Source organism: Pseudomaricurvus alkylphenolicus (assembly GCF_011683955.1).
GTDB lineage: Bacteria > Pseudomonadota > Gammaproteobacteria > Pseudomonadales > Cellvibrionaceae > Pseudomaricurvus > Pseudomaricurvus alkylphenolicus.
Genome location: NZ_JAAQPI010000003.1, coordinates 692,059 through 735,876 on the forward strand (window position 1 = coordinate 692,059; position 43,818 = coordinate 735,876).

Genomic DNA, 43,818 nt, shown 5'->3' on the forward strand with positions numbered 1-43,818 from the left:
ACATAGTCCTGATAAGACGGCACGGCCACCGCCGCCAGAATGGCAACGATGGCAACGACGATCATCAGTTCAATCAGTGTAAAACCCTGGCTTCGATTCATGGGCCGGTGTGTCCTTATGTTAAATCAGTTTAGTTTGTCGACGCCCATTTCACGCCAGTAAATATCCCAGCGGGGCACGCCCGAGGCTTCCACAAAATCACCTCCGGGTGTAAGCACGTGCATGGGTCCAACCGCCACCGGGTCAGATCCGATGCCTTCCACATCCACTTTATATCTGTCTTCGGCGGCATCAGGCACGCCTTCAAAGTTTCCAACAGAAAGATTGAACACAGCGGAGCCATTGGCAAGAGACACCGCATACAGCAGACTTTCGCCAATATTCACCCCGCAGGAATCGCTACTGGAAACTCCCCCTGGCACATAGGTGGTAAACAGAATCTTACCTTCAACAACCACCGGTGAACCCAGATTTTTTTCGGCAGAGCCCGCCTCAAGATTCAGCACCCAACCATTGTCTCTCAAGTTGTCAGTATTACAACCTTCCTCATTTCCCAGAACGCAAGTGCTGGTAATATTCTCGAGATTCGACATGGTAAATGGAGTGCGATCCAAGACGTCAGCATCGCCACTGGTCAGAGCACTATCCTTCAACATAAAGAATTTGTTGTTGGTGGTGGTATCGGACTTCGGGTGAGCCCGGTCGCCTGAGCCCATCACAACGATATCCCAAGCCAAACCTGAATCAGTGGCCGCAACAATATCCGGACGGTGGAAAAACCTCAAGTCGCTACCCAAATTAGCGAAACGTGTGGCAAACCAGTTTTCGCGGTGATCCCCTTCTTCATCAGAGCTTCCCCTTTCTGGCAGATCTATTCGCCAAACGATCCCAGCCGTATCGCCCACGTAAAGACGATCAAAGATTCCATTACCATCCGAATCGTAAGGACTCAGCTCAGACGGAATGGAGTCATGCATGTCTGCATGGTTGTATTCGGTTGCTGAAACTGACTGAGTTGCGTCGCCGTGAGTCACTTTCCAAATCAGCTCGCCGGTTCGTGCGTGGACGATATAAATTGCCGCACCCTCGGGATCGGGAGAGTCTGCAGTAGCAACGTAGTCAATATCGTCTTTACCGACTCTGGAGTCAATTTCACCGTCATCGTTGGTATCCTGCCAGCCGCCATAAAAGCCTCCTGCAAACATTACGACCGGTGTGGCATTGCCATCTTCTGTGTACTGCACCCAACCTACCCTGGGAGTTGAAAAAGTCATACCCAACTCTTCAAACCCGGTCGTTGTGTTATCGATCTTCCACAACATGGTTGGAGGATCATCCGGATTCGACACGTCAAGCGCATAATATGATTTGCCGCCTCTACGCAAACCAAAGTAAATGTAGGCTTTGTCACAGTGATCCCCGGTGACTCCGAATCCGCTTTCAAGTACCTGTGTGTCATCACAGGCCCCCTGCTCGTCACTACGGTGATCAATATTGCCGTCTCCATTATTGTCGATCACAAATGCAGTCGCCTGACCGTCAACACCGTATGGGTGGACGTCTGGTTCGGAAAGCCCCCTGCGTAAGGTATACACATTATCCAACAACTCCCGAGGCATAAATGACCAAGCCTCGACACCCATTTGGTCACCCGCCCCAGTTTCCGCGACATAGGGAGTAGACTCCGGCGCGTCGGTCCCTTCCTGGGTATTTTTGAACTGGTGCATAAATCCGTCATTCGTGCCCATAAAGATTCGAATGTCCGGGTTGTCCTCTTTGTCATACTCACGAAGTGTGTCTGCACCTGGTGTCGTATTTCGAGAACCATAGTTGATAGCCAGGGGCCGAGAATGCAAAACATCCGCTAATACCCAGTCGCGGTAATCATTTCCCGCATCTTCCACATCATAACCACGCAGCCACAACAGGTTGTCCAACGCGGCATCATCACCGTTGTCTTCATCCGGCAAATTCATCAACGCCTTGAGCGGCGCGAGGAGTTCCAGATCCGCTGCGGATCCCAGATCATAGTCAGCGCGCAGATTATCTAATGCTGTGCCACCTGACACGAACGGATCAAAGGTAGCGGGTTCCAAATAAATTTGGCGTGCTCCAGAGTCAGAATTACTGTCTCCGGGATCTGCACCGTCACGCACTCCTGTAATTTTATGGCCCGCTCCTCCACGAGTGACGGAGCGACCGTCCTTACTCGCATCAGGCTCTTCGTCTGCGCGATCAGGATTTACATCGCGCAGCAGATTTGGATCTGTCCAATAACTCAGCGCCCCGACCGCAACACGGCCATCTTCTACACTGATCGCACGACTGCCATTAACATCGACAACCGCCAGATCGGTTTCGGTGGTGGTGGAACCATCGTCATTAATGATGGTTTCCGTAATTTCGGCAATACGAAATTTTTTCAGGTTTCCTGGCCAGGATGGTCCGGCATTTTCATCAACCTCAAAGATCGCCATATAGACGTCGCCCTGAATATCAGAGCGGTTGAATACGTTAACCGGTACCGATGAGGCCACCAGGGTACTTGAGCGAACTGCAATATTGCGAAATACGTCCAGAAGCGCCTTGGCGACCTGCGCAGGGCTATCCCAATCAATCAAAGGTGTACCTGCAGCGCTAACCGCTTTGGTAACGTCGTTGGATGTTGGGCCATCAGAGAAGAAGTAAAAGGTCACGTTCTGGTCGTCATCGACATCTGTATTGACGTCTTCGTTGGTCATCCAAGACACAACATCAGCGAGCGCTGTTGCATTGGTTTTGCCCGTGAAATAGCCAGAAACATCGGCCATGTCAGCTTCTATAGCATCGTCTGAATCGGCGTCCTGGTTGGTTACCCCTTCAAACAGAGTGATTGCATAGGTGGGGGAGCAGGCATTATTTTGGTCGGAGTCATAGGGTGATACATAGTTATCACCGCTTTCAATAGAGGTATCCCAAGCGACTTCGGTAGTTTTATTGCCATCACCGTCCCGATTATCATCACTGTCCAGATTTTCGCGACCCGTGGAGGTCCCGTAATCACTATAACCATTGTGGCCATTATAAACACCACCGCCATTGAGATAACGATAGAGCTCAAAATAGGCCTCTTTGGCCTGAAAGGTATGCGCTCCTGATCCTCCAGACGGTGTACGCACTTTTCCGAGCTTATCCAATAACGTACTGCTGGACACATCTGTAAAACCGTTAAGGATATAGGCGCCGTTACTGCAATCCTCTCGGTCGGGTCCCTCGCAACGGTTATCCGCGTCATGATTGATCATTAAACCGACGTCAAATCCCTCGAGCTGCGAAAACAACCATCGCAATATCGCCCGCAGGATATCCAGTTCGCTCAGCGCGGTACCGTCAGGAATAGCTGTGATCCCATCGCTCTGCAACAAAAAATCCGACAATAAAGGATCAGTAGCTTCCAAACCGTCGTTCATGTTGTCACGACAGGTATCATTTAAACTCGAGCAGAAAGAGCTTCCCAGGTTAGCGCGATAATCCAGAATCAACATTACCTTGGGCTGGGCAATATCGGTATCACCTGCTGCCAAGCCAGCATTCATATAGATTTCGGTATCGTCACCAAGCATCAAACTCGGCATGCTTAAACATGCCCCTAACGCGGTGGAAATAAGCGTTTTTCTGAAGACTTTTTTCATATCATCACCTCTGCCTGCCTCATCGCTTTCCGCATTAAGGACCCGTTGTTACGGGAATTTGCATCTGACTATCATCGGTTGTTCCCAAACCACTGGACTGCGAACTATTGGGTATCCTGACTCCAATACCTTGAGATACCTCAGTTCTTCCACCGCGACTATCAGAGTCATCGTAGAGAACATGGAGATCAAAATAGGCTGCACCATAAGCCTGTCCGCTGGCATTGGCCAGACTGGCCCGAGGCACTTGCGTTGTCTCGTAGTAGAACTCACTTCGGTAACTCAGGCTGTCTGCTGAGTCTACCAACGCAGCCACACTACTGTTGCTGACCGCCAGATTGGCGGAGGTATCACAATCCTGATCGCTGTTTCCGCTGTTACAACGCAGATATCCCACTGTTGTAACCCGGAAAGTGTCGGATTCATCACCCAGTAAATCTACCACCGCCTGAGCCCTTTGCATCGCGTCCTTGCTGGCCTGCTCATTGGCCGCCATATGCACTTCCAACCGTGTGGAATCCATACTCGTAACCGAAATAAAAACGATCAGGGTCATAAATACCAGGGCAATGATCAGCGCCACGCCGCTCTGTTTGGAAGGGGGGGCTCCACGCATAGGGCACCTCATAGATTGTATGGATTACGCAGTGATACCGTAGTGCTGTATACCCTGCGTAAAAAATTGTCGTCGGCAGGTCCATCTGTGACACTGCCCAGATTGTAGGTTTTGTCGTTGGTATAGTTACGTACCGGATTGACTGAACGAATCAATACATAAATCCGTGCCGATACCACGTCGTCAACGTCGGTCGGCGTTGCGGTGTATTGATTGGGAACACCGTCGGAGTCCGAATCAATGCCGTATTCGATCTGAAGATTTTCCACACCCTCAACCAGGCATCCGCCTGTATCCAGCCCCATTGTGCCATTGGCCAGTAAGACCACTCGGCAAAGCGTAGGGATCCCATCTCCCACCGTGGTTGAGTAATTGCGAATAAAAAAGATGGTGGGGAAATACTGCCAGGCATCCACACCGGAACCGGCCGTTTGATCGGCAACCGGGAAGTTGGCACTGGTGCCCTTGACAAAGGACAGGTCATTACCCTGGTTGCTGGATTTCAAATACACGAAATTGGTGTTTAATGTGGCTGGCGACTGAACGGTACCATCCTCCAGACTGGGTTCATCGGCAACACGCTTTACCACCAACACATCAGTTCCAGCCACCTGCTCATCAGCGGCCACACAACCGTTATAAAGTGTTACATCACCTGCTATGTCGTTGTTGTGTTCAATATGGTCACTAATATTCAGAGCCCAATCGTCACCACACTGGTCGATATCGGTAATGGCGGTCGTCGCTGACTGATCCACGTTGACATAACGACCAAAGAAGCCTGCCATCGCCATTTCCCGGGATAACAGCTGCATGGCAAAACGGCCATTCTCCTGAATGCGGGACATTTCGTCATCCTGAGAATAGTTATTACCGCTTTCCACAAACAGGGCTATGACTCCGCCAGCCATCAACAAACCCAAAGTCATGGCTACCAATAGCTCGACCAGGGTAAAGCCGTTTTGCGATTTTGAGTGTCTAGCATCCATGATCAAAGCTCCTTGATATAGGAGGAAAATGTCAGCACTTGCCGATACACGTCGTCATCGCCTTCGCCCTCGCCATCGTAGAGCCCCGTCCCTTCGCCGCAAGTGGACAACCCAGGGTTACTCATTTCCTGAAATCCCCGCCAGGCAATCGCGACGGTAACGAATCGACTGTTATTGGTGACGCAAACACTGGGGCGCTGCAGCCCCCCCGTCTCTACGGGGTCCCCTCCTTCAGTTTGGACTCGGGTTTCCGCCGCACCTTCCAGATCCGCCATCCATTGCGCCTGATCGTATAACGCTAATTGAATGTTGGTACATTCGTCTGTCAGGCAGCTGTAATCTACAGTGGGTGCATCTGTCTCATCACGCCAAGTCAATACATAGCTATCCAGTGCCGCCGGATTAGAACGCATACGCTCAATCAGATCCCGAGCCAGATTGGCGGCCATGGTGCGCTGCACCGCTTCGTGCCCCATACGCTTGGAGGACAGCTGCATGGCGATGGAACCCAATACGCCAACGGCCACCACCAAAACCGCAATCATGACCTCAATCAGGCCGACTCCGCGCTGGTTAGAAGAGGAGGAAGATAAGTTTTTCATAGGAATCTGCCTGGTTTCCACTAGCTGCCACAGCTTACGCCGGTTGTTAGCACCCTGGGGCGACCGGTGGCCACCAGTACCAACCCCCGGGCGTAGTCGGATTCACCCGAATTGGGACATAGATCAAAGGTCGCAGGGGTAACAGCACCATTGGCGGAGTAGGTAATCACATCGACGGCGCTCGTCAGTGTAAAGCCGCTAAGCGCATTCACCACCTTGATAATCTCGTCCGTGCCAGCGTCCAGGTCACCTGCCCCATCCTCATCCACAAAGATCAACCAACCGGCATCCCAGTCAGTGTCCTCCTCATCTGAACAGGTGGAGCCATTATCAGTCCTACAGACGGAAACCGTTGTGCCGCGTTTGGAGGCTTCACTGCGAGCAAAAACCATACTGCTCTGGACCCGCGTCATATTGGTGCGGGCCTGATAGTTGTCAATCGCAGTATTAAACGAAGGTACACCCAAACCGACCAAAATGGCGGCCAGCGCCATAGCGATGATGAGCTCGAAGAGGGTAAATCCAGATTCATACTTTTTCATGAGTGTAGGTATAGCAAAGCCTTGCCAGTTGCACTTGTTGGTGGCGACAGAATGCCGTTCAGACGGATAAACGGTGCGCTTATAACACGGCCCCACAAGAGAGCCCGGGCGGCGTGAGAACAGCATCACATTCCCTCTGTCGAGTCTGGCAACCTTACCCCTCAATTGCGGAAACAATGTATCCGCAGCTGGCGTTCGACCATTAACCAAAACCCACCAATTTCAGACAAACTTCCCAGTGCTCCACGAGCACCAAACCGGTAAATTCAAGACCCCAAACACAACCCACATGACTGATCCAGGGAAGGCATCATGTCCTGTAATAAACCTCTATCCGCGCCAGCGGGTCATACGCTTATCGAACTGTTAATCACCTTGAGCATCGCCGCGGTAATGGCCGGCATGGCACTACCGGCCGGAAAAAGCTGGATCGACGCCAGTCGTCGCAGCAGTGTCACCAACCAGATGAACGGTCTCTTGAGTTTTGCCAGGGAAACGGCAGTGCATCAGGGCTTTGACGTTGTGATCTGTCCGACAATGGACGGGCACATCTGCTCTGAACAGTGGCATTCGCAGTTTCTGCTATTTGTGGACAGAGACGGAGATCGGCTGTTTGATACTGACGAACACCTGCGAATAAGCCAACTGCCCGCCGGCTGGAGGGTTAACTGGCGGGCCTTTGGGTTTCGTCGTTATATCCGCTTTCAGCCTTCGGGGTATACCTTTAACCAGAACGGCACTCTGGAGCTGTGTCCGCCGGGGGAAGCCGAAGAAATCAACATATTGATCCTGAACCGTATCGGGCGCCTAAGGCTGGATCAACGGGACTATAGTGATTCCCGATGTGAAAGCGGTTAGCACTGGTCATCCCAACAGAGATCGGTGGCTTCCGTCAAGTTGTCGTCGTTGTCCCTATCCCATACCCTCTGGCCCAGGTGATTCAACTGCAAACGACCATTATCTGCCTGGTCAGTACCCGATATCGGGATCGCCTGCAGTGTATAAGTATTGCCTCCGGCGGCGGTTATGCGCAGGTTGTAAAACTTGGGATCACTGTCGATCGGCGACTGGGTCGGAAAGATATCCGGCGGCTGGGGAAGCGTTCCGGTGGCTGCACCAACGTAAGTATTGTTTTGAGTGAAAAAGCGCTCCATGGCCTGGCTGAGCCCCATCAGTGCCGCCTTGGCATCGTTACGGCGGTTTTTCTGCAGCGTGCCTTGATAGGACGGTAGTGCGATAGCCGCCAATATCGCTACTATCGCCAGGGTAATAAGCACCTCTATTAGCGTAAATCCCCCAATACGCTCTCTGTTCTTTGATTGCTTGACGCCCATGTTCTTGTTTTCCCTATGGCAAAGCGGCTCCCATCGGAGCCGCATAATTTCTCTTTCGTCCTGACCAACAGTTAACTCAACAACTTCGGATTCACGACACTAGTCTTCCTGATACCAGTAGGTCCGCACTGCCCGATCCAGGCCCAGGTCCAGATCACTGTGCTGGGTACCCTGGAAGCCTTGGATGCCTTCTCCGGTCATTACGATGACGATATCATCGACGATTCCCATCACATTCAGGATATCAGATCGATCGTCCCGGCTGAGGCCCTCAATGTCATCGCGGTCAATGGTCGAGGTCGCGTCCAAAATGTTGACCAGATATTCTCTCGATCGACCCGGCACGGGTTCGCAGCCGACATTGCTGGCCAGGGGCTCATAGGTGGTAAACACAACCGTACCCTCCACCACCAACGGACGCGACAGCACTTTTTCACCATCGTTTTCCATTTTGATATACCAGCCTTTGGCCTGATCCAACAGCGCCTGGGCCTCCGTTTGCTCCGAGTCGTTGCCGTCCTGAATCAAGTTATCCGTGGCGTCGTAGAGATCATCTTCATCGAGATTGACATGGGTGGCTTCGCCGTCCAGCAGCTGCTTGATGGCATAGAAACGATCGTCGATATCTTTATCCAGCGGATGGGCGCGATAGCCGGAGCCCAACAAGACGATCAGGTACTTTTCCGTACCCTCCCGCACCAGGGCAATATCGGCGCCGTGGTAGAAGCGACGGGCATCCGCGGCGGAGGAGTCAATCGCCACATCGGCGATTCGCTGCACCGTCGCAAACTGGGCCAGCGATTTGGTGCCACTGCTGTCAAAGTCAACGCGGAATACCTGGCCACCGGTATCGCCGTAAAAGATAACGTCCAATACGCCATCATTGTTGGTATCGGCGCCGGCAATATCGGCGGGAACACTGTAGAGCATCTCGTCCACGTCTTCGGCATTGCCGGTAAAATCCTTGCCGGCTTTCCACAACAGATCACCGGTCTCTGCATCAACGATATATACCGCACGCCCCATAGAATCCATAGAGCGAACATTGGCGTCATCCTGGCTTTCATCGTAGCCGCCGCCAATCACCAATACCGGTTTGGTCACGGCATCGCCGCCACTTTTGTAAGTAATTTGCGTTAGCAGAGGTTTCGACCAGGTCTGACCCATCTCGCTGAAATCACCGCTGCCGCCTGCTACTTTCCAAAGCAGCTTGGGCGCATCGATGTCGGTAAGATCGTAGGCGTAATAACTGCGCCCGCCCCGACGCATGCCAATGTACAGATAGACATGGTCGCCATCACCCGCTTCGATTTTGCCGTCGCCGTCTACGTCCTTGCGCCAGATGGTAGAGGCGCCATCCAGACCATAAGGACGCTCGGTGCCGGGAAGGTTATTGTAAAGTGTGGAGAAGTTGGTCAGCAGATCATCCTGCAGAATGGCCATTTTCTCAGTGCCGGTTGAACCATCCACCACATGCAGATAGCCACCATTGGTACCGTAGAAAAGATAGTATTCAGCATCGGCGCCGTCGCCATCACCGTTGGGGTCGGCGTCATAGGTCACCACAATAGGTCGGGAGTGAAGCGGGTCGTTCATGACGTAGCGAAGATCCGTTCGATCGCCATCCCCATCTTCGTCCTCAACATCAACGCCGCGAATCCAATTAATCAACTCGATACGTTCAGCATCGGATGCGGAAGGAATTCCCAGCATGGATTTGGTGATTTCATCGTTTGTCGACAGCACGAGGTTGTCGTCAGCGGTCAATAAGGTAGACGAGGAAGTGCTGTGATGGAGATAGATCTTTCGCTCATCCGGGTCTGGAACTTTGTTGGCAGCACCACCCAGGGTGACGGTATTGCCGTCAACCTCTTCTGACCAGAGGCTCTTACTGGTGGTTTTGAATCCCCCGGTCGATAGATCCACTGCCAGTGCATTGTTGGCGTCAACGATATCGACGTTTTGCCCGCTCAACTTGTACTTCTTAAGGTTGCCTGGCCAACGGGGAGTTTCCAAAGGCTTAAACATGGCATAGTAGATTTCATCCCGGTGCGTCAACCGGTTGAACTGATTGATCGCCACCGCCGGCGCCACAAAGCTGGTATCCACATCCAATACGCTGCCGATAATCGTTTGAAAGGCTTCTGTCAGATTGGTCGCGACCTGATCCACACTGGAACCACTAATGGGGTAGTATCCACCACCACCCTGTGTGGCGATTTCCTCCAACCAGGCAGAAGCACCATCGATCAGAGCAATGGTGTGAGTTGTGATGGTTTGATCTCCCGCCAGCGAACCTACCCCGTCATCCTGATCTTCCGTTGCCAGATATTCAGACAGTTCAAATGCACACTGATATTCCGCAGAGAGGTCATTGGTCGTGCATATGGGATCGCCACCGTCCGGGTCGGCTTCACAGACTCGCTGGGTGGTCGCACAACTGGTACCTGTTAAGGTTTCCAGCGCATCAACAGAATCATTACCGTCGGTAGGCTCACCATCAGTGAGAAAGACGATATGATTTTCCTGACAACTGTATTCCATCGGAGATATATAAGTAGCACTGCCGCTGATGTATTCCTCCTTACAGGTGTCCGACTGCCAATTGCTGTCGGTACAGCCACTGGGGCGGTGCAAAGTGCCTCCCTCCCAGGAATCGCTGGTAGAGACACGGGTATCAATGCTGTACTCGTAGCCCCGGCGTGTTACCGATGTGGATCGATCTTTGCCGTAGAGCACCGAGTCACCCCTCATATACAGGGCGGCTTCATGGTAGGTTTCCACAATCGGTGTTGAGCCGGAGGCGATAATCTCATTGTCGATAATCGACTGGAGGTCATCCCGGATCGTCAGCAGGCCCTCGGTAAAATCCGTGGTGGAATAGGTAAACACCAATCTCGGTGCGGCACTGCGTTGGTCATCGTAAGACAGTGCATCGCGGGAGCCACCGGAACTGTGTTCCAGAATAAAGGCCACGCTATTGCCGATTGCCCATCCGCTACGCCCTACCACCGCCTCCAACTGCGCCGAGATATCACTGGTACGATAGGTGCTGCCCGCAGACCAGTCCTCTGGGCTCCAGGAGGATGTCGCGGTCAGACTGCGATTGGAAAGATCACTGGAAGAACCGTCAAAGGCGCCCGCATTGTCGTCGTCCTGCGCGCCGATGGTGATGGTGGTGGCGCCGCTGTCGCTGTTGGCGGCCTCGAATTCGATATAGGCCGAGGTAATGTCCGCACCCTGGGGCACCGACAGGCCGCTGAAGCGTACCCCAACGTGCCGACGGTTACTGGCCAGATTGAGTTCGGTATTGGAAGTATCGCTATTGCCGGTAGCACCTGATTGTTCTGCGTCGTCGGTCTCTGCGGCAATCTGGTAACTGCGCTGGTAGTTGGTACAACCACCGGCATCGGGTACGGAGGTCGCATCATACTCAACGATCAATCGCGGTGCCGCACTGGGAGCGCCATCATAGGAATGGGCAATACGACGACCTGTGGCACTGCCCTCCAGGATAAACGCCATAGCGTTACCCCCACACCAGTCGCCCCGGTTCACCAGTTCCTGAACAATCGTTGTCACCTCGGGAGAATTGTAAGTTTCTCCACTGTCCCAGGATTCGACGTTGCTCCAGGTGACCTGATTGCTGGTTTTGGTACGGGTCCTGACCTTTTTGGAGGTTTCATCAAATTCATCGGCATTACCGGTATCTTCGGCAGCGATGGTGTAGGTGGCAGAGTCGCTGTTGGTACTGGCGGCGGTAAATTCGATATAGGCATTGGTGATGGTCGCCTGGCTCGGCACCGCCACATCGGCAAAGCGCAATCCCACCGCCTGCGCCTCCAGTGAACCGGCCAGAGTGTAGGAAACGTGAAGTTGGGGGTAGCCGCTGCTGTCTCCGGAACCGTAGATTTCCCGACGCCCCTGGCTGCCGGCACCGGGTTCCGACAAGATAAAGGTAGCGGTGGATGAGCCGTCTACCCAGTTGGCGTGATCAACCAGCTCTTGCATGATCGGAGAAATATCATTGGAAGTGATCCGGCTGCCGCGACTGGGATTGGTGCCTATATCCCAATCCACCGTGCTGGCAGACAGGTTCGCCAATCGACTGGAAACACTGTAGTAGCTGTTTGCAAAAGAACCGCTGTCTTCGGCTTCCGCCTGGATACGCACGGACAGGTCGCGAGAATCTTCACGGGAATTGTTGCCCTGCTGATCCTCAATCACAAACGACAGTGACGCAGAATCAATAGTCGCCCCCTTGGGAACGTCGACATTACGGAAACGAACCCCCAGATAGCCATCGTAAACCGTGCCGCTGCTGTCGCAATTGTAGGTTCGCTCTATCAACGTTGGGCAGCTGGAAATCCAGGTTTCCCCCTGATAGGTGCCGCTCGCCATCTCGGTACGCATGTCTTCGGAATAGGTAGAGCTTTCCGTAATCGTGGCAACCGCCCCCGCCGTACCGGCTTCCACCAGTTCGAGGGTATCGCCGGTCAGGTTCACCGTACCACCTACGACGGTCTCAGTGGCATCGCTCTGCGAGCTGTCGACCTGGCTGGTCACGGTCTGCGTGGTGGAACCGGAAATTTCGTCGACATAAGTAACGGGGTGCAGAACCGGGCCGCCGGGGTTGGTAAACCGCATGATGCCGATGTTCACATTGCTGACGCTGGACAGCACCGAAGTCATTGCCTGCTTAAGAGCATCCAGACGCTCATTGGTACCGTATGAAGGGTTATCGGGGTCCAGGCCATAAGACATGGAGCCGGAGGTATCCAGAACAAACAAGATATTGGGCCGTGTTTCGACACCGCTGCCGATAAAGTTACCGCCGAAATAGATTTCGGTGTCGTCCGCATACGCCGGTGTCAGTCCCAAACTGGTGTAGATAAAGCCAGCTCCCATCCAACGCAGTGTGTCCCGAAGCGTTTTCCTACCCATCGTTCTAACCTCCCTTCAGGGTGTCCGTGGGTGCCGGGCCTTTCACAAATGCTCCCTGCACATTGGTGTTGTTACTGCTGGTATTATCGACGGTTGCGGTTCCGCTGATGCGGTAGTTATAAAATGCCCAGCCACTGCCGCCGATAGAAATGGAAACAGCTGAGCCGTCCTCCACCACGTTTTTGGACAGATCCATAAACTGGACTTCCGAAGATACCGTTATGCTCTCACCGGAAGTAGTCACATCACGCGTGGGCCAGTCGGCATTCTGGAGATCCGCAGTATAAGCATCGCTAAGGTATTGATCGTCATCCAGCGCTTCCTCGATGGCCGTTTCACTCGCCTGGAATGCTACCTGTTTATTTTGCGCATTGGCCGCCATCCGTTCTTCCAATCCCGTGCTTTGCATGGTGGACACACCCACCAAAGTGATAACCAGCAGCAGAATCATGGATATGGCCAGCACAGCACCACGCTGTTGCCTCGCACTGATTCGGTTTGCACCCCGTGCCATAACATCCTTCATCAGAACCTCCTGTTGCGAAGCTGTATGGTGGTCACGAAAGGTTTGCGCAGATAACGTCCGCCGGAATGACTGACGTCGCCACTGGCCGGGATAGTAGTCCCTGCCACCACATAGCTGCGGTCATCTTCCTGAGGGAGCGCACTTTCAAAACTCTGGATCAACATCCCCACCTGGATGGAGCTGATGTCCGTAAACTGAACGCCAGAGGTATCCGCGTCCACATAACGGATATTGCCCGAGGCAAGCACTTCACCAAACCTGAGCTGCAGGAACTCGACACCTTCAACAAGCTCTTCGGGAGAGTTGCCATTGACCATGCGATACAGGGAGAAAATGTCGTCCCCTTGCGCCGTATTGCGACCGCTGTCTCCCACGAAATAGGTAACATCCTGATACGCCAGCAGCTCCGCGCCCGCTGAATAGCCGGGCAAAATCTTGTTGGGTTCATTGTTATTGGAGGCGTGAGCAAAGGTGACCCAGCCGGAATTGTTTGCCACCGGTGTGCCGTCGTTATGGCAGGTATTGTTGGTGTTACGGAATAAGTGAGCATTGGTGCAATCGGAAATCAGGACCAGATCGTCCTGGTCCAGACAGGTGGGGTTACCGTCGAAAACCACGTTGGCATTATTGGGGGCGGTGTTTCCTGTCAGCCTGGCCCCGGTGCGGGCGGCAAACTTCGCCCGTACCACATCACTGCCCGGACGAGCCACGACATTGCCCGAAGAGGCCGTGCCGATTTGAATATCTTCCAGGTCATCGCCACTGGAAACCGTCGGCGAAAAGGTCCCGTTGTCGGCCACTTCAAACGCCGTCAGCGACGTGGTGTCAAAGTTGGCGGCCCCGGTGCGCGCCATAATGGTGATATCCATATTATTGGGGTCAGCACAGCCGTGATAGCCAATCATGCGAAGATCGCGGGCAATCACATCCGTGGCAAAACGACCCGTCTCCTGGACTCGGGAGAGCGCCGTTTCGGTACTGGCGATAATGCGGCTGCTCTGGAAAATCTGCAGCAATCCGAATGAAAGCAGCACCCCCAATCCCAGCGCGATCAATAATTCCACCAGCGTGAAACCGGCCTGTTGAAGTGTTGCGACGTTACTCCGTTTCATAGTCATCACCTCAAATCCGAACCGTTACTGAATAGTTTTGGCCGCGGATTTGCCTGTTGATGCTTCCGTCTTCCTCATCCCGGATCCACTCCTCCTGCTGCCAGGAGATGGTAACCGTCGCGTTGTTATCGCTGTCCGTAACAACGGTACCGGTGGCACTGTTAATCAGAGCCATAAAATTATCGTCATCGTCGACATCGACAAAGTAGCCCGCCCATTCTCGAAAATCCTGGGTAGCCAGTTGCGCAGGCGTGCATCCATCGGTAGCGCCGCAGTTCTGCGAGCTGGGGATGGTTGCGGAGGTATCCAGGTCGTCATAATCGCCGTCCAGAAAGGCCTCGCGATTGGCGCGCATGCGATCAATGATGTCATTGGCCAGGATTACTGCCTGAGAACGGGAATAGGCACCATGGTTTACCTTGAGACTGGTCAGCTGCATGGCCGACACCCCCAGGAGCCCGACCGACAGGATCACCAGCGTGATCAGCACTTCAATCATGGAGAAACCAGCTTGTCCGCGAGAGTGCATCATGGACATGAGACCTCCCCGCCATCGGCATCATCAATGGTGCCGTTTGGAGTTTCGTCGGTGTCGTAGGCCAGCTGTGGCTGACCGATGATGGATAAGGTCACGCCCTTGGCGTAAGACGCACCGCGATCATCACAGAGAAAAAGAGTACCTGCGTCAGTGATGGTTCCATCCGCCTGGAAAATGACCGCGCCGGCATCGGACAACGCTGATGTTCGCAGGGTGAGATCGCCGGGCGTGGCGGGGAAAATCTTGATCAGCTCCTCACCCTCGTCCAGATCGCCATCAGCATCGCCGTCAACGAATACCAGACGGCCGTTCTCCCAGCCATTGGAATTGCAGCTGGCGGCATCGGAAGAACTGCAGATCGCAACGGTGGTAGAGCGCTTGACCGCTTCTGAACGGGCGAAGGTCAGTTCGCCAACAAAGCCGTTGTAGGCAGCGGTAAGACGGTTGCTGTCTATCAACGCTGAGAAACCAGGAGCTGCCATAGCAGTAACAATGGCGGCGATGGCCAGGGTGACCAGTAATTCTAATAGGGTAAAGCCCGACTGATCTTTGGACTTGGGGCGCCCGAGAAGGCGTTTGCCGACGGCACGATTGAACTTTAAACGTTTCACCAACAAACCTCCTTTTCTGTTGCTGCGCAATTTATATCAGATGAAATGTAGAATTAGGCGCCACAGTAGATAAGTTGCACCATTTTGGGGATAAAAGGTAGAGAAATATACTAAAAAGCCGCGGGGATTAGCGGCTTTGTGAGGGGATTCACGGTTTAGTCGCCAGACTGATCAGTCACACCTGACGCAGTTCTTTGGGCAGTGAGAAGCTGATGTTCTCTTCACGCCCCTTAAGCTCTTGCGCAGGATCAGCCCCGAGCTGTTGCAGCCGGTCGATCACTTCCTGCACCAGAACCTCGGGGGCCGATGCCCCGGCAGTAATGCCAACTGCCCGTTTACTCTGCAGCCATTTCGGCTGGATGTCAGCACCGCCATCAATAAGGTAAGCCTCGCTGCCACAGCGCTCGGCCAGCTCGCGCAGTCGGTTGGAATTGGAGCTGTTGGGAGAACCGACCACCAGCACCAGATCATTTTCCAGAGCCAACTGTTTGACAGCATCCTGGCGATTTTGGGTGGCGTAACAGATGTCGTCCTTGCGAGGCCCCTGAATCGCTGGAAATTTTTGCCTCAGCGCGTCGATAACCCTGGCAGTATCGTCCATGGACAGCGTGGTCTGGGTTACATAACTCAGGTTGGAAGGATCCTTGACTTCGAGATTGTCCACATCGTCTTCGTCTTCCACCAAATATATGGCACCGCCTTTGGAGTCATCATACTGTCCCATGGTGCCTTCCACCTCGGGATGCCCTTCGTGGCCAATCAATACGCACTCAGCACCACTGTGGGAATAGCGCACCACTTCCATATGCACTTTGGTAACCAGGGGGCAGGTGGCGTCAAAGACTTTTAAGCGGCGACGCTCGGCTTCATTGCGCACGGCCTGCGAAACACCGTGGGCACTGAAGATGACGATAACGTCGTCAGGAACCTCGTCGAGTTCCTCAACAAATATCGCGCCGCGCTCGCGCAGACTTTCCACCACAAACTTGTTATGTACCACTTCGTGACGCACATAGATGGGCGCACCAAAAACGTCCAGTGCCCGATTGACAATATCGATGGCACGATCCACTCCAGCGCAGAAACCGCGGGGATTGGCCAGGTTGATTGCAACAGTGTCACTCATGGGGAAAACCTGCCTTTAATGGGTTACTACGGGAGCCACTTGCAGAATTTCAACTTCAAATACGATATTACGCCCGGCCAGAGGGTGATTGAAATCGATAGTGACACTGTCGTCATCGAAGCAAGAAACCACACCCGGCATCTCTGCATTTTGAGCATCGGCGAACGACAACATGAGGCCCTCTACCAGTTCGATTTCGTCATCAAACTGGTCGCGATCCATTGTCTGTAGATTATTGGGATTGGACTGACCAAAGCCGTCTTCCGGCGCGATCACAAAAGAATTTTTATCGCCGGCGGCCATGCCCACCAGAGCCTTTTCAAAGCCTGGCAGCAGATTACCGTCCCCCATTACAAAGGTGGCGGGGTCAGCGTCGAAGTTGGAATCGACAATTTCTCCGGATTCCAGTTTGAGGGCAAAATGCAGTGTCACCTGCGTGCCTTCGTCGATAGTCAGTTCTGTCATAGCTTTATTTCGTAAATGGAATGTCGGTTTCAGTCTTCCTGCCCGGAAGACGAACCGCGAAAGGTATCAATGATCAACATGGCGGCGCCCACACAGATCGCACTGTCGGCAATATTAAACGCCGGCCAATAATATTGTTGGTAGTGGACCACAATAAAGTCCACCACATAGCCCAGTACCACCCTGTCATACAGATTGCCAATCGCTCCCCCAAGAACCAGTGCGAGCGCGCAGGCTTCCCAGCGCTTGTGTGCCGGCAATCGCGCCAGCCACACCACCAGGACCATACTGACAACCAGGGCCACTATGCCAAAAAACCAGCGCTGCCAGCCGCCAGCCTCGCTGAGAAAACTGAAGGCCGCGCCGGTATTGTGCAACAGCGTGAAGTTAAAAAAGCCGGTAATCACCCAGGGCTCGCCATAATTGAAGTTGGCGCTGATCCAGTGTTTGCTGATCTGGTCGAGCACAACCACCAGCAAAGCCAGCAAGTACCACTTGCCGGCACGGGTTACCCAGCCCTGAGGCATGGCAATGGACTCACGCAAACTGACGCTGTTCACCGTCACCCACCACATTTTCTACACAGCGACCGCAGATTTCTTCGTGTTCGCTGTGGCTGCCTACGTCCTCTCGGTAGTGCCAGCAGCGCACGCATTTTTGACCGTCCGCTTTAACCACCTTGACACTCAGCCCCTCAACTTCCGTCGCTTCGGCGTCCGCGAGGGTTTCAGAAGCAACATCAGCGGCAGAGGTGATCAATACAAATCGCAATTCGTCACCCAGAGCCTGCAACCTGGCCGCCAGCTCACCCTCGCAACACAGAGTCACGCTGGCTTCCAGAGAACCACCGATAACCCCGTCATTGCGTTTGGCTTCGATGACTTTGTTGACCGCGGTTTTGACCTCGGCCAACGCCTTCCAATAATCATCGCCCATGGCTTCATCGGCCGATTGACGCGGCAGCTCGTACCACTCTGCCACAAACACCGAACCTTGGCGCTCGCCGGGAATCTGTGTCCACAACTCATCGGCGGTAAAGCTGAGGATCGGTGCGATCCAGCGCGCAAACGCTTCGATGATGTGATACAGCGCGGTCTGGGCGGAACGCCGGGCAACACTGTTTTCCTGGGTGGTGTACTGACGATCCTTGATGATATCCAGATAGAAACCACCCAAATCCACCACGCAGTAGTTGTGCAACTTCTGGTAGATAGTGTGAAAGCTGTAGGTATCGTAAGCCGCGACAATCTCTCCCTGCAGCTGCGCCGCCCGCTCCATGGCGTAGCGATCCAGGGCCAGCATTTGCTGCGGCTGCAGCGCGTCCGTGGCCGGGTCAAAACCATTGAGATTCGAGAGCAGGAAGCGGGCCGTGTTGCGAATACGGCGGTAGGAGTCCGCGGTGCGCTTGAGGATTTCATTGGAAACCCGCATCTCTCCGCTGAAATCCGTCGCTGCCACCCACAGACGTAAAACGTCTGCTCCCAACTCGTTAACCACCTTCTGAGGCGACATCACATTGCCCAGGGACTTGGACATCTTGTGGCCCTTTTCATCCACGGTAAAGCCGTGGGTCAGCACTTGCCTGTAGGGCGGCTCGTTGTTGATGGCCATGGAGGTCTTCAGCGAGGACTGGAACCAGCCACGGTGCTGATCGGAACCCTCCAGATACAGGTCGGCCGGGAAGCGCAAATTATCACGCTGCCTCAGTACAGCGTGGTGAGTCACGCCGGAGTCGAACCACACATCCAGGGTATCGGTAACCTTGATGTAGTTATCCGCTTCGTCACCCAGCAATTCGGCTGGCTCCAGATCAAACCAGGCGTCCATACCTTCAGCTTCCACCTTGCGGGCCACCTGCTCGATAAGCTCCGCAGTATTGGGATGCAACTCCTGGGTTTCCTTGTTGACGAACAGTGCGATGGGCACGCCCCAGGTACGCTGACGGGAGATACACCAGTCGGGGCTGGAGTCGAGCATGGAGTCGATACGTGCCCGGCCCCAGTCGGGAATCCACTGCACGTTCTCCACCGCCGTTTTCACCTCACCCAACAGATTGTTCTTGGTCATGCTGACAAACCACTGAGGCGTGGCGCGATAGATCAGCGGTGTTTTGGTTCTCCAGCAGTGCGGATAACTGTGGGTCAGCTTGGAGGCATGCAAGAGCACGCCTTTTTCTTCCAGCAGCGCCAGGATCTTGTCGTCCACCTTGTAGACATGGTCACCCGCAAAGACTTCGACGTCCTGGCGATAAACGCCGTGATCATCCACATAGTTGAGGGTTCCAATGCCGTAGCGTGCACCCACATTAAAATCATCCACGCCGTGGTCCGGGGCGGTGTGGACACAGCCGGTACCGGCATCGGTGGTGACGTGATCACCGAGAATCACTGGCAGTTGCTTGTCATAGAAGGGATGCTGCAGCGCTAGTTTTTCCAGCGCCTGACCGGAAGTACGGCCCACCACTTCGTAAGTCTCGATGCCAGCGGCCGCCAATACAGACTCATAAAGCGCTTCGGCCAGCAGCAGGCGCTCGGCTCCGGCCTGCACCACCACATAGTCAAGTTCCGCGTGCAGACTCACCGCCTGGCTCGAAGGCAGCGTCCAGGGTGTGGTGGTCCAGATCACCACCGACACCTGACCCTCACCGCCCAATTCAGGCACGGCAGAAGACAGGGCGCCCATATCAGCGACGGGATAACGGACATAGATGGAGCTGGATACTTTATCCTGGTACTCCACTTCCGCTTCGGCCAGGGCAGAGCCACCCACCACACTCCAGTAGACCGGCTTAAAGCCTTTGTGCAGATGCCCGTTTTCCACGATCTTGCCGAGGGAGCGAATGATGTCCGCCTCGAACTTGAAATCCATGGTCAGGTATGGGTTGTCCCATTCACCGAGGATACCCAGACGCACAAAGTCTTTGCGCTGACCATCCACCTGCTTGGCGGCATAGTCGCGACACTTCTGGCGAAAGGTCTTGAAGTCTACTTTGGCACCGGCTTTGCCGACCTTCTTTTCAACATTGTGCTCAATGGGCAAACCATGGCAGTCCCAACCCGGTACGTAGGGGGAGTCAAAGCCGCTCATGGTCTTGGACTTGATGATGATGTCCTTGAGAATCTTATTGACTGAGTGACCGATATGAATGTCGCCATTGGCGTAGGGAGGGCCATCATGGAGAATAAACTGGTCCCTGCCGGCACGGGCTTTGCGAATCTCCCCATAGAGATCCCCGTCCTGCCATTGCTTCAACATGCCGGGTTCGCGCTGGGCCAGATTGGCCTTCATGGCGAATGCCGTCTTAGGGAGGTTCAGTGTGGATTTGTAATCAGTCATAGTCAGGTTCTTGGTAGATAGTCCAATACTTGCTCGCGCCTCAAAATCTGTCGCAGCGGGTGCTGGCCTAGCGGGCGCTTTTGCCAAAGAAAGCTTTGGCGTCCTCAATATCTCGATAAATCTGTTGTTTCAATGCGTCGATGGAGTCGAATTTCACTTCATCGCGCAGCTTTTCCACAAACTCCACACGCACCATTTGCCCGTAGAGATTGCCTGTATAGTCCAGCATATGGACTTCCAGAATGGGTTTGATTTTTTCGCCGATGGTAGGCCTTACGCCGACATTGGCCACGCCATTAACCGTATCGCCATCAGGCAGATGGGCCTTGACCGCAAACACACCTTGAAGAGGCGAGCGGTAACGGCGCAAATGCACATTGGCAGTGGGCACACCCCACTGGCGCCCCAGTTGCTGGCCATAACCCACATGGCCGCTGATACTGTAGGGCTTGCCCAACAGGCGCTCCACCAACGCAAAGTTGGCTTTTGCCAGCTCCGCGCGAATGCGGGTGCTGCTGACTCGCTCACCTTCGACTTCGAAGGTCGCAGTATCCGTCACCTCGAAGCCGAACTGACGCCCGGCCTCAACTAATGCCGGATAGTCGCCACTGCGGTCACAACCAAAGCGAAAGTCGTCACCCACCACCAGATATTTGACCCCAAGGCCATCCACCAGTACGCGCTGGATAAAGTCTTTGGCCGTGAGCGAACGCAGCGCATTATTAAATTGCAGACAGCAAACGCGATCGATGCCGGCCTCGTAGAGCGCCAGCGCCTTTTCCCGCAGCCGCATCAACCTGGCCGGGGCCTGCTCACCGGAGAAGTACTCGTGGGGCTGAGGTTCAAACACCACCGCCACCGAGGGCAAATTCAGCCTTGCCGAGTGCTCCGCCACCTGCCGGATAATCGCCTGATGACCGAGGTGAACGCCATCATAGGAACCAATAGTCACCACACTGCCGTGATGCATGGAACGCATATTGTGCATTCCGCGGATAAAGTGCTGTTGAAACTGGGACACAGACGGGCTCAAATCAGGTATTTCGTCGGCTGGATTTCACCGGTAAACGGGCTACCCCGTTGTACTGGCACACAGAAGCCGGAGTATACCCTACCCAGGCAATTTGTGTTAACCGGCCCGAAGATGTCCCTTTAACCGGCCCGAAGATGCCGGAATCTCAAGCCGCTGGCCAACAGCATCAGGGCATAGATTGTTAAGCCAAGCAGGCACAGCCCGCCAAGGTGCAGAACTCTGGGCCACCAACCCCACAGCGCCCATCCATCAAGTTGTTGCAACGCCAACCACAAAACGGCGCACATGGCGCCGTTGGCCAGCAGTAACTGCAAGGCCAGTCTGGGCCAGGTCCAATCGCTTCGACCGCCGGGCCGGTATACCCCCTCGCGCACCAGGCCCCGCCCCAGCAGCCCGGCGTTGATAAAGGCGGACACCGACGTGGCCAAAGCCAGCCCCACGTGGCCGATATTCCAGATAAAGTACAGGGGCGCCACGAACAGCACATTGAGCACCATATTGCTGATCATGGCTTTGATGCCGATTTTGACGGGTGTCATCATGTCCTGCCGGGCGAAATAGCCGGGCGCCAGCACCTTGATCAGCATAAAGGCGGTCAGCCCCAGGGCATAAGCCCGCAGGCTCAAGGTCGACATAGCGATATCATCAACCGTGGTCTTGCCGTACTGAAACAGCGTCATCAGGATAGGCTCTGCCAACAGCATCAGGGCCAGTGCCGCCGGTACGGCAACCAACAGCACCATGCGCACCGCCCAGTCGAGGGTGGCACTGAATTTCCGCGGATCTTCACTGGCGTGCTGACGGGACAAGCCCGGCAGGATGACCGTGGCAATGGCAATGGCAAACACACCCAGCGGCAGCTCCGCCAGACGATCAGAGTAATAAAGCCAGGAGACGCTGCCAGTGGGCAGCAAAGACGCCAGCACGGTATCCAGTAACAAATTGATCTGACTCACGGATACGCCGAAAATCGCCGGGGCCATCAGTGCCAGTATCCGCTTCACTCCGTCGTCCTTCCAGTCCACCTTGGGGCTGGGCAGCAGCTGCAGCCTCCACAGAAAAGGCAGCTGAAACAAGAACTGCAACATTCCTGCCGCCAACACCCCCCAAGCCAGGGCGATGACCGGTGGATCAAAATAGGGCGCGGCCAGCACAGCCGAAGAGATCAGGGCGATATTAAGCAGGACCGGCGTAATGGCCGGAACCGCAAAGCGGTCATAGCTGTTGAGAATGGAACCGGCCAATCCGGTCATGGATATCAGCAGCAAATAGGGAAAGGTGATGCGAATCATCTCGGTGGCCAGAGGAAATCGCACCGGATCATCCACAAAGCCTGGCGCAAACACCGTGGTCAACGCGGGGGCTGCCAGCACTGCAAATGCCGTGATCAACGTGAGCGTGATCCCCAGGCATCCCGTCACCCGGTCAATCAGTCCCTTAACCGCGGCATGACTGCCCTGGGTTCGGTATTCCGACAGCACGGGTACGAAGGCTTGAGCGAATGCCCCCTCGGCAAACAAACGCCGCAGAAAGTTGGGGATCTTGAAAGCAACAAAAAAGGCGTCGGCCCCCGCCTCGGCACCGATAAAGCGCGCCAGCACAATGTCCCGGATCAGACCCAGCACCCGCGAGAGCATGGTCATACTCCCTACCAGGGCACTGGAACGCAAGAGGCCGGCAGGGCGAGGTTTATCTGCGCCTTTGGTCCCTACTGCGTTATGATGATCGTCGCTCACCCCTTTCTCCCTGTCGGGGCCACGGTTATAGTTGAGCCCACTCCCATTGATGGCAGGCAGTGTACTCAAAGCGGGTAAGCACACCAACCCAAATGTTTGGCGTTGACAAACCGGAGCGACGTAACTACTGTACATTCATACAGATAAACCGATTCAACCCCAGGAGCCCGACCATGGCCGTAATTGCCGTTTGGAAATGCGATAGAGACGGAAGTATGTTCGATAACAAGAAAGACGCCGAAGAACACGACAAGATGCTGGAGCTGGCGGCCAACATCACCACCCTGATCGAACAAAATGTGAAAATCGACGAAGACATCAGCGAGGCCATCGGCCTGCTGCTGGCCAAACGCCGCGACACCCTGGCCAAGGCTTGTAAGGGCAAGCCTGAGCTGCTGCTGACGGAAGAGTCTGAGGAAGAAAACGTTACACCCATTGCATCCGCCAAATCTTGAGCCTTCACCTTCTGGCATATAGATATTGACACCACCGAATAAATGGGGATAATACCGCGTCCTTGATTTGTACCCGAACGTGTTGATTCTTTATCGATCACATCAGGGTATTAGTTACGCCCGGATTTAGACATATCCTGATTTAGTAATAGGAGCAACACGGTGGCCAATTCACCTCAAGCAAGAAAACGCGCGCGCCAGAACGAGAAGGCCCGCAAGCACAACGCCAGCCTGCGCTCCATGGCGCGCACCTACATCAAAAAAGTAGTTGCGGCTATCGAAGCAGGTGACACTGAAGCAGCCAAGGCGGCTTACGCTGCTGCTGTACCCGTTATCGACCGCATTGCTGACAAAGGCATTATTCACAAGAATAAAGCCGCTCGTCACAAGAGCCGTCTGAACGCCCAGATTAAGGGCCTGGCTGCTTAAGCCAGCCAAATTCGGGTCAGACACAAAAAAGCCGGCAATCGCCGGCTTTTTTGTGTCTGTTGCATCTGGATCTTTCCGCAATCGCGAATCAGAAGATGTCTTCCAGCACCCCAACCAGAGCCCTGGTCTGCGCTTCCGTACCAACAGTCATCCGTAATCCCTGACGCCCCTCTCTATCCACCTTGGGCCGCACCAAAATATGCCGTGCTTCCAGCGCCTGATTGACCGCTACGGGATCTTCCGGAAACACCCATAGATAGTTGGCCGCGCTCGGCCAGTAATCGATGCCTCGCTCATCGAGAAACGCCTCCAGCAAAGGCTTGGAAACCTGCATCACCTCATCAACATAGCTGAGCGTGACCTCCGGCGAGTTTAGCGCCGCGTCCACCGCCACCACGGCCAATTGATTGATATCGTAGGGGCCACGCACACAAAGCAGCGCGTTAATATTCTCAGTCGCACTCAGGACGTAACCCAGGCGGATCGAAGGCAATCCCCAGGTTTTGGAAAAGGTGCGGGTGATCAGAATATTGGGACACTCCACCAGCCGATCCGCCACGGTGGTCTTGCTGTACTCGAAATAGCACTCGTCCACCAGAATCGCTGCCCCCGGCGCCGCCTTGGCAATGCGTACAATCTCTTCCGGAGCCACAAGGGTCCCACAGGGGTTGTTGGGGTTCGAGATGATGATCACCCTGGTACGATCCGTCACCGAGGCAATTACCTCCTCGACCGGGTAGCCTCCCTCCCGAGTGTAGTGAGGCTCCACAATACTCAGGTTTTCGATCTGAGCGCACTGGGTATACATGGCAAAGCTTGGCCCGGGAATTATGATCTCGTCACCTTCGCGGCAGGCACTGCGAATAATCAGATCGATGCCATGATCGGAGCCATTGGTAATCATCACCTGCCCGGCATCCACACCACAGTAGGCGGCGATACGATCGGTAATATCCCCATAGGACGGATACATCTGCAGCCGACCACTGTTGATAAAATCCTCCAACGCTCTGCGCACCGGCTCAGCTACGTCGATCGTACGCTCGTTAAAGTCCAGCAGCGTGTAGGACTTGGGATCACGCCCCTCAAGCGGCGGCTGGTAAGCGGACATTGCATCAATGTGACTTTTAAAAATGCTCATAAACCTTCCTAACTATGACCGCGCTACAACATCACCAGGTTATCCCGGTGGATCAGTTCTGGCTCATCCACATAACCCAAGCGCTCTTCAATTTCTTCGCTGGGGCGGCCAATAATGCGCCGCGACTCCTGCACGCTGTAATTCACCAACCCGCGCGCCACTTCGTGACCACTGCTGTCAACACAGGACACCATATCACCACGATTGAAGTCACCACTGACACGACTGACCCCCACAGGCAATAAGCTTCGGCCTTTCTGGCTCAGAACTCGCACCGCACCATCATCCAACTGAAGCTGCCCGCGTACCTGCAAGTGCCCCGCCAGCCAGCGCTTGCGGGCAGCTTGAGGCTGCTGATCAGCTGTCAGCAATGTCCCCAGCAGCTCACCTTTTCGCAAGCGACCAATCACATTATCGATACGACCACCGACAATAATCGTGTGGGCACCTGATCGGGCTGCCAGCCGGGCGGCCTTCACCTTTGTGATCATTCCACCCCGCCCCAATTTGCCGCCATCGCCAGCCTTACCATCCAGACTGGAGTCGGAAGCCGCTGTTTCTGTAATCAACTGTGCATCCGGATTGGAACGCGGATCCGCCGTAAACATACCGTCCTGATCCGTGAGAATCACCAGCACTTCCGCCTCGACAAGGTTGGCAACCAAAGCGCCCAGGGTATCGTTATCGCCAAAACGAATCTCGTCGGTCACCACGGTATCGTTTTCGTTAACGATGGGAATCACACCCAGCCCGGTCAGCGCACGAATGGTTGAGCGAGCGTTAAGATAGCGCTGCCGATTGGAGAGATCATCGTGATCGAGCAACACCTGAGCCGTTTTCAGGCCGTAACGGGAAAACTCTTGTTCATAGGTTTGCACCAGACCGGTCTGGCCGACAGCCGCAGCGGCCTGCAATTCGTGAATCGTGTCGGGGCGTTGACTCCAGCCCAGGCGGGTCATGCCGGCGGCAACCGCTCCGGAAGACACCAACACCAACTCAACGCCCTGCTTTTGCAGCTGCGCCAACTGCTCCACCCAGCCAGCAATAGCCTTTTCATCCAGGCCACGACCATTGTCCGTCAGCAGGGCACTGCCAATTTTGACCACCCAGCGGCGGGCGCTGTTAAGGTTTGCTCTAATACTCATCCCACTTGATTCTCAACCGCAATGGCCCGACCTTAAGGCACATATTCAAAATCGACGTCGTAGTCGTCATCATCAAAATCGTCGTCATCCCCGTCTTTGGCAGCCTGGCGCTTGGCACGATGACGCTCTCGCAGCTCTTCGATTCGCTCCCGGGCCTCGTCCTGCATGTCATTCTGCAGAGTCAGCTCAGCTGCAGCCATCTCCGGATCATTCTCCTCGGCCTCCCAACAACTTTCCAGGTGATCCAGCACCTGACCACACAATGCCTGTGTGCCTTGCTTGTTGATGGCGGCGATCCGGAATACCGGGCCTTCCCACCCAAGCTTGTCGATAACATCCTGACAGCGCTGCTCCACCTCATCGGGCGGCAGCAAATCCACTTTATTGAGTAATAACCAACGCTCACGTTTAGCCAGGGTCGGCGAAAACTGGCCCAATTCGTCGATGATCGTCTGGGCGTTATGCGCCGGGTCTGAACCGTCAAACGGGAACATGTCCACAAGATGCAGTAATACGCGGCAACGGGTCAAATGCTTGAGGAAGCGAATCCCCAGACCGGCGCCTTCTGATGCTCCCTCGATGACACCGGGAATGTCAGCCACCACAAAACTGCGGTGAGACTGCACTTTTACCACACCCAGATTGGGCACCAGAGTTGTAAAAGGGTAATCAGCCACTTTGGGCTTGGCGGAAGAAACCGCCCGAATAAAGGTACTCTTACCGGCATTGGGCAACCCCAGGAGCCCAACGTCCGCCAGCACCTTCAGCTCCAGCTTGAGATTGCGCTGCTCTCCCGGCTGACCCGGCTTGGTCTGGCGTGGCGCACGGTTAACACTGGACTTGAATCGAGCATTGCCAATACCGTGGAAGCCGCCTCTGGCCACCATCAAACGCTGTCCCACTTCGGTTAGATCACCGAGCTTTTCTTCAGTGTCCGTGTCCAGCACGGTGGTACCCACAGGAACCTTGAGAATCAAGTCAGAACCCTTGGCTCCGGTGCAATTGGCACCACGCCCCGACTGACCGTTCTGCGCCCGGTATTTGGGCTGGTAGCGATAGTCCACCAGCGTATTGAGTTCGCTGTCGGCCTCAAGATAAACACTGCCGCCATCACCGCCATCGCCACCATCGGGCCCGCCTTTGGCCACGAACTTCTCTCGCCAGAAACTCATGCAGCCGTTACCACCGTCACCGGCGGCTACAAAAATGGGGGCCTCATCCACAAACTTCATGAGTCTTCTCCGGGTCTGCGCAGCCAGGCTGCGAACTCAAAAATCAACATTCTAAAAATACAAAAGCCCTATCGTTGGTCGACAGGGCTTTTGCGGGTGGATCCGTCACGCACGGCGCGCGGATCTAAAACCGAAGTTTTGAGCAGTCGCTTAAGCGGCGACGATGCTGACGAACTTGCGGTTTTTAGGGCCTTTCACTTCAAACTTCACAACGCCGTCGGACTTTGCGAACAGAGTGTGGTCCTTGCCAATACCTACATTGTCACCAGCGTGAAAACGAGTGCCACGCTGACGAACCAGGATATTGCCAGCCAGAACCGCCTGACCACCAAAACGCTTTACACCCAGTCGCTTACTCTCGGAGTCGCGACCGTTTCGAGTACTACCACCAGCCTTTTTATGAGCCATGAGTCAAACTCCTAAATCTTCTCTTAATTAGCCTTGGATACCAGTGATCTTCACCTCAGTGTACCACTGACGGTGACCCTGGCGCTTCATGCTGTGCTTACGACGACGGAACTTGATGATCTTCACCTTCTCGCCGCGACCGTGGCTAACCACCTCAGCGGTTACCTTGGCACCTTCAACAACGGGCGCGCCGATCTTGATGTCGTCGCCATTGGCTACCAGCAGAACATCGTCGAACTCAACGGTTTCGCCGGTGGCTACTTCAATCTTTTCCAGCTTCAGGACTTCGCCTTCCACTACGCGGTGCTGCTTGCCACCACTCTTGATAACTGCGTACATTTGCATGCTCCAATATATAGATCATTGACTAGATACTGGACGACACGAAGCAGTACCGGGATAAACCGGGCACATTTAACCTGCGCTTGCGCCGTATACCTAAACCAACTTTACCTAATACAATAAAAACCTGCCTGGTTATGGCAGGGGCGCGCATTTTACGGCATCAGCAAAGCCACCGCAAGCCTCGGGCAACCTTGAATGCAGGCCTGGGCCATTAATGACTTGCGCGCCACTGACCATCGGCCGGGCAGCGGCCCTGACGCTTGACGTGCGCCCCAGAGGCCCCTAGCATGCGCTGTTTGCAGCACCCTCCCACAGATAAGCAGTCAGGCCCCTCTATGTTGCCCTTCCATCAAGCCGTTGCCGAGGATTTCACCGCCGTTAATCAGCTGATCATCGATCAACTGCATTCCAACGTCGATCTGGTGGAAAACATTGGCCATTATCTGGTGGAGGCCGGAGGCAAGCGCCTGCGGCCGCTGCTGGTGCTGCTCAGCGCCAACGCCCTGGGGTACCCTGGAGCAGACAGGCAGCAGCATCTGGACCTGGCGGCCATTATTGAGTTTATCCATACAGCGACCCTGCTCCACGACGACGTGGTGGATATCTCCAGCATGCGACGCGGCCGCCTGACCGCCAATGCCAAGTGGGGCAATGCCCCCAGCGTATTGGTGGGCGACTTTCTCTACTCCCGCGCGTTCCAGATGATGGTGGCCATTGGCGACATGGAGATTATGGAAATCCTCTCCAATACCACCAACACCATCTCCGAGGGAGAGGTGCAGCAGCTGGTCAATGCCAAAGACCCCAGCGTCAGCGAAGACAACTACCTTCAGGTCATCTATAAAAAGACCGGTGCTCTGTTCGAAGCCGCCTGTGAGACCGCGGCCGTTCTGGCCGGCGCCACTGACGCCCAGCGCCAGGCACTGAAACGCTATGGTGATCATCTGGGCCTGGCCTTCCAGCTGGTGGACGACGCCCTGGACTACGAAGGCGATGCAGAGGCTCTGGGCAAAAATGTCGGCGACGACCTGGCCGAAGGCAAACCCACTCTGCCCCTGATTTACGCCATGCGCGAAGGCACCGCCGAAGAATCGGCGCTGATCGCCACTGCCATCCGCGAAGGCGGCCTGGAACAACTGGACGACATCGTTGCCATTGTGAAACGCTGTGGCGCCCTGGAGTACACCGCCCAGAGTGCACGCCAGCAGGCGGATCTGGCCATAGAACAACTGCAGCAACTGCCGGACAACCGCTTCCGTCAGGCCATGATCGACCTGGCAGAATTTGCTATCAGTCGCAATCACTGAATATTGGCCGCCAAACCGGTACGCAGTTGACACCTGACTGGTATGCCTTTCGCCGATGTCCGGTTAAACCACCTTTTAAGATGGCCAAAGCCGGACTGTTGGCGCTACAATACGCACCTCCAGCCGATCGCATAAGCTGACCACAAAGAGGGTCGCCCGGCGGCTGGCGAGGCCAACCCACAACAGATGGGAGCCTCCTATAATTAAAGCTCGTGTGGACACAAGAACAGATTCTGGATTCGTTTTTAAAACAATCACCGGATAACGTGTAGTGAGCTTATGAATACCAACACCCTCAAAGCTGAACTCAGTCAGCACCTTCCCTCTTTTCCAAAACTTCAGCAACACCGCCAACAGTGGCAGAGCAGCCTTGCCGAACTGTTCGCAGACAACCCCGACCGCGCCCGGCAAATGACGCTGGAAATGGGCCCGATCCTGCTGGACTACTCCAAGTCCCACCTCACTGAAGACACCCTGTCACTGCTGCTGCAGCTGACCCGTGAGGCCGGACTCGAACAGGCCATCAAAGCCCTGCTGAATGGAGAATCGGTCAATAACACCGAAGACCGCCCTGCCTGGCACAGCCTCCTGCGTGCCGGCAGCAGCCTTACCCGCGAAGGTGCTGACGTCGAAGAAACTCAAAAGAAAATGGCCGCCTTCGTTGAACAGGTGCACAGCGGAAACTGGAAAGGATACGAAAACGACACCATCACCGACGTGGTTAACATCGGCATTGGTGGCTCCGACCTGGGCCCGCGCATGGTTTGCAAGGCCCTCTGCGACTACCACCAGCAGCCCGTCAAGGTGCACTTTGTTGCCAACATCGACGGCGCCGAAATCTTCCACACCCTCAAGAACCTGAATCCAAAGACCACCTTATTTATCGTCGCCTCCAAATCCTTCACCACCCTGGAGACTTTGGAAAACGCCACCACCGCCCGCCAGTGGATGCTCGACGCCGGCTGCGCCGAAGACCAGCTGCAACATCACTTTGTCGCCATCAGCACCAACCTCGCCAAGGCCACCGCCTTCGGCATTAACAGCGACAACATCTTTCCCATGTGGGACTGGGTGGGCGGCCGCTACAGCCTCTGGTCCGCCATTGGTCTGCCCATTGCCCTCGCCGTGGGTTGGGAACACTTCCAACAACTGCTGGCCGGCGCCGGCGCCATGGACGATCACTTCGCTGAAGCCCCCTTCGAGGCCAACATGCCGGTCCTGCTGGCCCTGCTGACCTTCTGGTACAGCCAGTGCTGGGGCGCCCAAAGCCAGGCGGTACTGCCCTACTGCCACCAACTGCAGCGCCTGCCCGACTACATGCAACAACTGGACATGGAAAGCCTGGGTAAATGCGTCAACCGCGAAGGCACCCCCGTTGACTATCCCACCGGCATCGCCATCTGGGGCACCGAAGAAAGCAACGGCCAACACTCCTTCCACCAGCTGTTCCACCAGGGCACCGCGATGATCCCCGTCGACTTTATCGCCACCCTGAAACCCAACCACCCCCACCAAGGCCAACACCGCCAATTGCTGGGCTGCTGTCTCAGCCAGAGTCAGGCCTTACTGGCCGGCAAAAGCCTGCAACGAGCCGAACAGGAGCTGCGCGACGAAGGCCGCAGCGAAGACGATATACAACGCCTCGCCAGCCACAAAGTGATTCCGGGCAATCGACCCAGCAACACCTTGCTGCTCGACCGCCTCACCCCCAACTCACTGGGTAGCCTGATCGCACTGTACGAGCACAAAGTCTACGTCCTCAGCGTACTGCTCAATATCAACGCCTATGATCAGTGGGGTGTTGAACTGGGCAAACAGCTGGGTGTTCAGATCGATAAGGCGCTGGTGTCCGGCGAGCTGCCTGATAGCTGGGATAGCTCTACCAAAGGGCTGGCTGAAAGAATACTTGGCGGCTAACATCCTGTGGCCCATAGGGGACGGTGGTGTAAGCACCTCCGTCCCCTTCACGACAAAGAGCAAGAATCAATCCAATATCTGATGCCCCACACCCCATAAACCGGTAAACTGCTGGCTTTTGCCTACACCAGACCATGCTCACACCGGACCTCAAAAAAACCATCCAGGGCGCCTACAGCCAGTTCCTCCAAAGCCGGGAACTCAAGGCTCGCTACGGCCAAAAACTGATGATCGCCGAAATTGCCAAAACCCTCGGCAACATCTCCCTCGATGACGAAGGCAAAAGAGACAGCGAAGGCCACATCTGCGTCGTCGAAGCCGGCACCGGTACCGGCAAAACCGTTGCCTACCTGCTGGCGGCACTGCCCATCGCTCAAGCCCTGGGCAAAAAACTCGTCGTGTCCACCGCCACCGTCGCCCTGCAGGAACAAATCGTCAACAAAGACATCCCCGAAATCCTTCGCCACAGCGGCCTGCATTTCAAAGTCGCCCTGGCCAAAGGCCGCGGACGCTACCTCTGCCTCTCCAAACTCGACCGCATACTCAGCGATGTCGAAATGGCAGCCAACCCCACCCAGCCCCTGTACGAAGACGAAATGCCCCAGGTGGGCGAGCAAAGCGTCAAAATCTATCAAACCATGATGGAAGCCATGGCCGCCAACAAATGGGATGGCGACAAAGACACCTGGGAAGACGGCGTACAAGACGAAGACTGGCAGCGGATCACAACCGACCACCGCCAATGTACCGGCCGCCGCTGTGCCAACGTCAGCGCCTGCAGCTTTATGCGCGCCCGCGACAACCTCGGCAGCCAGGACTGCATCGTCACCAACCACGACCTTGTGCTGGCGGACCTGGCATTGGGCGGAGGCGCCATTCTGCCCGCCCCTGAAGACAGCATCTACATCTTTGACGAAGGCCACCACCTGCCGGACAAAGCCCTCAACCACTTTGCCCACCACAGCCGCCTTATCAGCACCAGCAAATGGCTGGACCAAAGTCAAAAACCCCTGGCCAATCTGTTGGCCCAGGTCAGTGGTGCCGGCAATGTCGACCGCTTTGGCGAGCAGCTGCCCGCCGCCATGCTCGATGCCAAACAGGAAATGGACAAGGTCATCCCCATGTTCCAGGCCCTGGCGGACGGCATCGATCCCAGCGACCACACCCCCCGCTACCGCTTTGACGGCGGTGTCATCCCTCAGAGCATGCAAATGCCCTGCGTGGATATCCAAAGGGCCTTTGATCGCCTCAGCGATCTGCTGGGTAAAATGGCCAACGAGATCAACGAAGCCATGGAAGACCCCCACTGCCCCGTCCCCAAAGTGGACCTGGAAAATGCCTTTCCAGTGGTGGGCGTCTGGCAATCGCGGGCTGAAGCCAACCGCGAACTCTGGGCCAGCTACGCTGTGCCCGACCCCGAGGGCGCACCGCCAAAGGCGCGCTGGTTTACCCTGGTGGAGCAGGGTGGCAACCTCGACTTCGAAGTCTGCTCCAGCCCCATTCTCGCCTCCCGCACTCTGGAGTACGGGCTCTGGAACCAATGCTGCGGCGCCGTGGTCACCTCCGCCACCCTCACTGCCCTGGGTAGATTTGATCGCCTGATGATGCGCGCCGGCACCCCGGCTGACAGCCAATACCACGTTGTACCCAGTCCGTTTGACTTCGCCAGTGCCGGCACACTCAGCGTGCCTCCGATGGCCACTGACGCCAGCAACGCCTCCGACCATACGCTTTCAGTAGTGGATGCACTGCCCCAACTGCTGGACATGAACTGCGGCAGCCTGGTGCTGTTTTCCTCACGGCGACAAATGCTGGACGTCTATGACGCACTGCCCAACGACTGGCAGGACTTGATCCTGGTCCAGGGTGACCGCTCCAAACAGGCCCTGATCGACGAACACAAACGCCGTATTGATGGTGGCGAGGGCAGCGTGATTTTCGGCCTCGCCAGCTTTGCCGAAGGTGTGGACCTGCCGGGGGATTACTGCAGCCATGTGGTGATTGCCAAAATACCCTTTGCCGTGCCCGACGATCCCGTGGAAGCCTCACTGTCGGAGTGGATCGAAGCCAGAGGTGGTAACCCGTTTATGGAAATCACCGTGCCCGATGCCGCCATTAAACTGGTGCAGGCCTGCGGGCGGCTGCTGCGAACGGAATCCGACACCGGTACCGTCAGCCTGCTCGACCGACGCATTGTCACCCGTCGCTACGGTACCGCGATATTGAACTCGCTGCCGCCGTTTAGCCGACAGATTGCCTGAACCGGTTTTCACGAAGTTACACCTATGACCGACAAGATCCGCGCGCTACTGCTGGACATCGAAACGGAGCTTAAGAACCTGGAACTGTGGAGCGAAGAGCGTCCCACACAAGAAGCTCTCGCCAGCACCCAACCCTTCTGTATCGACACACTGAGCCTGCCGGAGTGGATCCAATTTATTTTACTGGAACGGCTGCATGCGATGATGGATGCTGAGGTACCACTGCCCAGTCAATGCGGTGTAACTCCAATCGCAGAAGAATATTTTGCAACCGTGAATACCAACGAAGAAAGACTGATCGCATTGCTACTGCAACTCGACCAGTCACTATCATCACTGCATTAGGCATTGCAGGTTGCAGGTTGCAGATTAATTTGTCCGCGACAACATATACTCCGCCACCGCCAGGCGCGTTTCCTGATCCAGATAATTCTGGGGCGGCATCTCCGGATAATCCGGACGCTTCTTAACAGGGCTGGCAATGTATTGCGCCAGTCCGTGCGGGTCGTCCATATACAGCGCTTGAATCTGCTGCACGGGTGGCCCGATCATACGACCGGTATAGGTGTGACAGCCGGTGCAGATACCCAGGTAGGCAATCTTGCCGCGGTCACTGCCGGAAATGTCCCGCGGTGGAACCGGTTCGTCCAGCAGGTAGGTGTCCAAGGCATCGGTGTTGGTAAAGTCACACTCGCCAAAATCTTTGATCCCCACAACGTTATAGCGGTGGCGATTGATAATGCAGCTTTCCTTGCCGCCGCCCACATGCACGATATCCGGATTGGCAGATTTGAATTCCAGCGCCATTAAGGCTTTGATCTCATCAATGGTTTCATAGCCGTTATTCACCATGACATTGTCGAGCAATGCAATACGATCGGGGTTCGGCTCTGAACCCGGATCGATCGTTGTATTGGGAGCGTTATGATGATCGGTAATCATAATGCCCGCCGTTTTATGGTCGCTGATAATATTGCCCTCAACGATCACCTCATCCGCCGCCATGATCAGCACGCCCGTACCGGGTGGAATGCCCGCAACCGTTGAACCCGGTGCACCAAAGTTGTGGTGGTTGTTGCCCACCACAAAGTTATTGCGGATAACCACATCATAAGTGGTTTTGATGGGCAGACCCGGTGTAATAAACGCCAGAATACCGCCGGTATTGTTGTGCACGTAGTTGTTTTCCACAATCGCGTGGCGACTGTTTTCAATTTCGATACCGGCAACGCTGTCGAACACCTCATTGTGTGCCACATGAATATTGTCACTCATGCCCACGTAGATCGCCGCATCTTCAATACCGGAAATAATGTTGTGCTCGACAATGCCGTTTTTGCCTAGCTGCGGGAAGATCCCATAGACACCGGTATCCACAATAATATTATTGCGGATCTCAAAATTGTTACCGGCCTGCCCCATGATGGCATTGCCCTTGTATTTGGTGATCTGAAAATTCTCCACCACGATGTTGTTGCCGGAATAAAGGATGGCGTCGTTGAGTTTGCCCTCGCCATCCATCGTTGCTCGTTTACCTTTTTCGATCACACCCACCAGTCGAATATGATCCTTATCGATATAGACCGTCTCTTTGTAGGTACCGGGCATGACCTGAATCGTATCCCCGGGCTGCGCCTTTTTTACCGCCGCCTGGATCGATTCGCCATCATTGACCACCAGCACATCGCCGTCACGATCCAATGGTGCGACTGCTCTTATTTTGTCGCTAACAGCACTGTTGCTCGCGCTGCCGGGCTGCGTTTCATGCTGATAACCTCCACTGAAACTGGCACCACTGGCACTGGAGGTAATCACCGGTGCAGCGTCTCCCGTTTTGCCGGTATAAAGCCCGGCGGTAAAAGCGCCGGCCACCAGTATCGTCGCAATAATTGCTCCTGTATTCATCTGATCTTATTCTCCTGTGTGTGCAATTTGTGATGCTGTAGCTGTATGGGAAATCGGTGTCAGCCCGGATGGAACCAGGGCCGGCGTTCGAGGCTTAAAGGTCTCGTCGGTAAGGGTTTTCATAAAGGTGACGATCAAGTCCAACTCACGGTCGGTAAGATCAGGTTCCCAGATATGCCAATGCAGCTGCATGTTTACCCCTTCAGGTACGGCATGCCCACGACCCTTGGTATAAAACTCCGTGGCGTCTCTAAGATTTTTAAACACGCCTGAATGCATGTAGGGAGCGGTCAAATCGATATTGCGCAGTGTCGGCACCTTGAATCCACCTTTGAGCCTGGCGGCGTTAAAGGTCTTTTCCGCACCGATATCGAGAGGCATTCCCTTCGGTTCGGGGGTACCAATTACTGCAATCTGATTATTGGTAAACAGGGGCGGGGTATGACACTCCGAACAGCGAGCCACAAACGAGCGGAACACATTCATCCCGGCAATTTCCTCTTCATTAAGGGCGTCATGGTTGCCGTGGGCGTACTGGTCGTAACGGCTGTTGAGGGAAACCAGAGAAGTTTGGAAGGCGGTCAGAGCGACATAAATCTGATCCAGTGTCAGCTCGGCCTGGGAAGGAAATGCCTGTCGAAACAAATCCACATATGCGCGATTGGATTTCAAGGTGGTCAGCAGATTCTCCGGGGTATTGTCCATTTCCGCCTTGGCATAGAGTGGGCCTTGGGCCTGTTCTTCAAGCGTTTCTGCTCGGGCATCCCAGAAAAAGCGATCCAGAAAAGCGCTGTTCCACAAGGTCGGTGCGGAGCGATCGGTTTTGCGGCCGGCAACTCCGACTGACAAGTCACGGCCATCAGCAAAACCTTTGTCGGGGTGGTGACAGCTGGCGCAGGAGGTACTGCCATCGCCGGATAAGGCGGGATCAAAAAATAGAAAGCGTCCCAGATCAATCTGTTGCGGTGAAAATCCGTCCCGGTGAGGTGGCAGCCCTGTGCGGGTGCCACCGACACCGCGGTTCTGATTGGATCGATAGAACTGGTAGAGCGTCCGCAATTCACAGGCATTGGCCGGTGTCAGCTCAAACCCCGGCGGGCATCGGTCATTCAGTTGAAACTCCGTGGCTTCTACAATGGCAGACGCAATCGTCAGCAGTACCATCAACAAATATCGAACGTGACTCACAGCGATCTCCATCAGGGTTGCTGGGCGGTGATATAGGCAATCACCTGTTCGAGGGTTTTGTCGTCCGGCAAACTGCGGGTCATCATACGCATTTGACGCCCGTAACGATCCGATTGGTCAGAGCCGCGGATGCCCTCGGCATAGTTGCGAAACTGGCGTGTCAGATAATCCGCGCTGAGCCCGGCCAGCTTGGGCGCACTGAAGGCCGGGTTGCCCTCCGCCCGGCCACCATGACAGCCGCCGCAGGAGGCCTGATAGTAGTTATAGCCGGTGCGGCCGGAAAACGCTTCGGTCTTCGCCCCCCCCTTGGAAGCAGAAGGCAAGGTGCCGAGATAAGTGGCCAGCACCTGAAGATCATCCGCTTTAAGATGCTTTACCTGCACTCGCATCAGCCCTCCCGTTACATCCCGGGCATCGCTGCCCCGCAAGCCAGACTGAAACTGTTGGAGTTGACGGTACAGATAATCCGCCTGCTGCCCGGCCAGGGCCGGCGCCTTCAGAGCCTGGTTCCCCTGGCCGCGATCACCATGACAGGCGGCACAGCGTTGATATAGCGCCTCCCCTTTCTCATCACCCGCTATTGCAGGCATGCCGGACAGCATCAGCACCAACAGAAGGGAAAAACAGGTTGTAGGAGTCATAAGCGCCACCAGGGATTGATCAGTAGGTGGTGTCATGATCGCCGGATGTACCGCGACAAACTTCCAAATTTCAAAATTCGTCGCAAGAATTCGGCTTTTGGCGTATCCAGGACTGGTGAAATTCTAAAATTCACCAGAGCAGGCGACAACTTTTAGTCGATTACAGCCCAAGAAAACATCAAGAGGGGGCGGCTGCCGGAATTTTGTCAGCCCGATATTCCGTCGGCGTTTGTCCCAGGCTGTCCTTAAACGCCTTGTTGAAGGAACTCAGCGAGCGGAAGCCGATGTCCAGGGCAATGGTCAGAACCGCAACTTCGCGTTCATCGGGATCCGCCAGGCGCTGGCTGGCCTCCCGGATACGGTAGGTATTCAGAAAGTCGTTAAAGTTACGGTAGCCGAGGCCGGCATTGATGATTTTACGCAATCGGTACTCCGGAAGTTCGAGACGATTGGCCAGCTGACCAATCGTCAGACCCATCTCTCGGTACACAAAATCTCGCTCCATCAGATGAGTCAGCTGCTCCAGCAGCCCATCAGGCACCTCTGAGAGGGTGTTGGCGGAGCGGGAGCCACTCTCATCCGCCGATTCGACCTCAGTGGGTGGTTTGCTTGGCAAAATTTGCTCCCGCGCCTCATTATCAGCCACGACCACAAAGTCTTCTTCCGCCAGAGCCGCTCCGCGCCCGGCTTCCGTTAGCATATCTATGGCGATGGGAGGCTTGGGCTCAGCGGGATGCAGAATGCCGGATTTGTATTCCAGTAACAGAGCGTTGGTCATCAGCAACATTCCACCGACGGGTAGATATTGCCCCAGGGGCAGCCATTCGGCGCCCGGAAAAATCAGTTCCCGGAACAGCAGCAGCGTCAGAATATACAAGCCCAGCAGACCACAGAACCACAACCGCAAGTCCCGCCTGGCCTCCACCAGATCGTCGCGCCAGTAGTGAATGATTGACCAGATCGCCAGTCCCAACAGTACAAACTCCAGCGCCTGGGGCAGTGTCCAGAACAACAGTTTTGGCACAAACGCGCCTGACATCGTGAGCAAGCTTCCCAAGGTGGGCAACACCACCGTTGTGCCCACCAGGATTAACTTCCAGGGCTTGAGCTGAAAGCGCTCCTCAAACAGGCTGGCACTGAACAACCAGAAACTGCCGGGCACCAGCGTCTGTAAAAAGGTCACCACTAGAGCACCCCAACGACCGTCGGCCAGCGGCACCAGCAGATAACCCGTTACGGCCGTCAGCATGACCGCAAACAGCCACTGCTGCACCGACCAGTCCCGTTGGCTGCGCAGCAATAGCAGCGCGCTGAGCAAAATTTGAGAGAATGAAAACGCCAGAGCGGCGATAAACAACTGATCCATAGATGTCGCGATTATTATGGTTATGGAAATTGATCCCTCGGGGAGTGCCAGGGATTATAACCAGATTGCGGTGGCCCCGGCATTCCCCAATAGCATCTGGCTACTATAACTGCAGGTTATATAACCCTTTGCTCGTTAACTTGCTGGCCACAGAGGCCTACAATAATGGAATCTGTGTATCTCGGATTCAGCCATGGCTATTACGCTAAATACCGGTAACTTCTTCGCCAGCATTCAACAGGCCCAGCGCGCCAGCGAGACCAGCGCCAGCCGACTGGCGTCCGGGTTACGCATTAACAGTGCCGCCGATGATGCCGCCGGCCTGGCTATCAGTAACCGGCTGGGTGCACAAACCATCGGCTTTAACCAGGCCGTACGCAACGCCAACGATGGCATTTCACTGATCCAGACCGCTGACGGCAGCCTCGGCTCAATTACCGAAAACCTGCAACGCTTTCGGGAACTGGCGATTCAGGCCGGCAGTGGCATTCTCAACGACAGCGACCGCGCAGCGATCAATGCCGAAGCCCTGCAACTGAGGGACGAAATTAACCGAATCCTGGAAACCAGCAGTTTTAACGGCGTCGACCTGTTCAAGAATACCGGCTCTGTGGATTTGCAAATCGGAGGCAACAGCGGCGAAACCCTGAGCGTCGACACACAAAATCTGTTGCAACAGGTCAACGACCTCGGCCTTAACAGCATCGATCTGAGTTCCAGCGGCGGCGCCCAGAGCGCCCTCGGGGTACTCGATTCCATTCAGGGGCTGGTCAACGAGAATGCCAGTAACCTGGGCGCTATCAATAACCGTCTCGACAATACCATTTCCCAACTCCAGGGCAGTGCCGTTAATGCCGAAGCCTCACGCTCCCGTATTGCCGACACGGATTTTGCCCGCGAGAGCTCAGAAAAAGCCCGCAACGATATCCTCCTGGAAGCAGGCCTGGCCCTGCAGGCCCAGGCCAATATTCGCAGCGAGCTGGTACTGCAGCTGCTTAACCCCTAGCGTAATCGCCCTTACGCTGCGCCAATACATATAACATCTCCAGCGCCAGGGTCGCAGCGGCCAAGGACGTCACCTCACCGCTGTCATAGGCGGGAGCCACCTCCATCACATCCATCGCCACAATATTGAGGCCGGACAATCGGCGAATAATCTGCAGCGCTTTATTGCTGCTCAATCCCCCGGCCACTGGAGTGCCAGTACCAGGCGCACAACCCGGATCCAGACAGTCGATGTCAAAGCTCAAGTAAACGGGTCGATCACCAATCACGGAACTGATGCGAGCCACGATTGCTTCGGCAGAATGATCATTGGCCCAGTCGGCGTCCAGAACTGTCAATTCATGATCAGCCGGATCGTATTCCGTGCGAATACCGACCTGGACGCTGGCCCCGGCATCAATCAACCCCTCTTTGGGGGCGTGATAAAACATCGAGCCGTGGTTATAGCGCGCATCACTCGGTTCGGTGTCGGTATGAGCGTCAAAATGCAGCAGCGCCATGGGGCCGTGGTGCCTGGCAGCCGCGCGCAGCAAAGGCAGGGTAATAAAGTGATCGCCACCGAGCGTCAGCAGGGTTTTTCCGGCCGACATGATGCGGTCGGCCTCAGCACTGACGAGTTCCATCATCTCGTCGCTGTTGCCTTCCTCATAGACAATGTCACCGTAGTCGTCGACCTTCAGTCGCTCTGCCAGAGCAAAGGACCAGGGCCAGCGTTTTTGCTCCCAGCGCAACTGGCTGGAGGCCTGGCGAATACCGGCAGGACCGAAGCGGGTACCGGATCGACCGGTGGTCGCCAGGTCATAGGGCACCCCCATCACCACCGCGTCGGTATCGGCGGACAAGTCCCGCGAGAGCGGCAGGCCCATAAAGGTGAAGATATTGGCGTAGGTAGTACTGTCGGCGCCAAATGGGCGCGATTGTGTAGCGGACATGAGCGTCTCCTTTTAGGGAACCGGGTGGTTCCGTTAATCAGGAATGCACTAAAGGCAGTGCTCTCGCCACAGGATCCTGTACCTGCAACGGACGTCAAGATTTTAAGTCGTGATGTTTGCGACCGACACAGACTACCGTATTCACAAATGCTAAGGCAACCCGAGCGGCCCGGGGGCGTCTCCGCACTCTTGCCTGGCGGATCAATTTGAATGGCAAATTAATCCAGAAGCCTGAAGCACACCTTAGTACTGATCCCGCCGTCGCAACCAGGCCATTGGAAAATCAAACTCCGCCTCGTCGCGCCCGGCCGGGGTCAGATCAATCAACTGATAAGCGCCGTTAAGCGCATCCAAGCCACGGGAGTAACACGAATAGGTGTGATAGACACGACCGTCGTCACCCTTGGCAAAAACACTCACGCCGGGTAACTCCTCGCCCACCGAGCGAGCCTTGCGAAAATTATACTGCGCCTCGGCACCCGCCTGCTGCTCAGGAGTGAAAGACACATTAAAATCAACATTAAAATCCGACCCCAGAGAAGACACCCAGGGAAAACGCCATCCCATACGCTCACGATAAGCCAGAAGGTTTTCCAGTGGCGCCCGGGAAATCGCCATCAGACGAATATTACGCGCCAGTAAATGCACCGCTACGCCGTCATAACTGTCCGCCCAGAATGAACAACTCGGGCATCCCTGCTCCCACTCAGGACCAAACATAAAGTGATAAATCAACAGCTGCTCCGAATCCCCAAACAACTGCTCCAGACTCTGCTCACCGGTTTCCGTGTCAAAACGGTAGTCCTTTTCGACCGCGACCCAAGGCAGCTCCCTTCGAGCTTCCGATAACTCATCCCGAAGGCGGGTGAACGCCTTCTCCCGCTCCAGCAACTCCACCCGCTTTTCTAACCATTGCTCGCGACTGACAACACTCTTTGGCTTCATGACATGCTCCATGGTTCAACACACTGCTCAACGCAATTGGCGTACCCGAAACTTTCGACCTTTGATCTTACCGCCGCCCAGTTTCTTTAAGGCACTCTTAACACACTGCCTTTGCACTGCGACGTAAGAACAAAAATCCGAGATATGGATTTTACCCACCTGACTGCCCTCAATGCCGCCGCTGCCCGTCAGTGCACCCAGAATATCGCCGGGACGCACCTTATTCTTCTTACCGCCGTCGATTTGCAGTGTCACCATCAGAGGACGAGCCAGCGACCGGGAATCCGACAGCGGCTCAGGTAAATTTTCAAGCTTGACGCTCAACCCCTGCTCCGTCTCCAATTGCTCCAGCTTGTGACGCTCGCGGGCAGAAAACAGCGTATGCACCCGCCCGCTTAAACCGGCACGCCCGGTACGCCCCGCGCGATGTACATGCACCTCACTGTCCCGGGCCGGTTGATAATTGATCACACAATCCAACGCCTCAATATCCAGCCCCCGGGCCGCCACATCCGTCGCCACCAACACCGTGGCACTCTGATTGGCAAAGCGCACCAACACCTGCTCACGATCCCGCTGAATCAAATCCCCATGCAGTGCCAAGGCCACCACTCCATGGCTGCGCAAAAAATCCGCCAACTCCTGGGTTTCGCGCTTGGTATTGCAAAACACCATCGCCGACTCAGGCCGCTCGCTGACCAATAAGTCCGTCACCGCCTGCGGTCGCTGACCGGACGCCTCGACCTCATAGAAAAACTGCTCGATTACACCCAGTTTAGCCGAGGGGTGCGCACTCACCCGCACCGGCTCTCTCAACACACGCCCCGCAATCGCCTCAATTTGGGGCGGGTAGGTCGCACTGAACAACAACGTCTGACGTTGCCGGGGCAAGAACTCCACAATCTTATCCAGACTGTCCTGAAACCCCATATCCAGCATCCGGTCCGCCTCATCCAACACCAGCGCATCGATAAACTCAGGATTCAACCGCCCCTTACGCAAATGCTCCTCCACCCGACCAGGCGTACCCACCACAATATGGGCTCCGTGTTGCAACGAACCAATCTGAGGGCCCAGAGGCATACCGCCACACAGCGTCAACACCTTAATATTGTGAACCGCCCTGGCCAGACGGCGGATCTCCCGCGCCACCTGATCGGCCAACTCACGGGTGGGACACAACACCAGAGACTGCACCCGAAACCGCTCCACCTTCAGCCGGCTCAACAACCCAAGACCAAACGCCACCGTCTTGCCCGTGCCCGTGTGAGCCTGAGCAATCAAATCCCGGCCCTGCAACAAAGGCGGTAACGCACTCGCCTGAATTGGCGTCATATGCACATAACCCAAGGTGTCCAGATTACCCAACAACGCTGGCGGCAGCGCCAACTCACCAAAGGCCAACTCACCAACTGATCGTGTCGACAAAATAAAAACCTGAAAATTTAGGAAATAAGAAAGACATTATAAAGCAGGCCAACCCTAGAGACCCGCACCGGGATCTCTCCCTGTATTGGCGCAACAGTGTTGTGAGATATATCGCACAAAAAATAAAGAAAATGTCTACAAGACAACCAACCCCCATCGCCTACACTGAATATCGGCAGCTGACTGTTTCAGCGGCCCGACGCTTTTGTACTTATTGTTTTTTGGTCTTTTTTTGGGTCTTAATGGATTTGAGGTAACACCCCATGCCGGTTTCAACGCAAGAATATGTCTTCTTAACTGTATTTCCCTTTGCCGCAGCCGTGTTTCATTTTCTGGTACTGCAAACGTTTTAATCAACTCTCCTCCACCTCTGTCGTTTGACGCTTTTGTTAATGACAGCTTACCCCGCAGCTTAACAGCTGCGGGGTTTTTTATTTGGAGGCACGGATTAGTCAGCATAGTGCCATAACCGGTCTTAGAAATTCGCAGGATTGGTACTCTGACGGCGTTGTTTATGCGTAGGGCGGATTAGGCGCTTGCGCCGTAATCCGCCGGTTCTGCCGGAGATGTTCGTTGGCTTCGGCCCG

38 protein-coding genes (1 of these 38 only partly in view) are annotated in these 43,818 nt (G+C 55.1%); 8 read left to right on the forward strand and 30 right to left on the reverse strand.

Annotation, left to right across the window (positions count from 1 at the left end; genetic code table 11):
* The 6 genes in view from HBA55_RS37400 to HBA55_RS11655 are tightly spaced (at most 34 nt apart) and all read right to left on the reverse strand, a layout consistent with a single transcriptional unit that may run on beyond the window.
* A protein-coding gene (locus HBA55_RS37400; RefSeq protein ID WP_166990807.1) for a type IV pilin protein crosses the window boundary here: on the reverse strand, positions 1-101 show its 5' portion. 331 nt of this gene lie to the left of the window's left edge; 101 of the gene's 432 nt are visible here — the first part of the coding sequence; its start codon is at positions 99-101; the stop codon falls past the left edge of the window.
* A 24-nt stretch (positions 102-125) separates the two neighbouring features.
* Complete coding sequence (locus tag HBA55_RS11635; RefSeq protein WP_166990810.1) at positions 126-3,671, reverse strand: pilus assembly protein; 3,546 nt, start codon at positions 3,669-3,671, stop codon at positions 126-128.
* Between the two features lie 34 nt (positions 3,672-3,705).
* Positions 3,706-4,287 carry a pilus assembly PilX family protein gene (locus tag HBA55_RS11640; protein ID WP_166990812.1) on the reverse strand — a complete coding sequence of 194 codons (582 nt, stop codon included), beginning with the start codon at positions 4,285-4,287 and terminating at the stop codon, positions 3,706-3,708.
* Between the two features lie 8 nt (positions 4,288-4,295).
* A complete protein-coding gene (locus tag HBA55_RS11645) occupies positions 4,296-5,276 on the reverse strand; it encodes a PilW family protein (RefSeq protein WP_166991017.1) in 981 nt (326 codons plus the stop codon).
* A 2-nt stretch (positions 5,277-5,278) separates the two neighbouring features.
* Positions 5,279-5,878 (reverse strand): type IV pilus modification protein PilV, encoded by a 600-nt coding sequence (gene pilV, locus HBA55_RS11650; RefSeq protein ID WP_166990814.1) that lies wholly within the window; start codon positions 5,876-5,878, stop codon positions 5,279-5,281.
* 20 nt (positions 5,879-5,898) lie between these two features.
* Positions 5,899-6,420 carry a GspH/FimT family pseudopilin gene (locus tag HBA55_RS11655; RefSeq protein ID WP_166991020.1) on the reverse strand — a complete coding sequence of 174 codons (522 nt, stop codon included), beginning with the start codon at positions 6,418-6,420 and terminating at the stop codon, positions 5,899-5,901.
* 312 nt (positions 6,421-6,732) lie between these two features.
* Here HBA55_RS11655 and HBA55_RS11660 point away from each other — a divergent pair, with 312 nt between their 5' ends.
* Positions 6,733-7,278: a GspH/FimT family pseudopilin gene (locus tag HBA55_RS11660; protein WP_166991023.1), complete on the forward strand. Its 546-nt coding sequence runs from the start codon at positions 6,733-6,735 to the stop codon at positions 7,276-7,278.
* Here HBA55_RS11660 and HBA55_RS11665 read toward each other — a convergent pair.
* From HBA55_RS11665 to murJ, 12 genes are all read right to left on the reverse strand, one after another.
* The gene (locus HBA55_RS11665; RefSeq protein WP_166990817.1) at positions 7,275-7,754 is read right to left on the reverse strand and encodes a type IV pilin protein; all 480 of its coding nucleotides are present in this window, start codon (positions 7,752-7,754) and stop codon (positions 7,275-7,277) included. The genes HBA55_RS11660 and HBA55_RS11665 overlap by 4 nt on opposite strands.
* A 99-nt stretch (positions 7,755-7,853) precedes the next feature.
* Positions 7,854-12,698 (reverse strand): PilC/PilY family type IV pilus protein, encoded by a 4,845-nt coding sequence (locus HBA55_RS11670; protein WP_166990820.1) that lies wholly within the window; start codon positions 12,696-12,698, stop codon positions 7,854-7,856.
* 4 nt (positions 12,699-12,702) lie between these two features.
* Positions 12,703-13,224, reverse strand: a complete 522-nt coding sequence (locus tag HBA55_RS11675) for a pilus assembly PilX family protein (RefSeq protein ID WP_166990823.1) — start codon at positions 13,222-13,224, stop codon at positions 12,703-12,705.
* Positions 13,224-14,336 carry a PilW family protein gene (locus HBA55_RS11680; RefSeq protein ID WP_166990826.1) on the reverse strand — a complete coding sequence of 371 codons (1,113 nt, stop codon included), beginning with the start codon at positions 14,334-14,336 and terminating at the stop codon, positions 13,224-13,226. The genes HBA55_RS11675 and HBA55_RS11680 overlap by 1 nt, the downstream gene beginning before the upstream one ends.
* 10 nt (positions 14,337-14,346) lie before the next feature.
* Positions 14,347-14,874 carry a type IV pilus modification protein PilV gene (gene pilV, locus HBA55_RS11685; protein WP_166990829.1) on the reverse strand — a complete coding sequence of 176 codons (528 nt, stop codon included), beginning with the start codon at positions 14,872-14,874 and terminating at the stop codon, positions 14,347-14,349.
* Entirely contained in the window at positions 14,865-15,485 is a 621-nt protein-coding gene (locus HBA55_RS11690; protein WP_166990832.1) for a GspH/FimT family pseudopilin, read from the reverse strand. Before HBA55_RS11690 ends, pilV (HBA55_RS11685) begins: the two co-directional genes overlap by 10 nt.
* Positions 15,486-15,660: 175 nt before the next feature.
* Positions 15,661-16,611 (reverse strand): 4-hydroxy-3-methylbut-2-enyl diphosphate reductase, encoded by a 951-nt coding sequence (gene ispH, locus HBA55_RS11695; protein ID WP_166990836.1) that lies wholly within the window; start codon positions 16,609-16,611, stop codon positions 15,661-15,663.
* Positions 16,612-16,626: 15 nt separating this feature from the next.
* Entirely contained in the window at positions 16,627-17,076 is a 450-nt protein-coding gene (gene fkpB / locus HBA55_RS11700) for an FKBP-type peptidyl-prolyl cis-trans isomerase (RefSeq protein WP_166990839.1), read from the reverse strand.
* Positions 17,077-17,105: 29 nt separating this feature from the next.
* Positions 17,106-17,603, reverse strand: a complete 498-nt coding sequence (lspA, locus tag HBA55_RS11705; RefSeq protein ID WP_166991026.1) for a signal peptidase II — start codon at positions 17,601-17,603, stop codon at positions 17,106-17,108.
* A gap of 10 nt (positions 17,604-17,613) precedes the next feature.
* Positions 17,614-20,412 carry an isoleucine--tRNA ligase gene (ileS, locus tag HBA55_RS11710; RefSeq protein ID WP_166990842.1) on the reverse strand — a complete coding sequence of 933 codons (2,799 nt, stop codon included), beginning with the start codon at positions 20,410-20,412 and terminating at the stop codon, positions 17,614-17,616.
* A 67-nt stretch (positions 20,413-20,479) separates the two neighbouring features.
* Positions 20,480-21,400 (reverse strand): bifunctional riboflavin kinase/FAD synthetase, encoded by a 921-nt coding sequence (ribF, locus tag HBA55_RS11715; protein ID WP_166991029.1) that lies wholly within the window; start codon positions 21,398-21,400, stop codon positions 20,480-20,482.
* Between the two features lie 164 nt (positions 21,401-21,564).
* On the reverse strand, positions 21,565-23,088 hold the full coding sequence (gene murJ / locus HBA55_RS11720) for a murein biosynthesis integral membrane protein MurJ (protein WP_240946047.1): 1,524 nt from the start codon (positions 23,086-23,088) through the stop codon (positions 21,565-21,567).
* Positions 23,089-23,354: 266 nt separating this feature from the next.
* Between murJ and HBA55_RS11725 the strand changes: the two genes are divergently transcribed.
* The gene (locus HBA55_RS11725; protein WP_166990848.1) at positions 23,355-23,636 is read left to right on the forward strand and encodes a YebG family protein; all 282 of its coding nucleotides are present in this window, start codon (positions 23,355-23,357) and stop codon (positions 23,634-23,636) included.
* Between the two features lie 162 nt (positions 23,637-23,798).
* Positions 23,799-24,065 (forward strand): 30S ribosomal protein S20, encoded by a 267-nt coding sequence (gene rpsT, locus HBA55_RS11730; protein ID WP_166990851.1) that lies wholly within the window; start codon positions 23,799-23,801, stop codon positions 24,063-24,065.
* An 88-nt stretch (positions 24,066-24,153) separates the two neighbouring features.
* Here rpsT and HBA55_RS11735 read toward each other — a convergent pair whose 3' ends face one another.
* From HBA55_RS11735 to rplU, 5 genes are all read right to left on the reverse strand, one after another.
* Positions 24,154-25,206 carry a pyridoxal phosphate-dependent aminotransferase gene (locus HBA55_RS11735; protein WP_166990854.1) on the reverse strand — a complete coding sequence of 351 codons (1,053 nt, stop codon included), beginning with the start codon at positions 25,204-25,206 and terminating at the stop codon, positions 24,154-24,156.
* A 23-nt stretch (positions 25,207-25,229) separates the two neighbouring features.
* Positions 25,230-26,351: a glutamate 5-kinase gene (gene proB, locus HBA55_RS11740; RefSeq protein ID WP_166990857.1), complete on the reverse strand. Its 1,122-nt coding sequence runs from the start codon at positions 26,349-26,351 to the stop codon at positions 25,230-25,232.
* Between the two features lie 32 nt (positions 26,352-26,383).
* The gene (cgtA, locus tag HBA55_RS11745; protein WP_166990860.1) at positions 26,384-27,583 is read right to left on the reverse strand and encodes an Obg family GTPase CgtA; all 1,200 of its coding nucleotides are present in this window, start codon (positions 27,581-27,583) and stop codon (positions 26,384-26,386) included.
* A 150-nt stretch (positions 27,584-27,733) separates the two neighbouring features.
* Complete coding sequence (rpmA, locus tag HBA55_RS11750) at positions 27,734-27,991, reverse strand: 50S ribosomal protein L27 (protein WP_166990863.1); 258 nt, start codon at positions 27,989-27,991, stop codon at positions 27,734-27,736.
* A 27-nt stretch (positions 27,992-28,018) separates the two neighbouring features.
* Positions 28,019-28,330, reverse strand: coding sequence for a 50S ribosomal protein L21 (gene rplU / locus HBA55_RS11755; protein ID WP_166990868.1), 312 nt, complete (start codon positions 28,328-28,330; stop codon positions 28,019-28,021).
* A gap of 341 nt (positions 28,331-28,671) precedes the next feature.
* On the opposite strand from rplU, the gene ispB reads away from it, so the two are divergent.
* From ispB to HBA55_RS11775, 4 genes are all read left to right on the forward strand, one after another.
* Positions 28,672-29,643, forward strand: coding sequence for an octaprenyl diphosphate synthase (ispB, locus tag HBA55_RS11760; RefSeq protein ID WP_166991032.1), 972 nt, complete (start codon positions 28,672-28,674; stop codon positions 29,641-29,643).
* 279 nt (positions 29,644-29,922) lie between these two features.
* Positions 29,923-31,560: a glucose-6-phosphate isomerase gene (gene pgi, locus HBA55_RS11765; RefSeq protein ID WP_166990870.1), complete on the forward strand. Its 1,638-nt coding sequence runs from the start codon at positions 29,923-29,925 to the stop codon at positions 31,558-31,560.
* 134 nt (positions 31,561-31,694) lie between these two features.
* On the forward strand, positions 31,695-33,821 hold the full coding sequence (gene dinG / locus HBA55_RS11770; protein WP_166990873.1) for an ATP-dependent DNA helicase DinG: 2,127 nt from the start codon (positions 31,695-31,697) through the stop codon (positions 33,819-33,821).
* A gap of 24 nt (positions 33,822-33,845) precedes the next feature.
* Positions 33,846-34,166, forward strand: a complete 321-nt coding sequence (locus tag HBA55_RS11775; RefSeq protein WP_166990876.1) for a YqcC family protein — start codon at positions 33,846-33,848, stop codon at positions 34,164-34,166.
* Between the two features lie 24 nt (positions 34,167-34,190).
* Here the strand turns inward: HBA55_RS11775 and HBA55_RS11780 are convergent, their stop codons facing one another.
* The 4 genes from HBA55_RS11780 to HBA55_RS11795 form a co-directional block, all read right to left on the reverse strand.
* A complete protein-coding gene (locus HBA55_RS11780) occupies positions 34,191-35,726 on the reverse strand; it encodes a parallel beta-helix domain-containing protein (RefSeq protein ID WP_166990879.1) in 1,536 nt (511 codons plus the stop codon).
* A gap of 6 nt (positions 35,727-35,732) precedes the next feature.
* Positions 35,733-36,914, reverse strand: a complete 1,182-nt coding sequence (locus HBA55_RS11785) for a cytochrome-c peroxidase (RefSeq protein ID WP_338109399.1) — start codon at positions 36,912-36,914, stop codon at positions 35,733-35,735.
* 11 nt (positions 36,915-36,925) lie between these two features.
* Complete coding sequence (locus HBA55_RS11790; protein ID WP_166990884.1) at positions 36,926-37,555, reverse strand: c-type cytochrome; 630 nt, start codon at positions 37,553-37,555, stop codon at positions 36,926-36,928.
* Between the two features lie 178 nt (positions 37,556-37,733).
* Positions 37,734-38,921: a helix-turn-helix domain-containing protein gene (locus HBA55_RS11795; RefSeq protein WP_240946003.1), complete on the reverse strand. Its 1,188-nt coding sequence runs from the start codon at positions 38,919-38,921 to the stop codon at positions 37,734-37,736.
* Positions 38,922-39,114: 193 nt separating this feature from the next.
* Here HBA55_RS11795 and HBA55_RS11800 point away from each other — a divergent pair, with 193 nt between their 5' ends.
* Complete coding sequence (locus HBA55_RS11800) at positions 39,115-39,927, forward strand: flagellin N-terminal helical domain-containing protein (protein ID WP_166990887.1); 813 nt, start codon at positions 39,115-39,117, stop codon at positions 39,925-39,927.
* On the opposite strand, the gene speB is transcribed toward HBA55_RS11800, so the two are convergent.
* From speB to dbpA, 3 genes are all read right to left on the reverse strand, one after another.
* Positions 39,917-40,858 (reverse strand): agmatinase, encoded by a 942-nt coding sequence (gene speB, locus HBA55_RS11805; RefSeq protein WP_166990890.1) that lies wholly within the window; start codon positions 40,856-40,858, stop codon positions 39,917-39,919. The genes HBA55_RS11800 and speB overlap by 11 nt on opposite strands.
* A gap of 243 nt (positions 40,859-41,101) precedes the next feature.
* Complete coding sequence (locus HBA55_RS11810; RefSeq protein ID WP_166990893.1) at positions 41,102-41,803, reverse strand: DUF899 domain-containing protein; 702 nt, start codon at positions 41,801-41,803, stop codon at positions 41,102-41,104.
* 27 nt (positions 41,804-41,830) lie between these two features.
* The gene (gene dbpA / locus HBA55_RS11815) at positions 41,831-43,231 is read right to left on the reverse strand and encodes an ATP-dependent RNA helicase DbpA (protein WP_166990896.1); all 1,401 of its coding nucleotides are present in this window, start codon (positions 43,229-43,231) and stop codon (positions 41,831-41,833) included.
* Positions 43,232-43,818 lie beyond the last annotated feature (587 nt).

Coding starts and splice junctions, on each gene's coding strand:
- HBA55_RS11660 (WP_166991023.1), top strand. CDS start 6,733: ATGTCCTGTAATAAACCTCTATCCGCGCCAGCGGGTCATACGCTTATC.
- HBA55_RS11800 (WP_166990887.1), top strand. CDS start 39,115: ATGGCTATTACGCTAAATACCGGTAACTTCTTCGCCAGCATTCAACAG.
- ileS (WP_166990842.1), bottom strand. CDS start 20,412: ATGACTGATTACAAATCCACACTGAACCTCCCTAAGACGGCATTCGCC.
- pgi (WP_166990870.1), top strand. CDS start 29,923: ATGAATACCAACACCCTCAAAGCTGAACTCAGTCAGCACCTTCCCTCT.
- HBA55_RS11635 (WP_166990810.1), bottom strand. CDS start 3,671: ATGAAAAAAGTCTTCAGAAAAACGCTTATTTCCACCGCGTTAGGGGCA.
- pilV (WP_166990814.1), bottom strand. CDS start 5,878: ATGAAAAACTTATCTTCCTCCTCTTCTAACCAGCGCGGAGTCGGCCTG.
- HBA55_RS11640 (WP_166990812.1), bottom strand. CDS start 4,287: ATGCGTGGAGCCCCCCCTTCCAAACAGAGCGGCGTGGCGCTGATCATT.
- HBA55_RS11795 (WP_240946003.1), bottom strand. CDS start 38,921: ATGGATCAGTTGTTTATCGCCGCTCTGGCGTTTTCATTCTCTCAAATT.
- lspA (WP_166991026.1), bottom strand. CDS start 17,603: ATGCCTCAGGGCTGGGTAACCCGTGCCGGCAAGTGGTACTTGCTGGCT.
- HBA55_RS11735 (WP_166990854.1), bottom strand. CDS start 25,206: ATGAGCATTTTTAAAAGTCACATTGATGCAATGTCCGCTTACCAGCCG.
- HBA55_RS11665 (WP_166990817.1), bottom strand. CDS start 7,754: ATGGGCGTCAAGCAATCAAAGAACAGAGAGCGTATTGGGGGATTTACG.
- HBA55_RS11780 (WP_166990879.1), bottom strand. CDS start 35,726: ATGAATACAGGAGCAATTATTGCGACGATACTGGTGGCCGGCGCTTTT.
- ribF (WP_166991029.1), bottom strand. CDS start 21,400: ATGCACAATATGCGTTCCATGCATCACGGCAGTGTGGTGACTATTGGT.
- HBA55_RS11645 (WP_166991017.1), bottom strand. CDS start 5,276: ATGGATGCTAGACACTCAAAATCGCAAAACGGCTTTACCCTGGTCGAG.
- fkpB (WP_166990839.1), bottom strand. CDS start 17,076: ATGACAGAACTGACTATCGACGAAGGCACGCAGGTGACACTGCATTTT.
- HBA55_RS11725 (WP_166990848.1), top strand. CDS start 23,355: ATGGCCGTAATTGCCGTTTGGAAATGCGATAGAGACGGAAGTATGTTC.
- HBA55_RS11675 (WP_166990823.1), bottom strand. CDS start 13,224: ATGAAGGATGTTATGGCACGGGGTGCAAACCGAATCAGTGCGAGGCAA.
- HBA55_RS11670 (WP_166990820.1), bottom strand. CDS start 12,698: ATGGGTAGGAAAACGCTTCGGGACACACTGCGTTGGATGGGAGCTGGC.
- cgtA (WP_166990860.1), bottom strand. CDS start 27,583: ATGAAGTTTGTGGATGAGGCCCCCATTTTTGTAGCCGCCGGTGACGGT.
- HBA55_RS11680 (WP_166990826.1), bottom strand. CDS start 14,336: ATGAAACGGAGTAACGTCGCAACACTTCAACAGGCCGGTTTCACGCTG.
- ispB (WP_166991032.1), top strand. CDS start 28,672: ATGTTGCCCTTCCATCAAGCCGTTGCCGAGGATTTCACCGCCGTTAAT.
- ispH (WP_166990836.1), bottom strand. CDS start 16,611: ATGAGTGACACTGTTGCAATCAACCTGGCCAATCCCCGCGGTTTCTGC.
- pilV (WP_166990829.1), bottom strand. CDS start 14,874: ATGTCCATGATGCACTCTCGCGGACAAGCTGGTTTCTCCATGATTGAA.
- rpmA (WP_166990863.1), bottom strand. CDS start 27,991: ATGGCTCATAAAAAGGCTGGTGGTAGTACTCGAAACGGTCGCGACTCC.
- proB (WP_166990857.1), bottom strand. CDS start 26,351: ATGAGTATTAGAGCAAACCTTAACAGCGCCCGCCGCTGGGTGGTCAAA.
- HBA55_RS11810 (WP_166990893.1), bottom strand. CDS start 41,803: ATGAAGCCAAAGAGTGTTGTCAGTCGCGAGCAATGGTTAGAAAAGCGG.
- HBA55_RS11790 (WP_166990884.1), bottom strand. CDS start 37,555: ATGACTCCTACAACCTGTTTTTCCCTTCTGTTGGTGCTGATGCTGTCC.
- HBA55_RS11775 (WP_166990876.1), top strand. CDS start 33,846: ATGACCGACAAGATCCGCGCGCTACTGCTGGACATCGAAACGGAGCTT.
- speB (WP_166990890.1), bottom strand. CDS start 40,858: ATGTCCGCTACACAATCGCGCCCATTTGGCGCCGACAGTACTACCTAC.
- murJ (WP_240946047.1), bottom strand. CDS start 23,088: ATGACCATGCTCTCGCGGGTGCTGGGTCTGATCCGGGACATTGTGCTG.
- HBA55_RS11655 (WP_166991020.1), bottom strand. CDS start 6,420: ATGAAAAAGTATGAATCTGGATTTACCCTCTTCGAGCTCATCATCGCT.
- dinG (WP_166990873.1), top strand. CDS start 31,695: ATGCTCACACCGGACCTCAAAAAAACCATCCAGGGCGCCTACAGCCAG.
- rplU (WP_166990868.1), bottom strand. CDS start 28,330: ATGTACGCAGTTATCAAGAGTGGTGGCAAGCAGCACCGCGTAGTGGAA.